Here is a 57,671-nt window from a genome sequence, read left to right as displayed (position 1 = left end):
TGGATAGTCGCCTGGATCAATCCTTCCATTATGGGAATGATTGAAACCATCATTGGACCAATCATTGCGTTTATCTTGTTCTTGATGCCAATGTATGCGATTCATAAAAGTCCCAAGTTACAGCAATATGCCGGCAAACACAGTAATGTCTTTGTTGTGGTAATTGGCTTAATCGCAGTTAGTGGTATCCTGTTCAATATCATCAAATTGTTTGTTTAGTAATCTGACTAAAATACGAGATGAATTCACATTGGTTAATATTATTGAAGCCAATTTTGTCATAAATCTCGTTGCTAGTGTTATTGACGAGATTCTCATGACGGTGTTTGGGGGCAGGTACGCGAATCGAATGGCCATACTGGAGGCTGGATTAATCATAACGGCGGGATCAATTCAGAAATAAAAGCTTTGATGGCAACGGTTTTGTGCTTCCTCATCAGTACAACTTTGGTACTTGTTTGTGCCGTAACTTCAAGATTGATAAAGTTTTGAAACAGTGTACTGACGATAAATGCGCAAAGAAGCGCCAGTTGTCCGTGCCAAAGCTTAATTTAACGTGATGATTCAAATAGGAGGATGACTAAAATGACGGTGAACTACAAGAGTGTTTTTGATATTATTGGCCCGATTATGATTGGACCTTCCAGTTCCCATACTGCGGGGGCGTGTGCGATTGGTCGAGCGGCGAATAGCATTTTTCAGGAGAAACCGACAGATATTGTCATTCATTACTATGAATCATTTGCCCAAACCCACAAGGGCCACGGAACGGATTATGCGATTATTAGTGGCATTCTTGGCTTTGATCCTGACGACAGCCGGGTTCCGTATGCCATTGGATTGGCTCGGGATCAGGGAATGAATATTACCTTTATCGAGGAGCCTGGCGATAGTCCAATCAATCACCCGAACACCGCCATCATTGACTTAAAGAATGATGATAAGCAGGTGACGGTCGCTGGATGTTCGATTGGCGGTGGGACCATTGAAATTCGTGAAATTAAGATGGATGGTTTTGACGTTAAACCGAAAGGGCCGCTTCCTATCTTATTAGTTCAGGGTGGTGAGAATGACCATCAGCACGTGACCAAACAGTTGGCTGACCTGACTAAAGTAAACGACCAACAGCAGTACAAGACGGCTCGGGGCAATTTATATGAATATGATTTGGATCGCCGTCTCAAACAGGATGAAATCAAAAAATTAGCGCAGGGGCACGCGAATTTAGTTTACTTATAAATCAGGGAGGTTCGTTATGATGTATATGAGCGTAGCAGAACTAGTAACAGCAGCCAAGGAAACTAAGAAGCCAATCTACGAATTAATGATTGAACAAGAGATGGAAACATCACAAACGAGTCGCGAAGAAATCTGGCACACGATGGGCCGGAATCTGGACGTCATGGAAGCTGCTGTTAATAAGGGGGCTGCTGGCGACGGGGTCTATTCAACGACTGGTTTAACTGGTGGTGAAGCTGTTCTCTTGAAAAAGTATCGTCAAAAAGGGCACACTTTATCTGGGGATACGATGATGCAAGCTGTTCAGAACGCGATTTCAACTAATGAAGTTAACGCTTCGATGGGAGTTGTTTGTGCGACACCAACGGCTGGATCAACGGGGACGTTACCAGGTGTGATCTTTACATTGAAGGATCGTATGAACTTAAATCGGGATCAGATGATCCAGTTCCTATTTACAGCTGGGGCCTTTGGGATGGTCATTGCTAATAATGCTGGGATTGCTGGTGCGACTGGCGGTTGCCAAGCTGAAGTTGGCAGTGCCTCTGCGATGGGCGCGGCGGCCGCGGTTGAAGTAGCCGGTGGCACACCCGAACAAAGTGCTGAGGCTTTGGCGATGGCTATTAGCAACTTGCTAGGATTAGTGTGTGATCCCGTTGCGGGGCTAGTTGAGTTACCATGTGTGAAGCGGAATGCAATTGGGGTCGGTAATGCGTTGATTGCGGCTGACATGGCTTTGGCTGGTTGCACGAACAAGATCCCAGCGGACGAAGTCATTGCAGCGATGGATAAAGTCGGTAAGGGCTTGCCAAAGGCGCTTCGGGAAACTGGCCTGGGAGGCTTAGCGGCAACGCCAACCGGTATTCGGATGAAGGAAAAAATTTTTGGGCGATCGACTAATTCACAAGTTCATGCATAAAAGTGTCGCGAAAAGATGATGAGCTGACTAAAAGCGAGATCATCTTTTTTATTTAGATGTTTATACAGTTACATTTATTAACATTTTATCAGTATGATAAAATAATATTAAGTCATAATGTTGTAAAAAAAATAGTGAGGTGAGTGCCGTTATGCAAAAACCATTAACAGCTGAGCAAGAATACGTGCGTGAATTTATTCCGTTTGTTGATTTTTTAGCAGATATCCTAGGCCCCAGTAGTGAAGTTGTCTTGAATGACTTGTTGGATTTGAATCACTCTGTTGTGGCGATTCGCAATTCCCACATATCGCATCGGCAAGTTGGTGATCCCGCAACTGACTTAGCACTGCGGACGATGAAGGCCGGTAAAGCTGAAAAGCGGGATTATTTAGCTAACTATAAGGGTGTTTCGCAAGGTAAGCACTCACTACGGTCATCAACTTACTTTTTGCGATTGGATGGTGAAATCGTTGGAATGATTTGTATCAACACGGATGATAGCGCCTTAGATGATTTGCAGGAACAAGTGTTGAAGGTAATGACGAGTTACAAGCATTTGAACTCACCGACGATTCATCAGCCTAAAGGTACTCCGACTAAGGAAATGGCCCATGACACGCCTGTCGCACCGGAGCATCTGACAACTTCTATCACTGATTTAGCTCGGGAAGTAACCCAGGCGGTCTGTGCTAAGTATGGGGTCTCTGTGGAGTATTTAAAGCAAAATGAAAAGTTGGAAATTGTTAGTAGCTTATATCACCAAGGTTACTTCCTATTGAAAGATTCGGTTAGTGAGGCCGCTAAAGTGCTCAAAGTTTCTGATCCGAGTGTGTATCGTTATTTGCAGACCGTCAAGGATGAGGATTTACAACAGAATTGAACGGAATAATTGTAAGCGATTAATTAAATCGAGGGCTCACCATTATTGAATTGACGTGATGGTGACAAGGCTTTGAAGAAGCTAAGTAGGAGTTGCTGACAACCACAAATCGTCATAGTTATTATAAAAATGCGTCAGCCAACACGGGATATTAGTGTGTTGGCTGACGCATTTTAAATCAGTTTTGTTTTTTCGAACTGGACCCAATTAACACATTATTCAGTCGCAACCGGTCAATCCCCCATTCTTAGAGCCAGTACCGCTAATCAGCCTGGTTGCTGAGGAGGAATGGCATACAATCAGCGAACGCAGCTAAAATTGCGGCTAAGAGCCTAATAACGACTCGGTAGGGTCACGCCCTACGGACTGAAAACTGCTTGAATTTTAAGGTATACTATAGATAAACAATCGTGACAATCAGACAGCAGAGAAGCATACATTCATTTATTAGCATTTTCCTATCCTGACATTTAAATTAGTAACAGGATAATATATATTTTCATGGGATTCAGGTTTGAAAATCAGCCATTTTTATGAAAATTTATTTAGAATGATGTTTTTGAGGATTACTGCGGAAAATTTTTATGCAGTATTAGAACAGGGTTGTTACTGCTTTTATCGGTTTGGTTATCAACTGATTATTATCATGATAAATCTCATGCAATTTTTATTAGCTGAGATCAAGCTGAAAGGCTGGTGTAGTGGGGATTGATTACCATTTTTGTCAGTTATCAAAGATTATCAAATCGTATCATATACCGTTGATCGGCATATGATATGGTATTATGATGAATAATAAATGGAGGTGATGTCAATGTTGACACCGAACGAAATTCGGCGCCGGTTACGACGCGATTTGTTTACAATTGCCGAAGCTTATCAGATTGGCTTTGAGAATCGCTTGTATACGGAAGTCGAGTATGAGAACTTGAAGCAGACATTGTTGCAATTGCGTGAACTTAACATGAAGCCCCAACATATAGAACAGCTGCTTGCGATTAATGGGTAACAGTGCGTTATTAATTAAATAAGGAAGTGATTAGTTATGAATGCTGATAGTCCATCAGGTTCAATTCAGTCCAGAGAGTGCTAATGCCGGTGAAATTCATCACGCGCATTAGCACTCTTCTATTTTTTATAATACATACGCGTTGTGCTAGTTAATCTGTCATAAATGATGATTAAAACGTGCCAAGCAGTTAAGATCAAAAGCAGCCAGCTTAGGCCCGCTGGAAACAATTCGAGTTAGCGTAAACATCCTTTGTTAGAGCCGTCCTACACCGACTTGCAGGTATTTCTGCCAATTGCTAGAACGCAATGGACACAGATTTAAGCCGAACCCCACGTCTTAAATACTGGTCTTCCATAGGCATGCAATATTGTCGAAACGTGTTCGGGCCAACTTGGGTCTGCGGTTAGCTACACAATATTGCCAATCGGGGAAGACCACCCGCTTAGCAACATCGCTAGGCTAATCCTCAACCCAACCCGGTTGGACCTCACACTCTTGAAGTGCTGAGCATTGGCAGAAACGCCTTCCAGTCGGGATGGTATTCGAATGGCTGACATAGACGTACCCAACTTTTTGATGAACTAGTCGTTGCTTTTCACGATCAGTAATTTTGTCATTCAACTGTCAGACTGATAATGCTATTGTGATAGTTTATCTGATTATAAATCACGATACTAGTATTAAAAAATAGTCAATGATAACTTAGTGTTCAATTGAAGTTCCAATATCAGAATATACAACCAGCAATTGTACCAAGTTAAGTGGCCGTTCATCCGCCATTCGATCGGCTTACCGGCCGTAGGGGCTGGGTGACAATGCTCAGTAGCCAAATTATTCTTAGCTGGAAGTGCATTTCTTCCGGCTTAGAATAAGACTCGTATTTGAGATGACGCGGGTTGTGCGTTAGCTCAAATCGACGTCGGCTGTGTTCCAGCACTTGGCACCCAGCTCCGGAGGTCGGACTAGGACGCACAAGTGCTGACGAACAACAAACCACCTAACCAGCACGTTTTAATCATGATTTATTCCAAACAGTAACTAGTATAACGCGTAATACATTGTTCTAATTATCGTTTGGCATTTGAACATGAGTAAAATGTGCCACTTAGTTGAATTTTTGTTAGTCTGCACAACACATACGGACGTAGTATGGGGTACATAGTATTATAATAGTGAGGTAGGTGGCCATGGCGTGCTCATGTAATAATGTTAGTGGTTAATATCAGGCTAAACTACGATTCATCGTTAATTCTGGTGTCACCTTAAATTGTTCAAATTTACCTTAATTATCTTACTAAATCATTCTCGAAAGCGCTTAAATTAGTCGAGTTAATGATTTTATTGCGTAAAAAGATTACAGTTTCCTGATATTGGTTGTATTTTTGACAGAGATTCTTTATTATGGTTAATGATTGTATGATACAGTGTGACACTTATTTAGCGAGGAAAGTTATGTTATGAAAAAAATGATAATCCATGGCGGAAAACGACTTTCTGGGGAATTAACGATCGGTGGCGCAAAAAATAGTACCGTCGCACTGATTCCTGCTGCGATTCTTGCAGACACTCCGGTCCAATTCGATACGGTTCCGCACATCTTAGACGTTCACAACTTGCGACTCATCTTAGAGTCGATGAACGTCCATTCCACTTTTGAAAACGATGTTCTAACAATTGATCCAACAAATATTGAAGAATCTGAATTACCGAGTCACGCGATTAAAAGCTTGCGGGCTTCTTACTACTTTATGGGCGCTTTACTTGGTCGCTTTAACCGGGCCACGGTGACCTTCCCTGGTGGTGATAATATTGGTCCGCGGCCAATTGATCAACATATTAAGGGGTTTAAGGCCCTTGGTGCTAATGTTGTGGAAGAAAATGATTCTGTATTCATTTCAACGGGTACGGAAGGTCTTCACGGCGCGCGCATCTTTTTGGACGTGGTTTCCGTTGGGGCCACGATTAATATTATTTTGGCTGCTGTTAAGGCCCATGGGACGACGACGATTGAAAATGCGGCTAAGGAACCCGAAATCATTGATTTAGCAACCTTTTTGAATAATATGGGAGCTAAGATTCGGGGTGCTGGTACGGACGTTATTCGCATCGAAGGCGTACCGGCTTTACACTCACGGGCAACGCACACGATTATTCCTGATCGAATCGAAACGGGGACGTATTTGTCATTAGCCGCATCGATTGGTGATGGCATTTTGCTGAAAAATGTGATTCCAGAACATATGGAGTCCTTTACCGCCAAATTAGTTGAGATGGGCGTTGATCTTCAAATCAATGAAGACAGTATTTACGTTCCACGGTCCAATGATTTGGACCCAATTCGGGTTAAGACGATGACTTACCCTGGTTTTGCAACTGACTTACAACAACCGATTACGCCATTATTATTACGAGCTAATGGTAGTAGTGTGGTCATTGACACCATTTATCCGCAGCGAACGCAACATGTTGAACAATTACGTAAGATGGGCGCAGATATTCGGGTTCAAGATAATCTTATCGTAGTTGGTCATTCATCACACTTGCAAGGCGCACACGTTGAGGCTGGTGAGATTCGTTCTGGAGCAGCACTGATGATCGCAGGCTTAGCAGCTAGCGGTGTTACGGAGATTAGTCGTGCCGATAATATTTTGCGAGGCTATGACCGGGTCATTGATAAGTTGCATACACTAGGTGCGGATGTTGAAATTGCAGCCGATGAGGAAGTGCCAGAAAACTAACGATTGACAGCTAAGAAAGAACAGTGGTTATGGAAAAAATTTTAACAATGCACGATCTCGAGCAAAAGACGTTAAAAGAAATTTATAACTATGCTCGTGAGTATAAGATTTCTTATTATTCACAGATGAATAAGAAGGAGCTCTCGTTAGCCGTTCTCCGTGAACAGGATAAAAAACGTGGTTTTGTGCAAATGGAAGGCGTCTTGGAGATTATTACCCAAGAGGGCTATGGCTTTTTGCGGCCCATTAACTACGGGCCTTCACAGGAAGATATTTATATTTCTCAGTCGCAAATTCATCGCTTTGGGCTTCGTAACGGTGATTACGTAGCGGGACAAGCTCGTCCACCACGACCAAATGAACGGTATTATGGCTTGATGCGGGTTGGAACGGTCAATGGCAAGGATCCTAATGAGGCCAAGCAACGTCCTCATTTTCCAGCATTAACACCGCTCTATCCACAAAAACAGATCAAATTATCCACGACGGCATCAATCTTAGCGACTCGCCTGATTGATACCTTTGTCCCGATTGGCTTTGGTCAACGGGGCTTAATTGTCGCCCCTCCAAAGGCTGGGAAGACGACTTTATTAAAGAATATTGCGAATGGAATTGTGGCTAACTATCCGGAAGCAAAGTTGATTATGTTACTGATTGATGAGCGACCAGAAGAAGTGACGGATTTGGAACGGTCGATCAAGGGAGAAGTGGTTAGTTCCACCTTTGATCAGCAACCGCAAAATCACGTTCGCGTTGCAGAATTGGTACTTGAGCGTGCGCGGCGCCTAGTTGAAGACAAACAGGATGTGATTATCTTGTTGGATTCGATTACCCGCCTAACGCGAGCTTATAATTTGGTCATTCCATCTAGCGGGCGGACATTATCCGGTGGGGTTGACCCAACGGCGTTTTATAAGCCCAAACGGTTCTTCGGTTCAGCCCGGAATATCGAGGAGGGCGGTAGCCTAACGATTTTAGGCACTGCGTTAGTCGATACGGGTAGCCGGATGGACGACATGATTTACGAAGAATTCAAAGGGACTGGGAACTCAGAATTACAACTATCCCGTGAATTAGCTGAACGGCGGGTCTTCCCAGCGCTAGACTTGAAACAATCCAGCACGCGTAAAGAAGAATTATTGGTTAGTCGTAAGAATTTGGAACCGGTCTGGCAGATTCGGCGATCAATGACTGGCAATGCGTTAGAGTACACCGAACAGCTCTTACAATTCTTGAAACACACGAAGACCAACACTGAGTTTGTTCGTGATTTGGCTAGCTTAAAGTTTACTGGTCAATCAACCCGGCGACCACGTCGTTAATACTGACAGTTAGGCCACTTTGTAGGTTGACGAGAAGCTGTCATTCGTGATAACATGTTTAACGTTGGTTAAAACTATGATAATCTCTGTTTCAGCAAATGATTCAGGGCAAAGGAGCGAAATATAATGCAAAAGGGAATTCATCCAGATTACCACTTAGTTGTGTTCCAAGACTCAACTACTGGCTTTAAGTTCATCTCTGGTTCAACAGCAACTTCAGCAGAAACTGTTGAATGGGAAGATGGTAACACTTACCCATTGATCCGTGTTGAAATTACGTCAGATTCACATCCATTCTACACTGGTAAGCAAAAGTTTACCAAGGCCGATGGTGCGGTCGATCGTTTCAACAAGAAATACGGTCTCAAATAAGCATATCAATAAACGGCGTTCCGGCTTTGGCTGGGGCGTCTTTTTTGTATGACCATTTAAGTACGCAAGGGGCTTGAGAAGGAAGGGTCGGGGTTAGTGTGTGCGGACCGAATCATAACTATAATATAAAAATTATTATTGACTAAGTATAAAAATAGTTATATAATTGTAACGAATGGAAGCGACAATACTTTTTGGAGGACAACAAAATGAAAGCGCTTAAACTTAAAATGGTTGCCGTTTGTTTGTTGAGTATCGTAACTTTTGGAGTAGTCGGCGCGAACACTGCGCTTGCTTCGAATGACAATTGGGGATTCAACTTTATTATTCAACCCCACCAAGCCAATTCGCGAAGTGGTCCGCGCTATCGCCAGACCACTAATGTGAATAATAAGTGGAAAGTGAACATGCAGAGTTCTGGAGAAGGGGCTCGTACGGTCACTACTTACTGGTTAGAGAATGCGAGTGGGACCAATGTATCACCATCGCTAAACGTAAAGCAAGGCAATGGCTCGTACTATTCATCAGCATATTCAAACGCGTCGAAGAAGAACGTGTATTTAACTGCGCAGAATAATAACTATAATAGTAATCGCTATCGTGTATCTGGTTTCTGGGACGAGGAAACGAATTAGGAATGCAATAATATTTTTTTGATATCAAGACTAATGCTTCCATTCAGTTCACGGGACTAGATGAAGACATTTAGAACTCGTTAGTAATAGTTCGGCGTTACTGGTTAATGATTGCTTCGGTGGTCATTGTCACTAACGCCGATTTTCTTCTCAATCGTTAAATCAATAGACTTGTTCTGACTTATTGGTAATGATTATCGTGAATATGTTGACAGCAGCTTGTGATTGTAGCCATTGTGCTTTCATGGACGCTGTCAAATGGTCAACATTCGGAATGTTGATAGGGGGAAGGATCAGATGAAGTATTTCAAGACACGTATGATAATGGATAAACGCTATTGGTTCATGACGTTACTCTTCGTGGTTGTGATTAATATAGATTTATTACTAATCGTTAAGGAAAGGGAACCGTTTTCGGGACAGTTTTTGACGTTTTTATCAGGGAGTTCATTGGGGCACTATCCGCAAATGGCCCTGCTGTGGTTGCTACCAGCATACTTACTACTTGGCCCCGGTCGATGGTATTTACAAGATGTTAAGGTTGGTCAGATTAATCTACTCATAACACGGATGCGAAAGCCTCAGTACTTGCATCAATTGTTACGAACGTCATTTATTAGTGTTGCGGCAAGTGCCTTATTAGCGTTGTTGTTAAATTATGGATTAGCATTATTGCTTTTTCGGAATGGTAGCGGTAACAGTTATCGGATGAGTGATTTTCAAGATGGTACTGACCAATACTTATATTGGCAATTGTTACATCCAGTACTGGCTAACTTATTCACAATCTTGTTAACAGCGATGCTTTTAGGGTTGTTTGCGATGGCAATTATTGCATTGAGTTTTATGTTCAAGAAAGTTAGCTATGTTTTTGCGCTGAGCATGGTGGCGTGGTTTATCCCAATTTCCACGAAATACTCGATATTGGCAGTGATTCAGCCGTTCCAAGAGACAACATTGACTGCACAGCTGATGATACTTCTCGTGTATGTCATCGTTTTATTAGGTGTTATCTGTGTTGGTTATGGGACTGAGGTGCATCGTGATGAGCTTTGAACGGGCCGAGAAGCGCTATTTTCCGCACTTGCTAATTATTATATTTTTTATGTGTACATGGTTCATAAAAGAACTACAGTTACTAATAAATACTGATACGTTAGGGCTGTACTTGATTGAGACGAATAAATCCGCCTTTAATTATTTTGATAATTTAACGTTAGCCTTTATGTATTTGCCGCTATATTTGTTGTTCGAGTATATATTGTGGCACGAGAATTCTCAGATTGTGGTCCGCTTTGGCTCCCGGGTTCGTTATTTACGCTCGCAGACAACTAGTTTGATTAGGAGTACTTTTCTGTTTTGGCTGGTTTTCGCGTTCTTCGGCGTATTGCCGTTAGTTTCGTTACCGGGATCAGGTGGGGGAACATTTATTTATCTCTATGTGGTTCAAACGCTAGCGTATTTCTTGATTAGTTTGGAATTTGGAATTGTGTTGTTCTGGTTCTTTCAGTTACTCCCTAAATTGCATTTAGTGCCTTTCCTTTTGCTCGCAGTACTTCCTATCATTTATTATAGTTTCCCAATCAGGCCGATGAACCTGTTCCAAAAAATTGATTTGCTCAAACGATATTATTATATGCAGGATTTAACGGCATTACCGATGCCAGCCTTAATTACACTTGTTGCCGTTCCGATTATGACACTGTGCATGCGAGTGTTGTGGATTCAGCATGAGGAGTTTTGGCAATGAAAAGACGACTTCAATACGGCGTGTTACTACTGATTGCGCTAGTACCGGTGGCGTATTACGCACATTTTTTTGAAGGGCTCCACCCCGGTACGGTTTATTTCTATACCGATGGCTTACCGCCAGTTGCGAATCCCTACTTGGTGCGCATTTGGTTTTTCCCAATTATTGCCTTGCTGGCCGTGAATTTCAATTTCGTGCATCATCAGTTGCACGGGCCGTTTATCCAAACAGTTGTCAGAACTCAGACGCGCGGTCAGCTTTTTGGCCGCTTATATACAACTAAAATCGGGCATCAAATGGGCGCTTTAATGGGTGGGCTGGTTGTTTATTTACTGTGCCGAATAATTTCTGGCTATGCCGTATGGTGGCCTAACTGGACGCACATGGGCCTTTCGTTATTAGCATTTTTACTGCTATTTTCTATTCAGTTTGTGGGTGACTTGTTTGTTGAACCACTGATTGTTTATATTGTTCTGAATGTATACGTCTTTGTCAGTGTTTCCTTGCCAGCCGTTAACATGAATGGTGTGATGGGGCTGGTACTGTTTCCGAACGCGTTAATGGCCTGTCGAGTACCGCATGTTGGCCTTTATTACGGCGGTTTGCTGGTCATGGGACTACTATTTATCTTAATTGGAAGGTACAGATTCAGCCGAATGGATCTGTTATAGGTGAGTACGATGATTGAATTGAACGATGTGACTAAGTCATTGAATGGGCACTTGGTTTTGGATCATATCAGTCGAACGTTCACGGATGGACGAATCTATGGGTTGCGTGGTAAGAATGGTGCGGGGAAGACGATGCTTCTACGCGCCATTGCCGGATTAATTAACATTGAGTCTGGAAAAGTTATGATTAATGGCACGCAATTACACGATGGGATGGACTTTCCGCCTAGCCTAGGGATTTTGATTGAAAATAACAACTTAATGCCAGAATACACGGCACGTAAGAACTTGCAATTATTGGCTAAAATTAAAAAAATCGCGAGTGATGCTGACATCGACGCGACCATTACGCGAGTTGGGTTGGATCCGGATGACAAGCGAACGGTCAAGCAGTTCTCCTTGGGAATGCGGCAACGTTTGGCAATCGCGCAGGCTATCTTTGAACGGCCAGCTTTGATCTTATTAGATGAACCAACCAACGCAATTGATACTGACGGGGTCAAGCAGGTTCGGACAATCCTGCTTGAAGAAAAAGCTCGCGGCGCAACCATTATTATTGCGAGTCATACGGCTGAGGATCTGGTTGTGTTGGCGGATGAAATCTATGATATGGCTGAGGGGAAAATCTATGAATCATCAGACACGCAAGACTAGATATTTATTTATTGGGATTTTTTCAATCCTATGTGTGATTCTAATCGGGGTGATGATCCATAAGTACCGAGTTGCGCACAGCGATATTCGCTTACATTCTACAAAGACGAATACTGCCAAAGCTTTTCGATACTCAGTCCAAAAAGAGATGGCGGCAGATCAGGCTGGCCAGGATTTTCAACCGGGGTATTATGACGTCCACGTTACTAATGGCAAGGTATACGTGAGTGGCTTTCTAGGGAGCGGCCAGACGATTCAGAACATGCTGTATGTCAGTGGCAATCATCTTAACTTTACGGGGCATGGTGAGACCAAGTTGACCCCGTCTCACTTTAAGCCGTTGCAGTTTAAGTCACGACGGGCGGTACTTGAGAATACCTTTGGTAACTACACGGCTGGTCGTGAAATTCCAGCTGGTAAGTACCAAATCTCCTGGTCAACGCCGACAAAGCGTCAGGCGAACTTGGTCATTAGTATTCAAAAAGGCACAAAGGTTCAGCGTTCGATTGACCTAAGGGCTGATAAAATGGTGACGTTCAAGTTAGTCAAGGCGGAGGTATTAACCATTAATCCGCCAGTAACGACCAAGGTTGTACCACTACGTATTACCATCACTAAGAAATAGTCGTCTTAGGTGTAATGCTAGTGGCTGACCGGAAGTTCTAGCTAGTTGCCAGAAAATTAATATCAAATGGATGGCTAAAGCTGATAAGTTGCTCAAATTGTTAGTAGTTTTAGTGCTAAAACAGCCCACCTCGGTTCTGGTAGTGAACCGAGGTGGGCTGTTATGGTCGTATTTACACTTAGTAGCGCATGATAGCCAAAGCGGCGGTCTCAACTGGCATCCGGTCGGCGGGAATAATCCGAATTTGGCCATTCATTGCCATGACCACGTCGACGAGGTCATCAATCAAGTTGTCAGGAGCGGCAATGGGATCGTCTAATTGAACGTCGGCTGTCGGCAGAGTACCCGCAACGTTTGCATCCGCTGCTACAATCAAGGTATCGATGCGACCACTTAATGCGGGCTTGATCATGTCAAATGGGTCGGCTAGAGCTAATTGGCGGGATTTAGCCTGATCATAACGTTCTAGTAAAATATCGGCTAGTTGTGTATGCCACTTAGTCTGAACGGGTTCAGTCGCTGTTTGCATTGCGCCGACTGTTAAGTTCTTGGGTGACTTGTCGATCGTCAAATGCTGTGACAAGTAGGGGTTCTTATTAACAGCACGGAAGACCGACTGATTATGTGGTAGTCCCATTAAGATTAACGGTCGCTGAGACTTCTGCGAATGTGACTGGACGTATTGTGCGACTTGAAGATAATAATTACGCTGGTCAATGTCACGTTCTTCTGCCTTGGCATTGTGGCCGTGATAGTTAATACCGTGGGGGCCAGCGTTATAATTCAAATCACCACCGCGTTTTTCGGTGCCCAACGCTTCTGTCAAAGTACGTGGGGCTTCGGATGGCAAGTCAAGTTCGACAAAGCTGCCATCACGCTGGGCATAGAGGGCCATACTATCTTCATTTAGTGCCAACAAGTCAAAGTCGAATTGATGTTGGCGGTCAGCTAGTACTGGGCGAATCGCTGGCATACTATTGACACTGACTTGATTATCAGTAGGATATTGTAAATCAAAGATATGCAACTCGCGGCTGTTAGTTATAATACCGGTTTGAGGGCCAGTGTGTTGAAGCCAAAAAGCGTTATCATTAATTAGTTGCTCTAATTGGGTGGCGTAAGGAGTAAAATCAGTCTTGGGAAAGTGGTGGGCCATCTGGGTTTCGGCTTCATTAACTAATTGTTTGAATTGTAAGCGGCGGCGATTGAGGTCATTGAGTACAACGGCCGTGTTGAGATAAATTGCAATATATGGGCCAGCTTCACGCTGTTGCATCAGTTGATTGAGATCGTTTTTAACCATAGTTTCCATAGGTCCAACCTGCTTTCTATTTTTGATAGTTTTAGCATAACAAGAAGTTGATTAGTGACGCAAATATAATGATTATGATAAGCTATGTATAATTAAATTGAACTTAACGAATTCGGGGCTTTATTATGCGAACTAATTAAGGTATATTTACCGTAGTGCCTTTGATAAAGGGCATAAACAAATTAGGAGGCGGGATTAATGAAGTCCAAACAACATCCCGGGTTAAAATGGTTAGGTCGGACCGTTTTTGTCCTGCTAGTATTAGTGTCATTAGCACTGATTTTTAATGAACAGATCAAGAGCTGGTTAGTGAGTTCGTATTCGCCGACCGTCACAACTAAGACAGTCAAAAAAAATGCTAAGAAAAAAAGTGATTTTAACTTTTCAAAGGTCAAATCACTTGATTTTCAGACGGTAGCGAAGGCGCGGATGAATAAGAACGCCATTAATGTGATTGGTTCAATTGCCATTCCATCGGTAGACTTATACTTGCCAATTGGTAACGGGGTCAGCAACGAGACGTTGGCCTTGGCTGCCGGTACGATGAAAGCTGATCAAAAGATGGGGCAGGGTAATTATGCCTTAGCTGGTCATCATATGATTAAGCACGGGGCTTTGTTTAGCCCGCTTTATTACAAGAGTAAGGTTGGTCAGATGATCTATATCAGCGATGCCAAAAAGATTTATGCGTATAAGACGAGTCAACGAACATTTATTAAGGCAACCGATGTTCAAGTAATCGATGATGTTCCTGGTCAGAAGTTGATTACTTTAATTACTTGCGATAAGACCGGGGCTGGTCGCTTAATGATTCGAGGTAAGTATGAGCAACAATGGTCGTTTAAGTCGGCGCCGGTTCAGGTTCAAAAGGCCTTTACAAGTCATTTTAATAACAAATATTAATAATTATTACATTCTAGAAGTATCGATATCTTCTAACAAAATTTCACGGTACAATATAACTTAAGGTCACATGTCTCAGATAAGACATAATTTAGAGGGGGTCTATTGATGATAGCTTTAATTATTGTTGCAGTCGTATTAGTATTGATCGCAATTTACGTTGTAATCTACAACGGCTTAGTCAAGTCACGGATGTATACACAGGAAGCATGGAGCCAAATTGATGTTCAACTAAAACGGCGGACTGATTTGATTCCTAACTTGGTCAATACAGTTAAGGGTTATGCTAAGCATGAAAAGAGTACGTTAGCGGAAGTGATTTCGTTACGGAACCAATTAACACAAGTTCCCAGTGGTGATCACCAACAGGCCATGGCGGTCTCAGACCAACTGACAAATTCATTGAAGAGTATTTTTGCCTTAGCCGAAAGTTACCCAGATTTGAAAGCCAACCAAGAATTTGGCAAGTTAATGGAAGAATTGACTAACACGGAAAATAAGATTGCTTATTCACGACAACTATTTAATTCTAGTGCCGCCAGCTATAACATGAAGTTACAACAGTTTCCATCGAATATTATTGCTGGAATCCATCACTTTAAGAACGTTGAATTCTTGACGGTTCCTGAAGCAGAAAAAGCGGCACCCACGGTTTCATTTGAAGATTAGAGGTTATGCCCATGTTATTTGAGCAAATTGCCCGCAACAAGCGGCACACGATATACGTGATGGCCGCTTTTGTCATATTACTTGCAGTTATTGGTCTGGCAGTCGGGTACGTGTTCTTTAATAGTTCGCTTGCCGGCTTGTTAGTGGCCTTAATTGCAGCAGCATTTTATATGGTATTAATGATTAGTCAGTCGACCGATATTGTCATGAATATGAATCATGCCCGTGAACTTCATCAGGCCGATGATGACCCAGAGCTTTGGCATATCGTAGAAGATATGGCGTTGGTCGCCAAAGTCCCTATGCCGCGTGTTTTTATTATTGATGATGAGAGTCCCAATGCGTTTGCCACTGGCAATAGTCCTGAACAGGCTGCGGTTGCTGTTACGACTGGTATTCAAGCACGACTAAATCGCGAAGAAATGGAAGGCGTCATTGGCCATGAAATGAGTCATGTGCGTAACTATGATATTCGGTTACAGACTATTGCGCTGGCGTTGACGGCTGCCATCAGTTTGTTGGTTAACTGGGGAATGAATGCATTTTGGTGGGGCGGTGGCCGGCGTAGTCGGGATAATGACCGCGATGGTAATGGTGCCCAAATCTTATTAATGGTTCTCGCAATCGTTGTTATTATTTTAGCGCCTTTAGCAGCCAGCTTAGTGCAGATGGCACTGTCTCGCAATCGCGAGTACTTAGCGGATGCTGGCAGTGTTGAGCTGACTCGTAATCCACTTGGATTAATTAGTGCGCTTGAAAAGATCGATGATAGTCAGCCGATGCAACAGGCGGATCCAAGCAGTGCGGCGCTGTACATTTCTGATCCATTTAAAGCTAAGAAGTCGTGGACCCATTTATTCGATACCCATCCACCGATGGCCGATCGTATCAGTCGGTTAAAAAATATGTAATAAAAAAATGCGCTTAGGTTAATAACGGATTATAATGAAATTAAATAGAAAGTTGAAAGAGTGAGACGGTTGCAACGCAAATATATTTACGCCAATTTGGAAAAACTGGATAACCTTGTCTTTGCCTACGGGATTGATCAGAGTGACTTTGTCCATGGTATCAAACGTTTGCCAGCTAACTTAGTCTCGTTAGTTGGTGTTGATGATGACGAGCACGCGGTGAATGCTCATACAGGTCTTAACGTGATTAACGATGAGAATGAAATTCGCCGATACTTGTTACAGAGTCACACGTTACCCGTTAAGTGGCTTGATTATGATGAAGTTGGCGATCTAGATTTTCTTACTGCTACTGAAATTGCTGAGTTGCTTTATCTTGGACATATGGATCGTCCGATTCGATCACCGTTTAATTATAAGTTGCGTAATCACTATGTATTCCTAGAGCAACGTAATGGTGGTATCAAGTTGTATTTCTATTATATTTCTGCTTTTAGTCATATCTTAAGTGCCGCCATTGTTCGGCATACGTTAGCGGCTTATCGTGGGCGTCGCATGTTTATGCGATCACTTAGCGTTCCACGAGTACCGGAAGCAATTCTAAAACAACTCGTTAAGCTGATGCCCGATGGCTTGTTTATTTACTTTGATCAGTCAATGGTTCGGCAGCGACAGTTATTAGTGCCGGTGCACACGGAAACTACTGGTAATGAAATCGAAGTTTTTGATCCAGCACGTGGTGGCGAGAACCGTCGAACCCATCATGTCGCAACGTTGACTTTTAACTTGAATTCAGGCGTGTGGGACCTGCAAGTGCAGGACCAAACGGCCTTTGAAGAACATTTATAGTAAGTTCTAATTTAATGCCTAGCCGTTAATTCGGCGGGCATTTTTTAGTGGTTACGGAGTGCACAGCGGCACTTAAATCGTGCCAACCATAGAGTACCAGTGGTCAAAGTGGTATAATTTTTATGCGCGTAGCTTGAATTAGGCTACGATTCGAGAAAGTGGAACCTTAGTCAGAAATTGGTTGACCATTAGTGGTTGCCATGAATGGAGAGTTTAATCGATATGAAGATGCAAGTTGCCGAAATTGCCAAGGCCGTTCAAGCGGTCAATGCTGAACAGGCGTGGCCCGATGTTAATGTAACGGGAGTGGCGTTTGATAGCCGGAAGCTCCAAGCAGGAGATCTATTCGTTCCGCTAATGGGCGCTAATGATGGCCATCAATATATTCAAAGTGCAATTGAGCACGGGGCCGTGGCCACCTTATGGGCCAGCGACCATGCTGATGACATTCCAGAGAATTTACCTGTCATTATGGTTGCCGATACACTGACAGCGTTACAGCAGTTGGGTCAATATTACTTACAAAAAATCAATCCGAAGGTCGTTGCTGTTACTGGTAGTAATGGTAAAACGACGACGAAGGATATGATTGCGAGTGTTTTGAGCACTCAGTTTAATGTGACAAAGACGCACGCCAACTTTAACAATCAGATTGGTGTACCAGTGACGTTACTTAGTATGGAACCTAATACAGAGGTAGTCGTTGTTGAAATGGGAATGGATCATTTTGGTGAACTAGACTTTCTTAGTCGTCTTGTCCAACCTGATGTTGCAGTCATTACCATGATTGGCGAAGCTCACATTGAGTTTTTTGGCACACGGGATCGAATTGCTGATGCTAAGATGGAAATCGTCCACGGCCTAAAGGAAGATGGGACGTTCATCTTTAATGGCGATGAACCGTTGTTACAAGAACGGGCTAAAGAAATTAGTCAGCAACAGCGAACCTTTGGGCTGGATACATCGAATACTTTAGCAGGCAGTGACATCACGACTAGCCGGGCTCAAACGCAATTTAAGACGAGTCTGTGGCCGGACAGCACATACACGATTCCAATGATGGGTGCGTACAATGTTAACAATGCATTGGCGGCCCTCTTGGTAGCTGATACTTTTCACATACGGCCAGCCGCTGCACAACAGGCAATCGCCAGTTTTGTGCCGACTGAGAACCGGACGGAATGGTTAACTGGGGACCGCGGTGAAGCCATCTTAAGTGATGTTTATAACTCTAATCCAACAGCGGCACGGCGGGTCTTAGCCGCTTTTGCGACGGTACCTACTAAGGGTCAGCGAATCGTTGTACTTGGTGATATGCTTGAATTAGGTAGTCAGTCGGATGCACTACACATGAGTTTAGCCAGTGAATTGGATCCAGCCACGATTGCAAGTGTCTATTTGAATGGCGAACATATGCGGGCGTTGGCAGAAGTCCTACAAGAAAAGTACCCAGCCGGTGCGGTCCACTACTATCCAACGGATCAACAACCCCAATTGATTGCCGACTTAACGGCGGCAGTTAGTGCGGATGATCAGGTCTTATTGAAGGGGAGTCACGGGATTCACTTGGAAAAGGTTCTGACGGCGCTAGAAGCTGATCCTGAAAAATAAAATTTAAATTGTTCGATTAAGCAAGGCCCCTCGCAATGACTGGGTAATGGTGACGCTAACATTAGGTTAGTCAGGTCACGTCATACCTACCATCACTAGGGGTCTTGCTTGCTTATTTAGAATAACCGGTGTATGATAATTCAGTTGTACCATTTGAAAGTCAGACCGTTGGCTTACATGACAGCGTCTTACGGGAAACGGATTTTTTCTTAGCTGTCAGTAATCCCATGGTGTCATCCTTAGGAGGAAACATATTTGAAGTTTACAGAACTAGGCTTATCCGATAGCCTACTTAAAGCAGTTAATCGGGCCGGCTACGAAGAAGCGACCCCGATTCAGGCCGAAACCATTCCGATGGTTCTAGAAGGCAAAGATGTGATTGGTCAAGCACAAACCGGTACTGGGAAGACCGCTGCGTTTGCATTACCAATCTTACAACGCTTGGATTTTAATAATCATAATATTCAAGCATTAGTTGTTTCACCAACGCGTGAATTAGCTATCCAAACTCAGGAAGAAATCTTCCGTTTGGGTAAAGACGAACGGGCCAAAGTCCAAGTCGTTTACGGTGGTGCTGATATTCGGCGCCAAATTAGAAATCTGAAACAAAATCCTCAAGTTATCGTGGGGACACCTGGTCGACTACTCGATCACATTCGTCGTGGCACGGTCAAATTAGACCACGTCCAGATGTTAGTTCTTGACGAAGCTGACGAAATGTTAAACATGGGTTTCTTAGAAGACATCGAATCAATTATTAAACAAGTGCCGGATGAACGCCAAACGATGTTGTTCTCCGCAACGATGCCACCCGAAATCAAACGAATTGGTGTGCAGTTCATGAAGGAACCGCATCATGTTAAAATTAAGTCTAAAGAAATGACTGCTGATACGGTTGATCAATATTACGTTAAGGCAAAAGAATTTGAAAAGTTCGATATTATGACACGTTTATTTGATGTTCAGGCACCTGAACTCACCATCGTGTTTGGTCGGACAAAGCGCCGAGTTGACGAATTATCTAAGGGCCTTGAAGCTCGTGGCTACAACGCTGCTGGAATTCATGGTGATTTGAGTCAACAACGGCGGACGCAAATCATGCGTCAATTCAAGGCTGGTAAGTTGGATATCTTAGTTGCGACTGACGTAGCTGCCCGGGGACTAGATGTTTCTGGTGTGACCCACGTGTACAACTATGATATTCCACAGGATCCTGACAGTTATGTTCACCGGATTGGCCGGACTGGCCGGGCCGGACATAAAGGGGTCTCATTGACCTTCGTCACACCAAACGAAATGGAATATTTGCGGGTCATCGAAAAGTTGACCAAGAAGCGGATGTTACCATTGAAGCCACCTACTGAATCTGAAGCTTTTGCTGGCCAGTTAGCTGCCGCAGAAGCGAACGTTGATTCGTTAGTTGCAAAGACCACTACTGAAAAGTATGCCGATCAGGCTGCTGAACTCTTAGAAAAGTACGACGCAACTGACTTGGTTGCGGCCTTGTTAAATGATTTAACTAAGGATGACTCGTCAGCCGTACCTGTTAAGATTACGCCAGAACGCCCATTACCTCGTCACAAGGGTGGCGGCGGTAATAACCGGCGTGGTGGTGGTTACCGTGGTGGTAATCGTAACCGTAATAATAGTCATGGTAATGGCCGTGGCGGTTATTCACACAATGGCCGTAGTCGTGACCGTGACCGCGATCGTAACGGTGGTCGTGGTGACCGTAAGAGCAATGGTTATAAGGGTCGCAGTCGCGATGATAACCGGAGCAGCAATCGTAACCATGATGAAGGTCGTAAGCAAAGCAGTAAGCGGAGCTACACGATTCGGACCAACGATTAAGGTTAACGCACAAATTAAGTTGAATTAAAGTAATTTTGCGTCAAAAGTCGAGCGTATGCTCGGCTTTTTTTATGGTCTACAATGCTAAACTATAAATAGCTGGCAGATGTTAGCAGTCATTATTGTTAAAACGTTCCAAATGCGTCAGCTCAAAGTAGCCAGCTTAGAATTGCTGAAAAAAGTTCTGACTAGCACCTAGTTAGTGCTTCCTACACTGACTTCCAGGCATTTCTGCCAATTGCCATAACGTGGTCCTACAATTGGCACCCAGCCCAGAGGTCGGCATAGGACGAACAAGTGCTTACGAACAACAAGCCAATAAAACTTGGGATGTTTTAACAATAATTCATGCTGACATGAAAAGATTGCGTGTATGGACCCTTTTATCGAGGTGGTAGCTGTGGTAAATTGGAAATATCAACCTAAGTTGGCATGATACTAATGAGATAGAGGGGGGAGCAGCGTGATTTATGGTACCGGCATTGATTTAACTGAACTGAGTCGGATTGAAGCGATTCTAGCAAAAGGGTTACGATTAGCTGAAAAGGTTTTAACACCGGCTGAGTTGGCAGTATTTTCACGTTACCCGGTTAAACGCCAGATCGAGTTTATGGCCGGGCGTTTTTCAGCCAAGGAAGCATATAGTAAGGCATATGGCACGGGAATTGGTGCGGCAGTTGGATTTCAAGATATTGAAATTCTGGATAACACCCAGGGTAAACCGGAAGTTACGCGCCACCCGTTTGATGGTTCTGCGTGGATTTCGATTTCACATACAGATACTTTAGTAATGACACAAGTTATATTGGAAAGAGGCAATTTGTGATGGTTGTAATTGGGGAGCATCGCCACACACAAGTCACAGTCGACTTGCAGGCAATTAAGACGAATATAAGTAATGAAATGGCCCAAAAGGATGAGCTAACCGAATTGTGGGCAGTTGTTAAGGCCAATGGCTATGGACACGGAATTATACAAGTTGCTCAGGCTGCTAAGGAAGCTGGCGCGACGGGTTTCTGTGTTGCAATCTTAGATGAAGCTTTAGCGTTACGCGCTGCTGGCTTTGCGGAACCTATCTTAGTGCTAGGAATCACAGAACCAGAGTACGTCCCACTGGTAGCTGAAAAGGATATCTCACTAGCCGTTGGGACTCAGGAGTGGTTAACCACGGCTGCGGGTATCTTAGCGGCTAACCAAGTGACAGTGCCGTTACATGTTCATCTTGCGTTAGATACTGGTATGGGGCGCATCGGATTTCAAACGCCTGAAGAATTGGCAACGGCGGTTGCAATTTTACGACAGCCACAGTCACCTTTTGACTTCGAAGGGATCTTTACGCACTTTGCAACTGCTGACCAAGCCGATGATACGTATTTCACCCACCAGTTGAACAATTGGAAAAGGTTAATTGCGGCTGTGGACGAGCTACCACGTTATGTCCACGTGTCGAATTCGGCCACTAGTCTATGGCATCAAGCTTGCAACGGTAACATGGTTCGCTTCGGAGTCGCGCTTTATGGCCTGAATCCTTCTGGCCGTGAGCTCAGTGCCCCGTATCCGTTGCAACCGGCCTTATCATTAACGGCGCGCCTGACATTTGTTAAACGTTTGGCTCGGGGTAAATCGGTCAGTTATGGTGCGACGTATACGGCTGCTCAAGATGAGTGGATCGGGACGGTTCCTATTGGCTACGCAGATGGCTATGAACGCCGGCTACAAGGATTCCACGTACTTGTTGACGGCGAGTTTTGTGAAATCGTAGGGCGGATTTGTATGGATCAACTGATGGTACGATTGCCACATGAAGTGTCGGTGGGCGCAAAGGTCACTTTGGTCGGTACGGACGGCAAACATATTATTACATTACAAGATGTTGCTGACTACTGTGGGACGATTCATTATGAGATTGCTTGCGGGTTAGCATCACGAGTTCCTAGAGTATATATCGATTAAGATGACCAAGTAGTTGAAGTTAATTAGGTTATAAACTAACAGTGTGTGCATATTGGACTGTTACTAATTTTGAAAGTTAAAAATGGGTGCTAGAAAAATGCTAGTACTCATTTTTATTTTGATGTTATTTGCTATTGATAATAGGATGGGGTTATCGGGTGATTCATTGTTGTCTTTGACATGAGTAGCCGTTGATGAATATAAGTTCATTTATTTTTAAGCTAGTCGGGATGGCCGGATGATATTTTTAGTTAACGCGCTAGAGGTATTAGTTTTATCAGTACTTAGCGATTAGTTCATTGGATTAAATTGGTAAACGGTTGCTAAAAGTGAATGGTTCATGCTATTATGAATAGCAAGATAGTTATACTGGGGTACTGTCAGTTACACAAGGTATCGAATAAAGGGAGATGAGGCGATGGCCGCAGCTGACATCAAGCGTGGTGACATCTTTTATGCAGATTTATCACCAGTCGTGGGTTCCGAACAGGGGGGGATGCGTCCCGTACTAATCGTGCAAAATAATGTCGGTAACCATTACAGTCCCACGGTAATTGTAGCTGCAATTACTGCCAAGGTTCAAAAAGCGAAGATGCCGACACATGTGAACATTAACGCTGCCCATACGGGGATTGAAAAAAATTCGGTTGTGTTGTTAGAACAGGTGCGAACGATTGATAAGCAACGACTTAAAGATCGCGTGACACATTTGGATGAGCAAACGATGCGCCGAGTTGATAATGCGTTACAAATTAGTATCGGATTAGCTGATCGAACACGACGACGGCCACAACGCACATTTCAATCATAGTCAATCAATGGGGATAAATTGTTTACATAATTGAGCTATTTCGGTGCGATGACCGAGGATGACTACCAAGAGACCACCAATTCAGTAATTTGAATTGATGGTCTTTTTTATGCGGGTTTCTTGATCAATGCATATTGATTGGTGTCACGTGATACTTGTTGTGAGACCAGTATGCATTATCATTGTCTTTCTATGAACGATTAGATAAACTAATTGAACCCATGATACAGGATAATATTGGTTGTCAGTGTTAGAAGTAGTCGAAAGGATGACACATGATGAGTGATCAGGCTAAATTTAATAAACGTCGTGCGGCCGGTCTTTTAGTCGCAATGGGTGTGGTTTACGGCGATATTGGTACTAGTCCCTTATACGTGATGAAAGCAATCGTCACTGGTCAAGGGGGCTTGCAAGCCATCGACGAACATTTTATGTTGGGGGCTGTTTCCTTAGTCTTTTGGACGATGACGTTGTTAACGACAATCAAGTACGTTCTTATTGCGTTGAATGCTGATAATCATGGCGAGGGTGGTATTTTTTCCCTCTTTGCATTAGTACGGCATCGTGCACGCTGGCTAGTCATTCCAGCCATGATTGGTGGCGCGGCGTTACTAGCAGATGGCGCATTGACGCCTGCAGTGACGGTGACAACAGCCATTGAAGGCTTGCGTGATGTCCCAGCCTATGTGCAACTATTCGGGACCAGTCAAAGAACCATTATTTTAATAACGCTTGGTATCATCACATTACTATTTATGTTACAGCGTTTTGGGACTAATACAATTGGTAAATTATTCGGCCCTATCATGTTAGGATGGTTTACGTTCCTAGGTATCAGTGGTCTCGTGAATTTATCGCAAGATTGGACAATATTACGCGCGCTGAATCCTTACTATGCCTGGCTGCTTTTGATCAGTCCAGCGAATAAAATGGGAATTTTGATTTTAGGAAGTGTCTTTCTAGCGACTACTGGTGCCGAGGCGTTATACAGTGATCTTGGCCACGTTGGTAAAACCAATATTCGCTTGAGCTGGCCGTATGTCAAGCTTTGTCTACTGCTCAGTTATTTTGGTCAGGCCGCCTGGATTCTGGGTCCCGGCCAGAAATTTCAAGGCGAGGTCAATCCATTCTTTGCCATGTTACCGGCTAACTTAACGATGGCGGCGGTTGTTTTTGCGACCTTAGCCGCAATTATTGCGTCACAATCGTTAATCAGTGGATCGTTTACGTTAGTTAGCGAGGCGATTCGACTCAAACTATTTCCAAGACTACTAACGACCTATCCAGGTAAAGCCGTTGGTCAAATGTATTTGCCGGTCATTAACTGGGGGTTGTGGGGCGTGACTAGTATTCTTGTCATCTTCTTTCAAACTAGTGAAAGGATGGAGGCCGCGTACGGATTAGCAATCACATTGACGATGCTCATGACGACGACGTTGATTTACGCGTTTATGCGACAAAAGCAGGTGCCCTTGTTGGGGGCTGGGTTGCTAACTGGATTTTTTGCAATGATCGAATTAATTTTCTTAATTGCCAGTGCAGCCAAGTTCTGGCACGGTGGTTACGTGGCAGTAGGGTTAGCATTAGTGATTTTTGCAGTAATGGCGGTGTGGTACCGCGGAGAACAAATTGTGAAACAACATAATCAGCCGCTTAGTCTGCGACAATATCAAGATCAACTAGCTAAATTACGCAATGATCAGACAGTTGATAAGTTTCAAACCAACGTTGTCTTCTTGACGAGCCGGATGAACGGGGATCAAGTCGAACGTAAAGTGTTGTATTCGATCCTAGACAAGTGGCCCAAGCGCGCAGATGTTTACTGGTTTGTTAACGTCACAATTACAGATGAGCCATACACTGCTGAATACACAGTTGATACGTTAGCGACAGATTACCTGGTAACCGTTAAACTATATTTGGGCTTCCGCGTCCGACAAGATATTAACCGTTATCTACGGACCATTGTGCGGGACTTGATGGCTACGGGCCGGTTAGCTTCACAACGGCAGACATATTCGGTCACACCTGGTCGGGACGTCGGCGACTTTCGCTTTGTCATCATCGAAGAAAAATTAGAAAATGGTAGTCAATTATCCCGACTGGATCGGTTAGTGATTGAGACGAAGCTGGCGATTAAAAAATATGCGACAACACCGGCCAAATGGTTTGGTTTAGAGTTCTCTGAGGTGACCGTTGAGACTGTGCCGATATTGTTTAATGGCATTCCGGCATTACCAATCACTGAAAAAAAGTACGTGGGTGCTGATTAGGTTGATTTTAAGGGGCAACCAGGGCGATGATTAGTTGGCATTAGCCATTTATTTTAATCTTTCGACTGAACGATAGTTGGGTGCTGAATTAATTTAGCAGGTTATAAATGCAAATTTACAAATGATTGTCAGGCTTGCAATAATTGCTTGAATTATGCATCAATTCTAATAATATTAAAATTAATGCTGACAAGTGTGAACTTAGAACTATGATCCAATTATTCATAGGTTGCACGGTAACGACTAAAAAATGCTTATCAAGACTATTGGCAGAGAAGCCAGTTCTTGATAAGCATTTTTATTGTGGTTGGAAGAGCGTACAACACGTTGCCGCTATAGTTCGCGGATGAAATTATGCTAAGCAGCGGTATGAGAAAATTCATGAACAATTAAGTTATTGACTCACGTTTACTGGCATAGTGGCTAGTAAGGTCCGAAGCGTGTCTAGGGCCGTAATTAATGGCTGTCCATGGTTCAATGCAGCGGTGGCAACCGGATTATCAGGGTGGTCATTGAGTGTGAAGCCGAGTGCCTTGGTCGTGGCGGGCCAATCGGCAATGTGAGTGATTGTTGTTACCAGAAGATGATTGGTTTGGCACAGGGCCTGAACTTCGGGTTGGTCAAAGGTCGCAGCATCGGTGATGATACCATCTGTAACTTGCCAATTGTTAAGGTGATAACTGTCAGCCATTGCCGCGTGCCAAGCGGTTGCGAACGTTGGACCAACTCCTAGCGTTTCGCCGGTTGATTTCATCTCCGGGCTTAAGATCACTGGCGCTGCTGGCAGTTTGTTGAAGGAGAAGACCGGGGCTTTGACGGCGACTTGTTGCGGGGCGGGCGTCAAAAGTCCGGGGCGCAAGTTGAGCGATGCTAAACTTTGACCAAGAATCAACTGGGTTGCTAGTTGCGCTAGTGGCAAGTGGGTAACCTTGCTCATATATGGAACTGTTCGACTGGCCCGTGGATTGACGTCAATCACGTAGATATCGTCGGTGACGACAAATTGAATATTCATCATGCCAATGCATTGTAAGTGCTGTGCTAATTTAGTGGCAATCGTGACAATCTTGTGTTGGATCGCTGGACTGAGCTGTTGCGGTGGATAGACGGTAATTGAATCACCCGAATGAACGCCAGCGCCTTCAATGTGCTCCATGATTCCCGGAATGAAACAAGTGGTGCCATCGGATAGCACATCCACTTCGCATTCAATGCCAGCTAGATACTGATCCATTAAGATTGGCGCACCGTGTCCCGCAGCGACGGCTGATTTGATGACTGGTATCAATTCTTGATCATTATGCACGATGGCCATCGCACGACCACCCAAGACAAAGCTAGGACGAACGAGTAGGGGATAACCAATGGCATGAGCAGCAGGTAACGCTGCACTTAAATTAGTGATGGTCGTACCAGTGGCCTGGTTGATACTCAACTGATGAAGACAGTCAGCAAAGGCGTGTCGATCTTCAGTTAGATTAGTGGCCGCTACGCTTGTTCCAAGAACCCGGATACCTAATGCGGTCAGCTGTTGAGCCAAGTTGATGGCCGTTTGTCCCCCAAATTGTACAATCACGCCAACTGGTTGCTCAAGTTCAATAATTGGCAGCAGGCGTTCAATTGTCAGTGGTTCGAAATAGAGTTTATCCGAGGTTGAAAAGTCCGTTGAAACTGTTTCAGGATTGTTATTGACAACGATAGCGTGGTAGCCAGCTTGCTGAATTGCTTTGACACAGTGAACTGTCGTGTAGTCGAATTCAATGCCTTGGCCAATTCGGATGGGACCTGATCCGAGTACCAGAATGCTGTGTCCTAGTGGCTGACTCTCGTTAGTTTGGCCAAAGGCGGTACTGTAAAAATAAGGTGTAACACTAGTAAATTCACCAGCACACGTGTCGACCATTTTGTAAACGAATGGTAAATCAGCTGTCATAGTAGCGATACTTGTTACCGAATATTGCGCGTAGTGGGCCATCGTTGCTAAGCTCAAACCATATTTTTTAGCCGTTAAAAGGTGCTTAATCGTAGGGGCTTGCTTGATATTACGAATTAGTTGGGTAATATGTTGTAGTTTACTCAAGAAAAATGGCGTGATTTGAGTTAATGTGGCTAACTTTGCTAATGGCCAGCCCGCTTGAAGTGCTGCTAATAGATAGAAGAGACGTTGATCCGTCGGGTGGATTAATTGATCTTCATATTCAGCGGTCGTGATGGGGTGGTCAGGTACTAAAGTTGCTTGGATGCTAGGACTGATTTCAAGGGACGCAATCGCTTTGAGCGTGGCTTCTTCGATTGTCGAACCAATCGCCATCACTTCGCCGGTCGCCTTCATCTGTGTTCCTAAATGGGCATCAGCAGTTGGAAACTTATCAAAAGCAAACCTGGGAATTTTGGCGACGACATAGTCTAAGGCGGGTTCAAAAGCAGCGTAGGTCGTTTGTGTCACGGGATTTTTGATTTCCGCTAGATTTAGACCAATCGCGATGTCGGCGGCAATTTTGGCAATCGGATAGCCAGTCGCTTTGGAGGCCAGTGCGGATGAACGGCTGACCCGCGGGTTCACTTCGATGACATAGTATTGCTGACTTTGTGGATCTTGAGCGAGCTGAACGTTACAGCCGCCTTTGATATCGAGCGCCTCGACAATGGTTAACGCCGCCGTCCGTAACTGTTGATATTCGGTGTCGGTCAAAGTCTGAACTGGTGCGTAAACGATGGAGTCACCGGTATGAACGCCGACCGGATCAAAATTCTCCATTGAGCAGACAACAATCTTAGTGCCCTGATTATCGCGCATGACTTCGAATTCAATTTCTTTGAAGCCTGCAATACTTTGTTCAATCAGGCATTCGGTGACGGGTGACATGGTTAGTCCGCGTTGTAACGTTTGGGTTAATTCGGCGGCATTATTGGCGATGCCGCCGCCAGTTCCTCCGAGCGTAAAGGCTGGACGAACAATGACTGGATAGCCGATCTTTTCAGCAAATATCAATGCATTAGCAATATCGTGAACGGTAGTGCTTGCCGGGATTGGCTGCTGAAGTTGATTCATAAGCGCCTTGAAGGCTGCCCGATCCTCAGCTTGATTAATGGTGGCGAGTGACGTGCCTAATAATTGAATTTTTAAATCACTAAGGACTCCAGCTTGATCTAGGGCCATTGCTAAGTTCAAGCCTGTCTGACCGCCGAGGGTTGGTAGCAAGGCATCGGGACGGGTCGCTTGCAAGATTTTGGTGACACTATTTAAAGTTAAGGGTTCTAAGTAGACTTCATCGGCGGTAGTCGTATCAGTCATAATGGTCGCTGGGTTCGAGTTGATCAAAATAACGTGATAGCCGGCTGCTTTAAGACTCAGACAGGCTTGGGTACCAGCGTAGTCGAATTCAGCGGCTTGCCCAATCTTAATTGGGCCGGAGCCAATGACAGCAATCGTATGAATCGTTGTATTTTTAGGCATTAATGACCGCCTCCTTTTGAATGGTTAGTAAGAAATTATCGAAAAATTGACCGGCTTCTTTGGGCCCTGGATGTGCTTCAGGATGGAACTGTACTGACATGACCGCTTGATGAGGTAGCCGCAGTCCTTCAATACTACTATCATTTAGTTCAGTATGGGTGACAATTAGTGGTGTAGCTTTGATTGAGGCTGGATCGACCGCGTAATCGTGATTTTGCGAAGTCATCATAATGCTACCGTCGACACAAGCCTGAACGGGATGATTCAGTCCGTGGTGACCAAATGGAAGCTGGTAAGTCCGAGCACCATACGCAAGTGCAATCAGTTGATGACCTAAGCAAATACCGGCAAGCGGATAACGATGTGCCAACTGGCGGATGGTTGCTAAGCAGTCCCCATAATCAGTAGGGTCACCAGGACCATTGGATAGCAGGATACCGTCAGGATGGTAGGCAGCAATGGCCTTGATGCTAGTTGTTGGTGGTAGAACAATAACATCAGCCCCACGTGCCTGCAATTCAGCACTGATTGCTGCTTTTTCACCAAAGTTGAGGATGGCGATACGGGGCTGCTTGGTAGCTGTAATGGCGGGAAGTGGCGTGGTTACTAAGTCCTGTGAAGTTAAAGTAGCGAGCTTGGACTTAAAGTTAGTGACGGGATGATTAGTTAAAATTGCCATCTGGGAGCCTGTTTCGCGGATATGAATCGTTAAGTCACGAGTATCAATCCCTTCGATGCCGGCAACGTGGTGTGTCGTTAGAAAATTGGCAAGTGACTGGCGGCTGGTGTAGTGGTCAGTGAAGCTGGCCAGTTCGTGAACAATAATGGCTTGAGCGCCAACCGTTGGGGCCTGTGAAACGGTCGGATCGATCCCATAATTACCGATTAGTGGATAGGTAAAAGCAATCATTTGGTTTAAATATGACGGATCAGTCAGCGTTTCCTGATACCCGCTCATTCCTGTATTAAAGACGATGCGTCCCGCGGTCTCTAGTTGGCGCTCTCCGATTGCCGCTCCGATCCACTGTGTGCCATCTGCTAATGTTAAGTACTTGTTCATCCCAATCGCACCCTTTCTGATGATTTGATTAAAAAATCGTTTTGCTAATGGAACAAGTAAACAGCAATTTTTGATGGATGTCAATTAAAAATACACAGTTAGTGTATAAAACGCTGAATAAAGCTATTTTTATTCAAAAATAAGAATAAAAATGAATATTTTACCAATAAAGCTTGCATTTTTAAAACGATGAGAATATAGTGTGAAACATGTTCGTTGCATGAATATGCGGTTAAGACACTATTTTTGAATATTTGAGGTGATTATATGCAAGTCGCACTAGTTGGCGTTACGGGCTACAGTGGCATGGTACTATACCAGCTTTTAAAACAACATCCACAAGTTGATGGTATTCACTTGTACGGACATGCAGATGCCCCTGCCGTTCCATTAAAGACGGTGGCGACCATGTACCAGAAGGAAACGGCAGTCATTCAACCGTTCGATGCGGCTGCCATTATGCACGATAATGCGATGGTCTTTTTCGCGACATCAGCTGGAATTACGTGCCAACTGGCCTTACCATTCATTGCTGCCCATTTTCCAGTCATTGATTTATCTGGTGACTTTCGTTTACGTGATCCGCAGCAGTATCAGCACTGGTATCAGCGTGCTCCGGCACCAGTTACCGCCCTAGCGCAGGCTAGTTACGGCTTGGCTGATATACCATCACCGTTGACGACTTACATTGCTAATCCTGGGTGTTATGCGACTGCTACATTATTAGGACTAGCCCCACTTGTGCAACAACAATTGATTGAGCCGACTTCGATTGTGGTCGATGCCAAGTCCGGGTTATCTGGTGCTGGCAAGCGTGCAACGGCCGCTAGTCATTATGTCGCTGTCAATGACAATGTGAGCTTATATAAATTGAATCAGCATCAACATATCCCTGAAATGGTGCAACAGTTGCAACAATGGTGGCCAGCCATTTCTGCGATTGAATTTACAACAACGTTGATTCCGGTAACGCGGGGGATCATGGCAACGATTTACGCCAAAGCAAAGCAACCACTGACGACAGCACAGATCCGGGATGCATTTATGACAACCTATCACGAGCAACCGTTTGTGCAAGTGCTACCGACGGGAATGCCGACGATCAAAGATGTCATCGGGTCTAACAACTGTGCGCTCGGGGTAAATTACAATCCAGTCACGAATACCATTGTGGTTGTGAGCGTGATTGATAACTTAATGAAGGGGGCCGCGGGACAGGCAATTCAGAATTTCAATCGCTATTTTGATTTTGCTGTTACGACCGGATTGCCAACGTTACCTGTATTTCCATGAATCGTGAATATGGTGTGATAAGAGAGGAAGTTATGTAGATGCAAGTTTTAACGAATACGAAATTTGAAACGGTCGCCTTTCAGTGGCCAGCGGGATTTTATAGTGATGGTATTCATATTGGTCTGCGCCGTCACAAGAAAGACTTTGGCTGGTTGTTTTCAAAGGTGCCTGCCAGTGCAGCTGGAACTTATACGACGAATCAGTTTCAAGCAGCGCCGACCAAGCTGACTAAACAAATGATCGACCAGAATCATCAATTGCAAGGTCTGTTATTGAATAGTGCAATCGCTAATTCTTGTACTGGTGAACAAGGGTGGCAGAATGCCCTACAGGAGCAAGCTTGGCTGGCTAATAAGTTAAACGTTACTCCTGATTTGATTGGTCTGGCTTCAACGGGATTGATTGGTACCCAGTTGCCGATGGACAAGATTGAAAATGGCCTGCCACAATTGACGCCGACCAAGAGCGATGCCGTGACCTACGCGGTGTTGACTACGGACCAACATCCGAAAACCGTCTGTGTGCAGTGTGAACTTAGTGGCCATTTGGTTACTTTGACGGGTTTTGCCAAGGGTTCTGGTATGATTCATCCCAAGATGGCAACGATGCTCGGTTTTGTAACAACCGATGCGCAAGTTGATGGGGACGTCCTACAAGCGATGCTAAGCACCAATGTTGATCAGACGTTTAATCAGATTACGGTCGATGGGGACACGTCTACTAATGATATGGTAGTCACGTTAGCGAATGGTTTGGCGGATAATCCTAGCTTACAAGCCGGTACCGCAGACTACGATATTTTTAATCAAGCATTGCACTATGTCTTAGGCCAACTTGCCAAGCAAATTGCGGCTGACGGTGAAGGTGCGACTAAGTTAGTTGAGTGCAATGTGACCCACGCAGCTACGACGGTTGATGGTCAACAAATTGCTAAGGCGATCGTTGGCTCAAACCTTGTCAAGGCAGCTATTTTTGGAGAAGACCCGAACTGGGGCCGTATTATTAGTACGATTGGTGCTACTGATGCGGACATCGACGTAGCAATGGTCGATATTGAAATGAACGGCATCCTACTCGTGCAGCAGAGCTTGGCTGTCGACTTTGATTTGGCGGCGGTGCAAGCAACCTTGCATGATCAGCAGATTATTATCGATGTCGATTTGCACCATGGAACGGCGAGTGGTCAGGCGTGGGGCTGTGATCTAACTTACAACTATGTCAAGATTAACGCGAGCTATCATACTTAGGCGGAGGTAGTGAAAATGACAAAATTAATTGTGATTAAAATTGGGGGCCAAGCGATCAGCCAGTTGAGCGCTGCTTTCTTTGAGTAGATCGCACAGTGGTATCAACAGCACTACCAGATTCTGATCGTACACGGTGGTGGGCCAATGATCAATCGGTTGATGACGCAGTGTGCCGTCCCCGTCCACAAGGTTAATGGTTTGCGGGTGACGGATGCGGCGACTTTGTCGTTAACTAAATTAGCACTGCTGGGCGATGCGCAACCGGCGTTACTCGCACAATTGACACAGCATCAATTACCAGTGTTAGGGCTCAACGCGGCGGATAACCAGTTATTGACTGGCGAGCTGATCGATTATCAACAACTGGGATATGTTGGCCGCCTCACTAGTGTCAATCGAGTGCAACTAATACAATTATTGGCGCAACATATCGGTGTTTTAGCCCCCTTAGCGTTAACGGCCACGGGACAGTGGCTCAATGTCAACGCGGATATGGCAGCAACCGTCCTGGCACAGCGGCTACATGCTGAGAAGTTAGTGTTGCTGACCGATGTTCCAGGTATTATGCATCATGGCAATGTGATGACGTCACTATCGCCGCAACAGGCCCAGCAACTGATTAGGACGGCCGTGATTACTGCGGGCATGCAGCCTAAAGTACAAGCTGCCATTGCGGCTATTCAGACGGGGGTCAAGCAGGCTGTGATTACAAATGCAATCGATCAACCAGGAACTGCAATTATTCAGGAGGTGGCCGTATGACCATGCAACACGTCTTTCCAACCTATCAACGTTTTCCATTTGCCATCACGGATGGTCAAGGGGTTCATTTGACTGATAACCATGGTAAGACCTACTTAGACTTTACGGCGGGTATTGGGGTGTGCAACTTTGGGTATCAACAATTCCAAATTCAAACCGCTGCCACCCAACAATTGACACACATTTGGCACACGTCAAATTTGTACGAAAATGAGTTACAAGATACCGTTGCGGGCCTGTTAGTAAACGGTGAGGACCGCCTCGTATACTTTGCCAATTCGGGAACTGAAGCCAATGAAGCAGCGTTGAAGCTAGCACGTAAGTACACGGGTAAGACTGGAATTTTAGCGTTTCAGCATTCATTTCACGGTCGGACCTATGGCGCCATGTCGATGACGGGCAATTCCCATATTCAGGCCGGTTATGCGCCATTAGTACCAGGCATTACGTTTGCAACTTATAACGATGACGCGGCCTTGGACAAAATTACGCCGGATTTGGCGGCCGTGATTTTAGAAGTGGTCCAAGGTGAAGGCGGCGTTTTTGCTGGTAAGCGAGCATGGTTGCAAGCTGTGAATGCCAAGTGTCAGGCGATGGGCGTTTTATTAATCATCGATGAAGTACAGACGGGAATCGGTCGGACTGGCTACCGGATGGCCTATGAGGGTTATGGACTGGATCCTGATATTTATACGGTCGCTAAAGGTCTGGCAAATGGACTGCCAGTGGGCGCTATGGTCGGTCGACGGCAATTAGCAACGGCTTTTGGTCCGGGTAGCCATGGCTCGACGTTCGCCGGTAATGCCGTTGCCATGGCTGCAGCGAAGAGTGTGTTGGCACAATTAACACCAGCTTTGTTAACGACTGTTCGGGCCCATGCCGAGCTTGTTTGGCAAGCCCTAACGACCCAGGTTGAGCCGTTACCAGTAGTTAAACGCGTCACGGGTAAGGGGCTGATGATTGGGATCCACTTAGATGAACGAGTTCCAGTTAATCAGGTCATCACCCAGTTGCAAGCAGAGGGCTTATTGACATTATCGGCCGGCGATAATACGTTGCGCTTGTTACCCCCAATTGTGATGCAACCAGCCGATCTATTAGCGGGTATTGCCCAGATTGCACAAGTGCTGACAGCTTTGACGACGGAGGTTACGACGAATGAATAATCAATTTGAAGGTCGGTCATTTTTAAAGGAGATTGACTTCACACCAGCTGAATTAACGTATTTAATTGACTTTGCTAGTCATTTGAAGACCCTTAAAGCACACCATATTCCACACCCGTATTTACAAGGGAAAAATATTGCGTTGTTATTTGAAAAGACGTCAACGCGGACGCGCTCCGCATTTACTGTGGCGGCCAATGATCTGGGCGCAAATCCAGAGTTTCTAGGTAAGGACGACATTCAATTTGGAACGAAGGAATCAGTTGTTGACACCGCGAAAGTGCTAGGGTCAATGTATGATGGTATTGAGTTTCGGGGATTTAAGCAAAGCACGGTGGAGGACTTGGCGACCTATAGCGGTGTTCCAGTCTGGAACGGATTGACCGATGAGTGGCACCCCACACAGATTTTAGCGGATTTTTTAACGTTGAAGGAACACTTTGGTCATTTGAAAGGACTGACACTGGCGTACGTTGGTGATGGTCGCAATAATATGGCCAATAGTTTACTTGTAGCGGGGGCGATGCTCGGAATCAATATGGCTATCGGGGCCCCGGCAGGGTTACAACCAGCACCAGCAGTTGTCGCTTTGGCCCAACAGTATGCGCAGGCAGCCGGGAGTACGGTCGTGATTACAGCTGATCCGCAACAAGCCGTTGCTCAAGCTGATGCGCTCTATACGGATGTCTGGGTCTCGATGGGCGAGCAGGTCGACTATGGTGAGCGGATCAAACAATTATTGCCGTTTCAAATCAACGATGCGCTGCTTGAAGCCACTGGCAAGTCATCGACGATTGTCATGCACTGTTTGCCAGCACTACACGATCTCAAGACACAACTAGGGGCCACATTGGGCCAGCAATACGGAATGACAGCGTTTGAAATTACGGATGATGTCTTCCAGAGTAAGCAGGCAGTCGTCTTTGAAGAGGCCGGCAACCGGATGCCAGCAATTAAGGCGGTAATGGCGGCTACATTAGGTAACTTATTTATTCCTACCAGCATTTTCAATTAGCAAGCTTGCGGGAACTACTAGAGCGTGCTACGATTATATTCGCTTTGTTTCAATCAATACGTGGTTCGTAACCATCCCACGTTAAAAAACTAGGAGGAATTAAGCGAATGACACAATCAAAAATTCGACCATGGATTATCAACGCCCTGGTCGCTGCAATGTATGTTGTATTATGCCTAGGCCCCGCAGCTTTTAGCTTGGCATCGGGTGCAATTCAATTCCGCGTTTCTGAAGGATTGAATCACTTAGCTGTGTTCAATCGTAAGTATATTTGGGGGATTGTTGCCGGCGTTATTTTGTTTGACGCCTTTGGCCCGGGAGCAAGTCTCCTCAACGTTCTCTTTGGTGGTGGTCAATCATTGCTAGCACTACTAGTATTGACGTGGTTGGCCCCCAAGTTGAAGACGGTTTGGCAGCGGATGTTACTGAATATCGCGCTATTCACCGTTTCGATGTTTATGATCGCATTGATGATTACCATGATGAGTAGCGGCGTCGCTTTTTGGCCGACGTATCTAACAACCGCTTTATCAGAGTTGATTATCATGAGTATCACCGCGCCAATTATGTACAGCTTGGATCGGGTCTTGCACTTTAGTGACCGGATTCAGTAGGGTGTGACTGAATTTAATATTAAGAACGACCGGCGTAGTATGTGAAGATGATTTTTTCGCATACTGCGCCGGTCTCTTATTTGTTCATTTAATGAAATGAAAGGTGGCCGATTTGATTTTTGGTTGATTATTTTGAAATAGTCAACGTGTTTTGGATTGTTAGTTGTTCGGCAGCAATGATCGTCCTAATTCGACCTCCGGGGCTGGGTGCAATTGCTGGAACGCAGCTGACACGAGCACGTTTCGTCAATATGGCATTAGGGCGTGAACGGCCAGTATTTGAGACGCGATTTTTCGACTCAAATCTGCGCTCACCACATTCCGGCGATTGACAGAGATGTCTGGAGGTCGGCGGTAGGATGCTTCAGACAGACATGTTTACGCTAATTCGAACTGTTTCCAGCGGTCTTAAGTTGGCCGCTTTTGATCTGAAAATTCATTTCATTAAAAAAGCCCCAAGTTAACCTCGGGGCAACTGTTATTATTCAGCTTGTAGATCTTCCACTTCAATAACTTTGAATTGTTTACGGTTTAAGTTGTCAATAATCCGTTTGAGCTTTTCACTGTCGACATTTTCTGGTAGGGTGAAGAGCGTCCGGTAACCCAGAGTACCGTTTTGAACGTCTAAAGTCAGACAGCCAGCGATTGAAGTATACTTCGTAATAATCTTAGCCATGGCTGCCAAGTCGCCACGTTCACCAACAGAAACAACTGTTAAAACATAGCTACCAACGTTAACGTTCCAAGATTGTGAGAGCATGTCAAGCAGACGTGTATGGGTGAGAATGCCATAGAAATAGCCGTGTTCATCGAGCACTGCGATATATGGCAAATCTTTGATGGAGAAGAAGATATTGTAGAAAGCAGAGTCGACTTGAATCGTCTTCGTGGCGTTTTTAAGCAAGGTCGTCACGGGAAGCGACATGTCGCCGCCTCGTGATTTATGCCGATAGATGTGCATTTTATAGATATTACCGCGGAAGATATGACCGGTTTCATCTAAGATTGGAATACAGCGGAAGCCAGAATCTTCCAAGACTTTCAAGGCGTCCTCTAAGGTCGCGTCCGCCGTAATGGTGACGAGGCGTTCTTTAGGCTTAACGAGTGTTTTTAATAGCATAGCAGTTGGTCCCCCAGATTTATTAGTTTGTTTTAATAAATAATACCATAAAACGGCCGCTTACACGTATCATTATGATGTTAAACGACGGCCAAATTGGATTAAAAAGCCGGTCTGAATGGTATCAGACCGGCTCACTTAAATTAAATTTAAATTAGAAAACAATGACTGGTGTGCCGACTGGGACGGCAGCAAAAACTTTTTTCATCATGGAAGGTGGTGTATTTACACAACCATGCGAGCCATGCTTCTTGTACCAAGTGCCACCATACTGGGGCTGCCATGACGAATCGTGAATGCCTTCGCCAGTGTCATCGAACGGCATCCAGTAAGAAACTGGTTGGGAATAACTTGAGCCGTCGTCATTATCACCTTTAAGGGTCGCGTTCTTTTCCTTATTCCAGATGTACCATACACCAGTCGTTGTGGCGTGCTTACCGGGTTTTCCGGTAACGATGTCCGTTGAAACTTTGAGCTTTCCATCGACGTAGACGTACATGTGTTGATTTTCTTTGTCAACTTCGACATAGGTGTTGCCAATGTCGGTACCTTTGTTGTTATATCCAGAGCCACTGGTGATTGGTGAGCGGGTAAAGTCTTTACCTTTCAAAATCTCAGTAGCGAGGGCCTTTGCTTCCGCTTCGGTCTTAATGGTCCAGCCATAAAAGCCGCCACTGACGGATACGGTTCCACGCGCCGTACTCTTGAACTGACGCGTCGTATGATAGGTATGATACTTATCATTCAATTGTTTTACGTAAGTTAGAACAGCGCTTTGGTCTAAACTAACTTTGCCTTGCTGATCGACTTTGATCCAACTGAGGATTAAATCATGGGGAATCGTGAACTTGTGGCCGTTGATGTTATAAGTAGCCGTTTCAGCGGCGTACTTAGCTGATTTGGCCTTAGCCGTTTTTAAGCTGGTACTCGTGCTTGTGACGGTTGGCGCGACATAAGCCGCTTTAAGGGCGATGTGACTGTCACCATTACTGATGGCTTTAGTCACAACGCGCTTGAGTTTGGCTTGATCCAGCTCAGTTCCCTGAACTTCCTTCTTAATTTCAACTTGGTCATGTCGATAAACTAACTTGGCATTTTCAGTTTTAGTGCGGTTAGTTTGATTAGCGGTTGTAGTGATCTTTTGTAGTAAATTTTTCAGATCAGTGTGATTGATTGTTAGCTGTCCAACTGCTGCACTATCATCAGCCTGAGCGGATTGTAACAGTGCGAGGGGCCAACGCCAATAGTTTTGCTTGGCTGCTAGCTTAGTTAGGTCGTTTTTAGTGTTGATCGTAATTCCGGCTGATTTACTGGTGAATGAATATTTTGTCTGACCACTTTCAATAATCCGATAAGTGCGATGTTCTAAAGCCCGGTTAACTTTCGGTGCGGCTTGAGCTGCAGTTTTGCCGCTGACATCAACGCCGGCAATGGAAGTGTTAGTGAGGAACGTTTGTTGATGTTGCCAGATTAAACTGGTGGCAACGTACCCGATGACTAGGAGACCGAGGAGACTGCCCCCAATCATTAGTCCACGTTTATGTTTCATAATTAAGTTGGTCCTCCATATATTTGTAATATTCTCACCTTATAACAGAAGTTACATGAGTGCAAACTTCAGGGCCGGTAATCGTGATAAGAAAGTTTTAAAAATAGCATTTAGATTAGGAAAGTGTAAGCATAATGGGCTGCTAGTTTATCCGCAGTCAAACACAAAAAACGCCCGTCTATTATAGGCGAGCGCTCATCATATATTTAATTTAGATAAAAGTTTATTTATTTTCTAATTCAGCTAATCCGTCATTAAGCACTTTTTTCAAAGTTGCGGCGGAAGCTTGCATCTTCTTGAGTTCGTCAGCCGAAAGCGGTGATTCGATGATTTGCTTCAAACCAGTGCCACCGATCACAGCCGGTGTCCCGATGTAAATGTCATTTAAGCCGTATTGGCCGTCCATGTAGGCCCCTACTGGTAAAACAGCATTTTCATCACGTAAAATGGCTTTGGAAATCCGCATTAAAGCAGTCCCGATACCGTAGAATGTGGCACCCTTCAAGTTGATGATGTCGTAAGCTTTGTTACGAACGCCATCTTCTAGTTTGGCTAAATCTTCGTCAGAAACGCCTTGTTCCTTAGCAACATCGCGAACTGGGCGTGTGCCGATGGTTGCAGTTGAGTAAGCAGCAAATTCAGAATCACCGTGTTCACCCATGATGTAAGCATCAACGGAGCGCGGATCAACATTGAATTGTTTGCCTAACGCAACGCGTAAGCGTGAAGAGTCTAGGGAAGTCCCTGAACCAATGACGCGATCCTTTGGGAAACCAGAGAATTTCCAAGTAGCGTAAGTTAAGATGTCAACTGGGTTAGCGGCAACTAAGAAGATGCCGTCAAAGCCGGAGTCAACCACTGGCTTAACAATGGATGATAGGATATTTAAATTCTTGTTAACTAAGTCTAAACGTGATTCACCGGGCTTTTGAGGCGCACCAGCTGTAATAACAACTAAGTCAGCGTCCTTACAATCTGAATATTCGCCTGAGTAAATCTTCTTGGGAGCGGTGAATGCTTGGGCGTCTTCAAGATCAAGGGCGTCACCCTTTGTCCGATCTTTAACAACATCGACAATTACAAATTCTTCAGCAATTCCTTGTTGTGCCATGGCAAAAGCGTAGCTAGAACCAACGGCGCCGTCGCCGACTAACACAACTTTTTGATGATTTGGCATGCTTGACAAAATAAGTCATCCTCTCGTAGTGAAAATTTAGTTTTACAAATGAAGTATACCATGTTTGTGCAAAATAAGTGCTAAATTGAACATGCTTTTAATATAATTATTAACAATGCGCTTAAAACTCTTTGACGGGCGTCGATAAGCCCTTTGTGGTATACTTACTGCACTTAATATACGCTAACTTTTAAACACGTGACTGGCACAGCCGTTGATCACCTGTGAGTAGCTCGGCAAGTTAGTCCGTCGCGCTACGCAAAGTTGCCGAATCGGGTCGATACCGGTTCGGCCTGTTTTGGTATGCAAAGTAATAGGAGAAGATAAGTTTATGAAAATGATTGTTGGATTGGGAAACATTGGGCGACAATACGCACAGACGCGGCACAACGTTGGTTTTATGATTGTTGATGAATTAGCTAACAACCTTAATACTACGTTTCAAACGAGTAAGTTTGAAGCGCAGGTTGCAACGGCCTTTCAGGATGGTGAGAAGGTCTTACTTGTTAAACCTTCCACTTATATGAATGATTCTGGACGGGCAGTGGGACCGCTGATGAGTTATTACAATGTTGATCCCACGAATTTACTCGTCATCCATGATGACTTGGACTTACCATTAGGCAAAGTGCGATTAAAGCAAAAGGGTTCAGCGGGTGGCCATAATGGCATTAAGAGCATTATTAATCATGTTGGCGATCAGCACTTCAAGCGGGTCAAAGTTGGGATTGACCATCCCCAGAAGATGAGTGTCGTGGATTATGTATTGGGTAAATTTACGCCGGCCGAAGTAACTGAATTCAATAATGCGAAGATAACAGCGTTGGCAGCGATTGAGGCTTGGTTAGCAAATGATGATTTTGCGGCAGTTATGAATCAATATAACTAGCCCGGGAGGAAACAACAGAATGGATATTGAAACGATTGTTGAGCAAACGCCTGACTTTCAAACGATTTTGGCGGGAATTAGCCCGCATAGTCGGCAATTGATCACGGGATTAAACGGTTCGGCCCGAACAGTTTATTTAAGTGCGTTATTTCATCAATTAACGCATTCATTACTGATCGTAACTGATAATGGCTTTCACGCGAGCCAATTAGTTGATGATTTGACTAGTCTTTTAGACGAAGAACAAGTTTTTTTGTTTCCAGCTGAAGAGATGATTGCGACGGAGGTGGCAACTAGTTCACCGGAATCACGGGCACAACGAGTTCAAGCATTAAACGCGTTATTGAGTGACAGTCCGGCAGTAGTTGTCACTTCGGTCGCTGGCGCACGACGCTTTTTACCCCCTGTTGCGCAATTTCAAGCAGCGACGTTACCATTAGCAGTTGGTACAGATATTGATTTAGAAGTCTTACAACGGCAACTGCACGACATGGGTTATGTTAAGGAAAAGTTGGTTGCTCGTCCTGGTGATTTTGCTGTGCGGGGATCAATCGTTGATATCTATCCGTTAGATGCAGATTATCCGTTGCGACTAGACTTCTTCGATACTGAAATCGATACGCTGAAGTATTTCGATCCCGAAACACAACGATCGGTGGAAAATCTGAATGACTATACGATTTTACCGGCAACGGATTTTATACTGACAGCTGATATGCTGCAGGCGGGAGCCCAACGTCTAAAGGCGGCGATGACGACCGAGAGTAAGCAGCTTAAACCAGCGGAACGTCAGACCTTGACCGACAATTTAGCGCAACCGATTGCCGATATGGAAAAGGGTATTATTGGTAACGATTTATTATTATATGGTGAGTATTTATATGATCGTAAGACGAGTATTTTTGACTACATGGCTGCTGATGGTCTCGTGGTCTTTGAAGAATATTCCCGCCTACTCGATAGTGAACAACAATTGTTAACGCAGGAAGCCGACTGGGTCACTGACCAATTAGCACATCATCGCGTGCTGGCGAGTGCGAGTTATGGTAATGATATCCGTGATTTATTACGTGATGACCATCATGCACAACTCTTGATCTCACTGTTTCAAAAGGGAATTGGTAATGTCAAGTTAGCTCAGGTGACGAATGTCCGAACTCGACCGATGCAGGAGTTCTTCGGCCAATTACCAACTTTGAAGACGGAGTTGGACCGTTGGCACAAGTTACAACAGACAGTGGTCTTAATGGTGTCGGAAGCTGAGCGGTTGACCAAAGTCAGTAATACGCTTGATGATTTTGAAATTGAAGCAGTGATGACCAAGGCGACTAATCTACAGCCGGGTGCAGTTCAAATCGTTCAGGGTAGCTTGCAAAATGGCTTTGAATTTCCTGATGGTAAGTTAGTGATAGTGACGGAACAGGAAATGTTCAAAAAGGTTGCTAAGAAGCGACCGCGCCGTCAGACCTTAGCTAATGCCGAACGGTTGAAGAGTTATACGGATTTAAAGCCAGGTGATTACGTGGTGCACGTCAATCATGGGATCGGAAAGTACGTTGGTATGGAGACGTTAGAAGTTGATGGCGTTCATCAAGATTACATCACCATTGCTTATCAGAATAATGCCAAGATTTTTATTCCGGTGACTCAGTTGAATTTGGTCCAGAAGTACGTTTCTTCAGAATCCAAAACTCCGCATATTAATAAGCTGGGTGGTACGGAATGGACTAAGGCCAAGCGCAAAGTCGCGGCTAAGATTGAAGATATTGCGGATGAACTAGTTGACCTGTATGCCAAGCGGGAAGCGGAGAAGGGGTATGCCTTTCCAGCAGATGATAGTTATCAAGATGACTTCGATAACGACTTTCCTTATCCGGAGACACCGGATCAGATTCGTAGTATTAATGAAATCAAGCATGACATGGAACGGCCAAAACCAATGGATCGTTTGTTAGTCGGTGATGTTGGTTACGGCAAGACTGAAGTTGCCTTGCGAGCCGCATTTAAGGCAATCGAGGCCGGTAAACAAGTTGCATTTCTAGTGCCAACCACCATTTTGGCCCAGCAACATTATGAGACGATGCTGAATCGGTTTGAAGGTTATCCCATCAATGTCGGCATGCTGTCACGGTTCCGAACGACTAAGGAAATGAAGGAAACGGTCCAACAGTTGAAGAATGGTGAGATTGACATCGTTGTGGGGACGCACCGGTTGCTGTCCAAGGATGTCGCTTTTGCCGACCTGGGACTACTGATTATTGATGAGGAACAGCGGTTTGGCGTCAAACACAAGGAACGACTAAAAGCACTGAAAGCAAGCGTCGACGTCTTGACCTTAACAGCGACGCCGATTCCGCGAACACTACACATGTCGATGTTAGGCGTTCGGGACCTATCAGTGATTGAGACCCCACCAACGAACCGGTATCCAATTCAAACGTACGTCATGGAACAGAATTTTGGCGTCATTAAAGAAGGTATTGAACGGGAAATGCAACGTAATGGTCAGGTCTTTTACTTGCACAACCGGGTTCATGATATTGATAAGGTAGTCGCGCAGATTAAAGATTTAGTTCCGGATGCGGCAGTCGCCCATATTGATGGTCAAATGCCGGAGTCACAACTAGAGGGTATCCTCTATGATTTTATTCGCGGCGAGTACGACGTGTTAGTGACCACGACAATCATTGAGACGGGGGTTGATATTCCAAACGTTAACACCTTATTTGTGGAGAATGCTGACCGGATGGGCTTGTCACAGTTATACCAGTTACGCGGGCGAATTGGTCGTAGCAGTCGGGTGGCCTATGCTTACTTTACTTACCAGCAAAATAAAGTTTTGACGGAAGTTGGTGAGAAGCGGCTACAGGCAATCAAAGACTTCACGGAACTCGGATCCGGGTTTAAAATTGCGATGCGCGATTTATCGATTCGGGGTGCCGGGAATTTATTGGGTAAGCAACAACACGGCTTTATTGATTCGGTTGGGTATGACCTTTACACTCAGATGCTGTCAGAAGCGGTGGCGAAGAAACGTGGTCAGGCGGCCAAGGTTAAGACGGATGCGACTGTTGAGTTAGGTATTGAGGCATACTTGCCGACTACCTATATTGAAGACGAACGGCAAAAAATCGAAATTTACAAACGAATTCGTCAGTTGGAAAATAATGATCAGTACATGGAAGTTCAAGATGATTTAATGGATCGTTTCGGTGACTATCCGGTAGAAGTTGCTGGATTATTAGCAGTAGGTAAGTTGAAACTGTTGGCGGATGATGCACTGATTGAAAAAATCCAACGCGATGATAGCGATTTACACTTAACGCTATCCAAACAGGGGACGGCTAAGCTAGATACTAAAGATATCTTTAAAGCCTTGGCAAAAACTAAATTAAAAGCGACAGTTGGAATTGATGATGATAAAATGAAGGTTAAATTAGTCATTCAGCCAAAAATGCAACAGGATGAATGGTTGGCACAACTGACACAGTTTGTCGAGCAGTTAAGTTTGATCTTGGCAGAAGACGACGTGGTCAGTGCGTCCTAATTAGTGCTTGTCGTTGCTTTGAGTGCTCATAGGACGGCTGGTCGAACAGTTGTTAAGTAAATCGCATGACCAGATCGAGTTAATTCGGTCAGGTTGGTGGGCTAAGTGGGAAGTAATTAGGATAAAACACCGAGTTGGTCGGTAGAAGGGATTTGTTATGCCAAAGGATCACTTGAACACCATGTTCAAAGGTGCATTAATTTTATCGATATCATCATTGGTCGCTAAGATTTTAAGCGCGGTATACCGAATTCCCTTACAGAACATGGTTGGTAATACGGGGTTTTACGTTTATCAGCAGATTTATCCGCTTTATGGCATTGGCATGACCTTTGCATTAAATGGATTTCCAAACTTCATTTCTAAGTTAGTTGCTGAACAGCCGGATGAAACTAGCAAGTCACTGATTGCACGCCGAGCGTTTCATATTCTATCAGGGTTATCATTAGTCGTCTTTTTCGGTTTGCAACTCGGTGCAATGTGGATTGCGGCCCATATGGGGGACGTTAATCTAGCTCCCATTATTAGTGCCGTGGCGTGGATGTTTGTTTTCATGCCGTGGTTGGCCACGGGCCGAGGCTACTACCAAGGTAAGTTTTTGATGGGACCGACTGCGATTTCTCAGTTGATTGAACAAGTTGTACGCGTCGCAATTATCATTATGGCTGCTTACTTCAGTGTGCGACTCGGCTGGGATAATTATCGGATGGGTACGTGGGCGATGAGCTCAGCCCCACTAGCCGCGATTTGCTCATCATTGATTTTTACCGCTTTTGGATTGAAGTATTTATTAGCGCCGGCTCCTGAACCAACGCACGCGTTGCCTAGCTATCGGAAGTTAACAAAACGATTTGTGGTTGAAGGCGGAACGTTATGTCTGGTAGCCGCTGTGGTTATTTTGTTACAACTAGTAGATTCGTTCACGGTGATGCGCGGGTTAGTACGACAAGGTCAACTACCAGAAGTTGCCAAAGCACTCAAAGGGGTCTATGACCGTGGTCAGCCCTTGGTTCAGTTAGGGTTAGTGGTGGCAACCGCCTTTTCGGCTACCCTATTGCCAGCTCTGACGGATGCCTTAGCCAAGCGTCAACCGATTGAATTTAAACGCCAGACACAGGCGATGGTTCACGTTAGTTTAGCATTATCAATGGCCGCAACAGTCGGATTGGTTGCGCTGATGCCGCAAATCAATCGTTTATTATTTGGTTCACTAGAAGGAACAACGGCTTTACGAATTTACACTGTTAGTATTTTGTTTGCAGCGTTGATTACAACATATACGAGTGTTTTACAAAGCTTGAATCAATATACTGCGATGATTATTGGTATCGTTGCGGGATTAGCTACTAAGGTGCTGGCTAACTATATCTTTGTGGTCCATTACGGAATTAATGGTGCTAGTGCGGTGACGGTGTTGAGCTTGGCCGTGATGTTTGCCGTGATGTGGTTAGGTTCACCAGAAGATTTGCAACAAGTATTGCTAGAAAGTGGTTATTTAATAAAATTGCTTGCAATTAGTGCGGTGATGGGACTCGTGGTTATCCTTAGTTGTCATCAAATGATTGCTTTGGTTGGACCAGTACTAGCGCATACGCGTGGAATGGCTGGAATCGTGACAGTGATTGGGGTCATTCTTGGAGTGCTGGTGTTTGTTGCCGGGGCCGTGTATACACGGCTATTCACGATTCGCGAGTGGTTAGTATTGCCATATGGAAAGCGGCTAATCAAGGCCGTTGCAAAAGGAAAGGAACATCATTCATGAGTATGCGTTTAGATAAGTTTTTAAAAGTTTCACGAATTATTAAGCGGCGTTCTGTCGCGAAGGAAATCGCTGACAAGGGCCGGATTCAAATTAACGGTAAAGTGGCGAAGTCTTCTAGCAACGTGAGTGTTGGCGATGACCTGATTATTAGTTTTGGTAATAAGACATTGACGGTCAAAGTGACGAAACTGCTGGAAACGACTAAGAAAAATGATGCTGAACTAATGTATGACATTATCAGTGAAGATTACAAAACGGATTATCGCCAACCATTTAGTGACTAGTTAGGTGCGTCCGTTCATTGAAATGGTCGTAAACCTTGACTTAATCGGCATGATGTCGTTTACACCGGCCGATGAAGTTGTTATAATTTAGGCAACCCAATTTGAAAGGACTGGACCAGCATGACGAACGGGTCACGTAGTAAGATCAAACAGTTAGATAACGATTATATTCGTCAAGTTGCCACCGACGAGCATGGGCAAGCCCAACGCGTCGCGCAAGTACGGCGACGACGGTTTATTTTGATTGTTGCGGTGTTTGGGGCATTGATACTGTTCTTTGGTTTTCAATTGATTAATACGCGGTCCAACCTGCACCAGGTGAACCGTCAAGTTGCGACCAGTCAAGTTAAATTAAAAAAGGCGCAGCAAAAGAATGATCAACTAGAAGGCCAGATCAAACAGCTGAATAATAAGGATTACTTACAAAAGTTATTACGTTCAAAGTATGATTATACGAAGAGTGGCGAAACAGTCTACAGCTTACCAAATGATAATGCTGCGGATGTAACTGCCAATTAGTCGGGATTGTGGTCTGCTTTAAATAAGTAGACCACTTTTTATGGATTGCTTAAATGTATAACTCGATATTTCACAAAGTATGCTATACTAAAACCATTATTTCATAGGAGGAACAACTTTTTTTATGGCAATTGAAGTAGGTACAAAAGTCACTGGCAAGGTATCTGGGATTACTAATTTTGGTGCATTTGTAAGCTTGGGTAATAATCAAACGGGGCTAGTACACATCAGTGAAGTTTCCGATGGGTTCGTAAAGGACATTCATGATGTCTTAAGCGTGGGTGATGATGTTACGGTCAAAGTATTATCTGTTGGAAATGATGGTAAGATTGGTCTGTCAATCCGTAAAGCGGTTGATAAACCACAGGGTGAACATGAACATCATGGCAATCATCAAGGTGGTAACCGCCCAAATAATAATCATCAGGGCCATGACCATGGTCATGGCGAACGCCAGAGTAATGGTAATCATCATGAACGGTCCAATAATTTCTATAGTCGTGGTGGCAATGGCGGTGGCCGTTTCCAATCGCGGCAACATGAGCCTAAGAAGCAGGACTTTGATTCATTGATGTCTGGTTTCTTAAAGGATAGCGAGGACCGGCTAGCGACCTTAAAGCGTAATACTGAAGGTAAGCGTGGTGGTCGTGGTGGTCGTCGCAGCTAAACTTAGTGACTTGCCATTAATCTAGTTAAATTTAGAAGCACGGTGCGGCTATTTAGAGTCACGGCCGTGCTTTTTTTGTTGGACGGCGCCCTTTAAAAGCAGTTTATTCTTAGGGCGTTAGCTAATCGACAAGTTCTAACCATAGATAAAGCCAATGTATGCGCGTTATGTATTAGCATGGATCATGATTTAAAACGTGCCGTTTAAATTGGATTACTGTTCGTCAGCACGGGAGCGTTCTATTCCGACCTCCGGGGCTGGGTAACAATTGCTGGAACGCAGCCGACGTCGATTTGAGCTAACGCACAACCCGCGTCATCTCAAATACGAGTCTTATTCTAAGCCGGAAGAAACCCACTTCCAGCTAAGAATAATTTGGCTACTGAGCATTGTCACCCAGCCCCTCCAGTCTCAAGCCTGTGAGGGGCCACGGGTTGAAGCCGAGCATTGCCTAGCCAACGGATTAATGCGGCTTTGGCATTAGTCCGTTGGCGTAGCAAGCACAGGCTTTAGTGACACCGAACACGTTTCGGGAAGCTGCTCGAATGGCGGATGAACGGCCACTTAACTTTGTATAACTTATCGTTGGCTATTTTGATACTGAAACTTTAAACAAAGCGTTAGGTGCATTAGTACTTTGTCGAGAGATTAAATCTTACTACATCGATTCAGGATTAGTGAGCTGGCTCAATATCATTTTCAGTCTGACAGTTGATTAACAAAATTATCGTTTATGAAAAACAATGACAAATCCATCAAAAGTTGGGTACGTCTATGTCGGCCATTCGAATATTGTCCCGACTGGAAGGCGTTTCTGCTAATGCCCAGTGGTGAGATTCCACTTAGCAAGCGTCCTTTGCTTGGTTAGTGACAGGCCAGTATTTGAGACGTGGGCTTCGGCTCAAATCTGTGCCCACCACGTTCCGGCAATTGGCAGAATTGCCTGGAAGTCGGCGTAGAACGTGCAAATCAAAAAGTTCTACGCCAAATCGAACTTTTTCCAGCGGGTCTAAGCTGGCCGCTTTTAAGCTTTGAACAAATGGCACGTTTTAATCATGATCCATGCCAACGTAACTAAGACAACGAGTAATCGATTAATAATGAAGGTTAGATGGGAGGTTCAGATGACACCAATTCAAAAGTTTCACCGTCAATTAGCGGCGGCCCAGGTATTATCGCCACAACAGACAGTCGTAGTGGCTGTGTCGACGGGGGTCGATTCGATGGTGTTGTTGCATTTGCTGCAGCAATTACCAATGACGGAACGCCCACATTTAGTAGTGGCCCACGTTAATCATCATTTGCGAGACCAGAGTCAAGCAGAAGCAGATTACTTACGACGATATTGCCAACAGCAACATTTGAAATTAGTGTTGGCAGATTGGGTGACTGCGGATCACCCTCAGAGTGGGATTGAAGCAGCCGGACGACAATTTCGATATCATTTTTTTGCTAATGTCATGCGTGCCAATCGAGCGGCAGCTGTATTAACGGCCCATCACGCTAATGACCAAGTAGAAACATATATCATGAAGCTTGCTCGCGGTGGCGATATTGCGCAATTGACTGGCATTGCAGCTAGTCGGCCATTTGCAACGGGCCAGTTAGTACGACCGTTGTTAACGTGGTCGAAAGCCCAATTACGAGATTACGCTACCGAACAGCATGTCGTCTATTTTGAAGATGTGACTAATCAAGATGTGCAGTTGACCCGCAATCGCATTCGTCAGCGGGTTGTGCCTGAGCTCATGACGGTTAACCCGCAGCTATTGAACCATGTTGCCGATTATCAGCAACAGTTGGCGACGTTGTTAGCGGCCAAAGCACAAATGGTCACGGTGCTGTTATCGCAGGTCGTAACGTCGACAGGCGCTTTGCTTGTTAGTCAATGGTCGACATTACCGAGCCAGTGGCAGTTAGCCGTTTTCTCGACATGGTTAGAAAAGCAGACACACCAATTATTTACCGAGTCGAAGTTACAACCGTTGGTATCGTGGGGACAAAGGCAGCGACCGGCCACTAGTAGACTAACGGTAAATGCGTCTTGGGAGTTGCACCGTAACGCTGATATCATTGAAGCTTTGCCAATAAAAAAAAGGGTTAAAAAGTTAATGCCCCATGAAAAAATTATGGTAGACTTAAACCAATGGCAGAAAATTACTGCAACCCAAACGGTGGGAATCTTTACACAAGCACCCGATGTGACTAGTCAGCCATTTTGGTTAACAACAAGCGATTGGCCGCTCATGTGGCGACCGTGGCAAGCTGGTGATCGCATTGCTCTCAAGGGCGGTGGTCATCAGACGGTGCGCCGACTGTTGATTAATCAGAAGGTTCCGGCTGAGTTACGTGGACAGGTACTGGTGTTAGTGAATGCTCAAGGGAATGTCCTATGGGTGGTCGGGCATAAATTTAGTTATCGAACGGCTGGCACCCAGACAGTATTTTTAGCCTTAAAACACAAGAGTTGAAAGGAGTACATCTGAAACGATGAACAACGACATTGAACGAGTACTTTATAGTCGCGAGGATATCCATCAGGTTGCACAAAAATTAGGAAAAGAATTGACAACTGCATATGCTGGTAAGAACCCATTAATTATTTGCGTACTCAAGGGTGCCGTCTTATTTACCACCGATATTATCCGTGAGATGGATATTTACGCGGATCTTGATTTCATTAACTTATCAAGTTATGGTAACGAAACGATTTCTAGTGGTGAGGTTCAGTTAACGAAGGACTTGGATGCAGATGTTACGGGGCGTGATGTGTTAGTTATTGAAGACATCATTGATACTGGTCGGACGTTAAAATTTTTGATCGACTTGTTGAAACGGCGCGATGTGAACTCGGTGAAGGTCTGCACGCTTTTGGATAAGCCAGCTGGTCGACTCGTTGATATTAAGGCAGATTATATTGGTTTTGAAGTTCCTAACGAATTTGTGGTTGGCTACGGCCTTGACTATGCAGAACGCTATCGGAACTTACCGTACGTTGGGATTTTAAAACCTGAAATTTACGAGCATAAATAATTGGTCAATGATAGTCAAATGTGCTATTATTTAGACTATCGAAGTAACTGTATATAAAAGTTTCGATGAAGGAGGCACATATGAACAATCGACGCAATGGACTCTTTCGTAATAGCTTATTTTACATTTTGATGTTTTTGAGTTTGATGGGAATTATCTACTTTTTCTTTGGCGGTAATTCTAGCTCACAGACACAAAATATTCGTTATAGCGAATTTGTCAAACAATTAGATAAGAATAACGTTAAAAACGTTAGTATCCAGCCTAGTGGTGGCGTCTACAAGGTTACTGGTTCATACCGGAAAGCACGGACGACTTCTTCTGCAAACGCACTTGGAATCAAGAGCGCATCGACAAAGACGACGTCGTTTTCAACAACGATGTTAGAAAACAACTCCACGGTTGATCAAGTTTCCAAGTTGGCGGCTAAGCATGACGTTAAGGTGACGGCGAAAGCCGAAGAATCTAGCGGTATCTGGGTCACGTTATTAATGTACATCGCGCCAGTCATCCTAATGTTGTTCCTCTTCTATATGATGATGGGACAAGCAGGACAAGGCGGCGGAAACAACCGGGTGATGAACTTTGGTAAAACGAAGGCTAAACCAGCTGACAGTAAGCAAAACAAAGTTCGTTTTTCAGATGTTGCCGGTGAAGAAGAAGAAAAACAAGAATTGGTCGAAGTTGTCGAATTCTTGAAAGATCCGCGGAAGTTTGTGTCGTTAGGCGCACGAATCCCATCTGGGGTACTTCTTGAGGGGCCTCCTGGTACTGGTAAAACGTTACTTGCTAAGGCGGTTGCTGGTGAAGCCGGTGTGCCATTCTTCTCGATTTCTGGTTCTGACTTTGTCGAAATGTTCGTCGGGGTCGGTGCTAGCCGGGTGCGGGACTTGTTTGAACAAGCTAAGAAGAACGCCCCATCTATCATCTTTATTGATGAAATTGATGCGGTTGGTCGTCAGCGTGGCAATGGTATGGGCGGCGGTCATGATGAACGTGAACAAACCTTGAACCAATTGTTAGTTGAAATGGATGGTTTTACTGGGAATGAAGGCGTCATCGTCATGGCGGCGACAAACCGTTCTGATGTGCTGGATCCTGCCTTACTTCGTCCAGGTCGTTTTGACCGGAAGATCCTAGTTGGTCGTCCAGACGTTAAGGGCCGGGAAGCCATCTTAAAAGTTCATGCTAAGAATAAGCCGTTAGCAGCTGACGTTGATTTGAAGGAAATTGCTAAGCAAACACCTGGATTCGTGGGTGCTGACTTGGAAAACTTATTGAACGAAGCGGCCTTATTAGCTGCCCGTCGTAATAAGAAGCAAGTTGACGCTGCGGATCTCGATGAAGCTGAAGATCGGGTTATTGCCGGACCAGCTAAGCATGATCGCGTTGTGAATAAGCATGAACGGGAAACCGTGGCTTATCACGAAGCTGGTCATACGATTGTTGGATTAGTCTTGAATGATGCTCGGGTCGTTCATAAAGTAACGATCGTGCCACGGGGGCGTGCTGGCGGTTATGCCATCATGTTACCGCGTGAGGACCAGATGTTGATGTCGAAACGTGATGCGAAGGAACAAATGGCTGGTTTAATGGGTGGTCGTGCTGCTGAAGAAATTATCTTTGGGGCTCAATCATCAGGTGCTTCTAATGACTTTGAACAGGCAACGCAAATTGCCCGGGCAATGGTTACTCAGTATGGGATGAGTGAAAAGCTTGGTCCCGTTGAGTTAGAAAATGCCAACCAACAAGCAGCTTACCAACAAGGTATGGGTGCGAGTGCCTTTTCACAACATACGGCACAATTGATCGATGATGAAGTCCGGCGTTTGAGCCAAGAAGCGCATCAAACTGCTACGGATATTATCGAATCACACCGTGAACAGCATAAGTTGATTGCGGAAGCGCTACTGAAGTACGAAACGTTGGATGAAAAGCAGATTCTCAGTTTATTTAAGACTGGTAAGATGCCTGAAAAGGATCGTAATGAATTTCCAAGTGAAAAAGCGGCGACCTTTGAAGAATCCAAACGTGAATTGGAACGACGCGAAGCTGAAAAGCACGCGCAAAACCAAAGTGCGGATGATCAGCAAGTTGATTCAGCCGATACGACGACTGATGCCAGTGTTGCTGAACCAAGTTTCCCAAGTGAATCGAATGCTAGTTCAGAAGTTAGTGCTGACAGTAGTGTCAATTCAACGGCTAATTCAGCCACTGAATCAGCTACCGACAGTGATGTCGCAACTTCAGCCACTGGTTTACCAAATGCTGAAAGTGCTACACCATCATCGCAGGATGATACTAATTCGCAAGCGTAGTATTGAATAAAGTAAAATGAAGGAGCTGGGACTTTGTCTCGGCTCCTTTTATGCGTTATGATATTTCAGGAAAATAAATCAATTGCGGTAATTCGATTATGAGCGTCGGTCGCAATTAAAGACGGATTGAGATAGGAGTATGATTAAATGGCAGATTATTTAGTAAAAAGCGTCGCGGGTAACGAGATGTTTCGGGCATACGCGGTCAGTGCAACGGACGTAGTTGCTGAGGCGCAGCGACGACATGATACATGGAGTGCGGCTTCGGCAGCGTTAGGTCGAAGTTTGGTTGGTACGTTATTATTAGCTTCATCAGTTCTAAAAGGTGAGGAGCAGATGACCGTTAAAATCAATGGGAACGGTCCTGTCGGTGGTATTGTTATTGATGGCAATGCTAATGGTACGGTCAAAGGGTATTTACAGCATCCGCATGTGCACTTGCCTTTGAATGATAAACATAAGATCGATGTGAAGGCGGCTGTTGGTACTGACGGCTTCTTATCCGTGACTAAGGATCAAGGTGTTGGGGATCCATTTACTGGAACGGTAGCGTTAGTTTCAGGTGAACTAGGTGAGGACTTCACGTATTACCTAGCACAATCAGAACAAATCCCATCAGCAGTGGGTTTATCGGTGTTTGTTAATGACGATAATTCAATTGGGGTTGCCGGTGGCTTTCTAGTACAAGTGCTACCTAATGCCACGGATGAAGCAATCAGCTCGCTAGAAAATAAGCTCAAAGACATGCCATTAGTTTCCCAATTGATGCGTGATGGCAAGTCACCAGAAGATATTTTGAACTTGCTATTTGATGGCGACGTTAAGGTGTTAGATAAGATGCCGGTCAAGTTTGAATGTGATTGTTCTAAAGAACGGTTTGCTGAGGCACTCATGGCTTTGCCCAAGCATGAGATTCAAGCAATGATTGATGAAGATCATGGTGCCACGGCAGTTTGTCATTTTTGTGGTAACCAGTATCAATTTAGTGAACGTGAACTGAAAGCAGTGCTTTCACGGTCTAAAGGTGATGCTTAATGAATCATGAGTGGCAGATTGGTGACGTGACGATTCCTAATCGGGTCGTGGTGGCACCAATGGCTGGCGTGACTAACGCAGCCTTTCGGGTAATCTGCAAGGATTTTGGCGCGGGGTTAGTCGTTTGCGAGATGATCTCTGATCGCGGTATTATGTATCAGAATCGCAAGACTTTAGAGATGATGTTCGTTGATCCGAAAGAACACCCGATGAGTATTCAAATTTTTGGCGGCTCTAAGGCCACATTAGTTCAAGCTGCACAGTTTGTTGACCAGCAAACGAATGCTGATATTATTGATATTAATATGGGCTGTCCAGTTAATAAGGTCGTTAAGACTGATGCGGGTGCGAAATGGCTTTTGGACCCAGCTAAGGTCTATGAGATGGTTGCTGCTGTGACTGCAGCGGTCGATAAACCAGTGACGGTTAAGATGCGGACTGGCTGGGACGCAGAGCACGTATATGCGGTCGAGAATGCGCGGGCAGTTGAGCGGGCTGGTGCAGCAGCAATTGCGATGCACGGAAGAACTCGTAAACAGATGTATCAGGGCCATGCTGACTGGGACGTGTTAAAACGCGTTGCAGATGCCCTCACGATTCCATTGATGGGTAATGGCGATATTCAAACACCGCAGGATGCTGCGCGGATGCTTGATGAAGTCGGGGCCGATGCCGTCATGATTGGTCGGGCAGTTGAAGGCAATCCGTGGATGCTCACCCAAACGGTGCACTATTTAGCAACCGGGGAGTTACTAACGCCACCCACACCGATGGCTAAGATGCAAACGGCAATGGAACATTTGCAGCGGTTAGTGGTTTTAAAAGGTGAGCGGGGCGGCCGTCATGAATTCCGTGAACAAGCGCCGTACTATCTAAAAGGCATCCCAAGGTCGGCACGGACCAAAGTGGCTTTAATGGAGGCAAGCTCGTTAGCAGAAATGATGCGCATTTTAACGCAGTTTCAGGAGCAGACGGCAACTTATTTGGCTAGTCACGTGGTAAAGTGAATAATTAACTTGCATTTTGGCGGCGTGATTGTCAAAATTAACATGTAGTGATTGTTTAGGTACGGATGAATTCTGTACGCTAACTAGAAATGGAGGAACACTAGTGGCACGACAAGAACAGACGATGAACGACCAACTAAAGGTTCGTCGCGAAAAAATGGATGAACTGCGTGAAGAGGGGATTGATCCCTTTGGTCACCGGTTCGAACGGACTGATTTAGCCCAAGACTTGCAAGACAAGTATGGGGAGATGGACAAGGATGAGCTAGACGCTAAACAGGTGATGGCAACCATTGCTGGGCGGATGCTAGCTAAGCGTGGTAAGGGTAAAGTCGGCTTTGCTGATATCTGGGATCGTTCAGGTAAGATGCAGTTATACATTCGTAAAGATGTTGTCGGCGAAGATACCTACCATATCTTTAAGCGTTCTGATATTGGTGATTTTCTTGGAATTACTGGTCAAGTTTTTAAGACGGACTTTGGTGAATTAACGATTAAAGTGACTGGCTTGACGTTCTTATCAAAGGCGTTACGGCCATTACCAGATAAGTTCCATGGCTTACAGAACGTGGAACAAATCTATCGTCAACGGTATTTGGATTTGATTTCTAATCGCGATAGCTTTGACCGTTTCTTGAAGCGGACGAAGATCATTTCGGCGATCCGGCATCATTTGGATGATCAAGGTTTTACTGAAGTTGAGACGCCAATGTTGCATAACCAAGCTGGTGGTGCGGCAGCACGGCCGTTTGTAACTCATCATAATGCCTTGAATATTGATCTTTACCTGCGAATTGCGCTGGAACTACATTTAAAACGGTTGATTGTTGGTGGGATGGAAAAGGTTTATGAAATTGGCCGGGTCTTCCGTAATGAAGGAATGGACCGTGAACATAATCCTGAATTTACCATGATGGAAACTTATGTCGCCTATTTCGACTTCCATGATGTGATGGCTGAGACGGAAGGTATTTTTAAAGCCGCAGCGCAAGCTGTAACTGACGACGGAATTGTCACTTATCATGATCAAAAAGTTGATTTTAATCAACCGTTTAAGCAAATCCACATGGTTGATGCGATTAAAGAAAAGACTGGGATTGATTTCTGGCAACCAATGTCAATTGAAGATGCACAAAAATTGGCGGATGAACATCACGTAAAGTATGAACCATACTGGAAAGTTGGCCATATCATTAATGCGTTCTTTGAAGAATTTGTTGAAGACACGTTGAATGAACCAACCTTTGTTTATGGTCATCCAGTTGAAATTTCACCATTGGCTAAGAAAAATGAGAAAGATCCACGATTTACGGATCGTTTCGAACTCTTCATCTTAGGTAATGAATACGCCAATGCGTTCAGTGAATTGAATGATCCAATTGACCAACGGCAACGTTTCGAAGCCCAGGCTGCGGAACGAACTGCTGGTAACGACGAAGCTGAACATATTGATGAAGACTTTGTTGAGGCGTTGGAATACGGGATGCCGCCTACTGGTGGGTTAGGTATCGGGATTGATCGGTTAGTCATGTTAATGACGGATGCGGATTCAATTCGCGACGTTTTACTATTCCCAACGATGCGTCCAGAAGAAGATAAATAAATTTAAAACGGTATTTAGCCTAATTTAGTTAGGCTAAATACCGTTTTTTGTTTGCAGCTATCATATAACCTAACTTTAAAAAACGGTTCATTCAAAAAAAGTTGGATTATTTTTATCCGAACATTATGGCTGGTTTGAAGCCTAAAAATTAATAAAAATCGAATTTTGTTTGAATATATAAGGGCGTTCAAACACAAAATAGCTATATGAAGTTTAAATACCGTACATTGCTGAAACGGATTAAATGACATGATATTATTGACTGGTTATTTTTGCGTTTTAGGGCTTGCAATTTATCTGGATAATTGGTAAATTAGTATACGTTGTTGAGGCGCACAAAGCGGTTAGCCGCTTGCTTCCAACGAAAATTAATTATAAAAAGTTGTTGACAAGATATCGATAACTTGATATGATGATTAAGTTGCGTTGAGGTGATCAACGAACGATTTAGACCTTTGAAAACTGAACAAAGTTTCGACGAATCAAATGTGTAGGGTCTCTTGATTTTGGATCAAGAGCAAAAACATTTGCGAAGTCAATTCGCTAGCAAATAAATTTTAGTACAACTTTAAATGAGCTTTTTAGAA

General features: G+C 44.6%; 47 protein-coding genes, 1 pseudogene and 1 riboswitch (1 of these 49 running past the window's edge). Of the genes and pseudogenes, 42 read left to right on the top strand and 6 right to left on the bottom strand.

The features are described 5' to 3' along the window. From RXV91_RS14500 to RXV91_RS14435, 14 genes are all read left to right on the top strand, one after another. Window positions 1-219, top strand: the end of a protein-coding gene (locus RXV91_RS14500) for an aromatic amino acid transport family protein (protein ID WP_316440434.1). It extends 1,062 nt beyond the left edge of the window; the window shows 219 of its 1,281 coding nt (coding positions 1,063-1,281); its start codon lies beyond the left edge, outside the window; its stop codon occupies window positions 217-219. Window positions 220-585: 366 nt separating this feature from the next. Next, on the top strand, window positions 586-1,239 hold the full coding sequence (sdaAB, locus tag RXV91_RS14495; protein ID WP_316440433.1) for an L-serine ammonia-lyase, iron-sulfur-dependent subunit beta: 654 nt from the start codon (window positions 586-588) through the stop codon (window positions 1,237-1,239). 19 nt (window positions 1,240-1,258) lie between these two features. Further along, window positions 1,259-2,158, top strand: a complete 900-nt coding sequence (gene sdaAA, locus RXV91_RS14490; protein ID WP_316440476.1) for an L-serine ammonia-lyase, iron-sulfur-dependent, subunit alpha — start codon at window positions 1,259-1,261, stop codon at window positions 2,156-2,158. A 151-nt stretch (window positions 2,159-2,309) separates the two neighbouring features. Beyond that, a complete protein-coding gene (locus tag RXV91_RS14485; RefSeq protein ID WP_316440432.1) occupies window positions 2,310-3,038 on the top strand; it encodes a PAS domain-containing protein in 729 nt (242 codons plus the stop codon). Between the two features lie 814 nt (window positions 3,039-3,852). Beyond that, window positions 3,853-4,047: a hypothetical protein gene (locus RXV91_RS14480; protein ID WP_316440431.1), complete on the top strand. Its 195-nt coding sequence runs from the start codon at window positions 3,853-3,855 to the stop codon at window positions 4,045-4,047. A 1,460-nt stretch (window positions 4,048-5,507) separates the two neighbouring features. Beyond that, window positions 5,508-6,788, top strand: coding sequence for a UDP-N-acetylglucosamine 1-carboxyvinyltransferase (locus tag RXV91_RS14475; RefSeq protein WP_003642050.1), 1,281 nt, complete (start codon window positions 5,508-5,510; stop codon window positions 6,786-6,788). Window positions 6,789-6,817: 29 nt separating this feature from the next. Then, entirely contained in the window at window positions 6,818-8,110 is a 1,293-nt protein-coding gene (gene rho, locus RXV91_RS14470) for a transcription termination factor Rho (RefSeq protein ID WP_021731863.1), read from the top strand. 126 nt (window positions 8,111-8,236) lie between these two features. Continuing rightward, window positions 8,237-8,482, top strand: coding sequence for a type B 50S ribosomal protein L31 (locus RXV91_RS14465; RefSeq protein ID WP_003637671.1), 246 nt, complete (start codon window positions 8,237-8,239; stop codon window positions 8,480-8,482). A 209-nt stretch (window positions 8,483-8,691) separates the two neighbouring features. Continuing rightward, window positions 8,692-9,117: a DUF2712 domain-containing protein gene (locus tag RXV91_RS14460; RefSeq protein ID WP_316440430.1), complete on the top strand. Its 426-nt coding sequence runs from the start codon at window positions 8,692-8,694 to the stop codon at window positions 9,115-9,117. 297 nt (window positions 9,118-9,414) lie between these two features. Then, window positions 9,415-10,173, top strand: coding sequence for a hypothetical protein (locus RXV91_RS14455; protein WP_316440429.1), 759 nt, complete (start codon window positions 9,415-9,417; stop codon window positions 10,171-10,173). Then, complete coding sequence (locus RXV91_RS14450) at window positions 10,163-10,867, top strand: hypothetical protein (protein WP_316440428.1); 705 nt, start codon at window positions 10,163-10,165, stop codon at window positions 10,865-10,867. The genes RXV91_RS14455 and RXV91_RS14450 overlap by 11 nt, the downstream gene beginning before the upstream one ends. Next, on the top strand, window positions 10,864-11,538 hold the full coding sequence (locus RXV91_RS14445; RefSeq protein WP_316440427.1) for a DUF2705 family protein: 675 nt from the start codon (window positions 10,864-10,866) through the stop codon (window positions 11,536-11,538). Before RXV91_RS14450 ends, RXV91_RS14445 begins: the two co-directional genes overlap by 4 nt. 9 nt (window positions 11,539-11,547) lie before the next feature. Continuing rightward, window positions 11,548-12,192, top strand: coding sequence for an ATP-binding cassette domain-containing protein (locus tag RXV91_RS14440; RefSeq protein WP_316440474.1), 645 nt, complete (start codon window positions 11,548-11,550; stop codon window positions 12,190-12,192). Further along, window positions 12,167-12,817, top strand: coding sequence for a hypothetical protein (locus RXV91_RS14435; RefSeq protein ID WP_316440426.1), 651 nt, complete (start codon window positions 12,167-12,169; stop codon window positions 12,815-12,817). The genes RXV91_RS14440 and RXV91_RS14435 overlap by 26 nt, the downstream gene beginning before the upstream one ends. Window positions 12,818-12,995: 178 nt before the next feature. Here RXV91_RS14435 and RXV91_RS14430 read toward each other — a convergent pair whose 3' ends face one another. Continuing rightward, on the bottom strand, window positions 12,996-14,129 hold the full coding sequence (locus tag RXV91_RS14430; protein ID WP_316440425.1) for a hypothetical protein: 1,134 nt from the start codon (window positions 14,127-14,129) through the stop codon (window positions 12,996-12,998). Between the two features lie 198 nt (window positions 14,130-14,327). On the opposite strand from RXV91_RS14430, the gene RXV91_RS14425 reads away from it, so the two are divergent. The 10 genes from RXV91_RS14425 (at window position 14,328) to RXV91_RS14380 (ending at window position 25,960) form a co-directional block, all read left to right on the top strand. After that, entirely contained in the window at window positions 14,328-15,032 is a 705-nt protein-coding gene (locus RXV91_RS14425; protein ID WP_316440424.1) for a class A sortase, read from the top strand. Between the two features lie 108 nt (window positions 15,033-15,140). Beyond that, window positions 15,141-15,701, top strand: coding sequence for a LemA family protein (locus RXV91_RS14420; RefSeq protein ID WP_003642054.1), 561 nt, complete (start codon window positions 15,141-15,143; stop codon window positions 15,699-15,701). A gap of 11 nt (window positions 15,702-15,712) precedes the next feature. Next, window positions 15,713-16,612: a zinc metalloprotease HtpX gene (gene htpX, locus RXV91_RS14415; RefSeq protein ID WP_316440423.1), complete on the top strand. Its 900-nt coding sequence runs from the start codon at window positions 15,713-15,715 to the stop codon at window positions 16,610-16,612. A gap of 60 nt (window positions 16,613-16,672) precedes the next feature. Next, the gene (locus RXV91_RS14410; protein WP_316440422.1) at window positions 16,673-17,461 is read left to right on the top strand and encodes a hypothetical protein; all 789 of its coding nucleotides are present in this window, start codon (window positions 16,673-16,675) and stop codon (window positions 17,459-17,461) included. Window positions 17,462-17,683: 222 nt separating this feature from the next. Next, a complete protein-coding gene (murF, locus tag RXV91_RS14405; protein WP_316440472.1) occupies window positions 17,684-19,072 on the top strand; it encodes a UDP-N-acetylmuramoyl-tripeptide--D-alanyl-D-alanine ligase in 1,389 nt (462 codons plus the stop codon). A 255-nt stretch (window positions 19,073-19,327) separates the two neighbouring features. Further along, window positions 19,328-20,923 (top strand): DEAD/DEAH box helicase, encoded by a 1,596-nt coding sequence (locus tag RXV91_RS14400; protein WP_316440421.1) that lies wholly within the window; start codon window positions 19,328-19,330, stop codon window positions 20,921-20,923. Window positions 20,924-21,386: 463 nt separating this feature from the next. After that, window positions 21,387-21,749, top strand: coding sequence for a holo-ACP synthase (gene acpS / locus RXV91_RS14395; RefSeq protein WP_316440420.1), 363 nt, complete (start codon window positions 21,387-21,389; stop codon window positions 21,747-21,749). Beyond that, complete coding sequence (alr, locus tag RXV91_RS14390) at window positions 21,749-22,876, top strand: alanine racemase (protein WP_316440419.1); 1,128 nt, start codon at window positions 21,749-21,751, stop codon at window positions 22,874-22,876. The genes acpS and alr overlap by 1 nt, the downstream gene beginning before the upstream one ends. Before the next feature lie 418 nt (window positions 22,877-23,294). Continuing rightward, window positions 23,295-23,687, top strand: coding sequence for a type II toxin-antitoxin system PemK/MazF family toxin (locus RXV91_RS14385; RefSeq protein ID WP_021732332.1), 393 nt, complete (start codon window positions 23,295-23,297; stop codon window positions 23,685-23,687). Window positions 23,688-23,965: 278 nt separating this feature from the next. Beyond that, on the top strand, window positions 23,966-25,960 hold the full coding sequence (locus RXV91_RS14380) for a KUP/HAK/KT family potassium transporter (protein ID WP_316440471.1): 1,995 nt from the start codon (window positions 23,966-23,968) through the stop codon (window positions 25,958-25,960). 394 nt (window positions 25,961-26,354) lie between these two features. On the opposite strand, the gene carB is transcribed toward RXV91_RS14380, so the two are convergent. Further along, window positions 26,355-29,417 (bottom strand): carbamoyl-phosphate synthase large subunit, encoded by a 3,063-nt coding sequence (gene carB, locus RXV91_RS14375; RefSeq protein ID WP_316440418.1) that lies wholly within the window; start codon window positions 29,415-29,417, stop codon window positions 26,355-26,357. Then, window positions 29,410-30,477 carry a carbamoyl phosphate synthase small subunit gene (locus RXV91_RS14370; RefSeq protein WP_316440417.1) on the bottom strand — a complete coding sequence of 356 codons (1,068 nt, stop codon included), beginning with the start codon at window positions 30,475-30,477 and terminating at the stop codon, window positions 29,410-29,412. Before RXV91_RS14370 ends, carB begins: the two co-directional genes overlap by 8 nt. Window positions 30,478-30,744: 267 nt before the next feature. On the opposite strand from RXV91_RS14370, the gene argC reads away from it, so the two are divergent. The 6 genes and pseudogenes from argC to RXV91_RS14340 all read left to right on the top strand — a co-directional run bounded on the left by argC (window position 30,745) and on the right by RXV91_RS14340 (window position 36,574). Next, window positions 30,745-31,770 carry an N-acetyl-gamma-glutamyl-phosphate reductase gene (argC, locus tag RXV91_RS14365; protein WP_316440416.1) on the top strand — a complete coding sequence of 342 codons (1,026 nt, stop codon included), beginning with the start codon at window positions 30,745-30,747 and terminating at the stop codon, window positions 31,768-31,770. 38 nt (window positions 31,771-31,808) lie between these two features. Continuing rightward, a complete protein-coding gene (argJ, locus tag RXV91_RS14360) occupies window positions 31,809-33,017 on the top strand; it encodes a bifunctional glutamate N-acetyltransferase/amino-acid acetyltransferase ArgJ (RefSeq protein WP_316440415.1) in 1,209 nt (402 codons plus the stop codon). A gap of 15 nt (window positions 33,018-33,032) precedes the next feature. Continuing rightward, a pseudogene (gene argB, locus RXV91_RS14355) lies at window positions 33,033-33,779 on the top strand (acetylglutamate kinase). After that, a complete protein-coding gene (locus RXV91_RS14350) occupies window positions 33,776-34,945 on the top strand; it encodes an acetylornithine transaminase (protein ID WP_316440414.1) in 1,170 nt (389 codons plus the stop codon). The pseudogene argB and the gene RXV91_RS14350 overlap by 4 nt, the downstream one beginning before the upstream one ends. Further along, window positions 34,938-35,960, top strand: a complete 1,023-nt coding sequence (gene argF / locus RXV91_RS14345) for an ornithine carbamoyltransferase (RefSeq protein WP_316440413.1) — start codon at window positions 34,938-34,940, stop codon at window positions 35,958-35,960. The genes RXV91_RS14350 and argF overlap by 8 nt, the downstream gene beginning before the upstream one ends. 54 nt (window positions 35,961-36,014) lie before the next feature. Next, a riboswitch (PreQ1 riboswitch) is annotated at window positions 36,015-36,059 on the top strand. Window positions 36,060-36,067: 8 nt separating this feature from the next. Continuing rightward, window positions 36,068-36,574 carry a QueT transporter family protein gene (locus tag RXV91_RS14340; RefSeq protein ID WP_003642074.1) on the top strand — a complete coding sequence of 169 codons (507 nt, stop codon included), beginning with the start codon at window positions 36,068-36,070 and terminating at the stop codon, window positions 36,572-36,574. A gap of 481 nt (window positions 36,575-37,055) precedes the next feature. Here RXV91_RS14340 and cbpA read toward each other — a convergent pair whose 3' ends face one another. The 3 genes from cbpA to RXV91_RS14325 all read right to left on the bottom strand — a co-directional run bounded on the left by cbpA (window position 37,056) and on the right by RXV91_RS14325 (window position 40,429). Further along, window positions 37,056-37,694: a cyclic di-AMP binding protein CbpA gene (gene cbpA, locus RXV91_RS14335; protein WP_003643849.1), complete on the bottom strand. Its 639-nt coding sequence runs from the start codon at window positions 37,692-37,694 to the stop codon at window positions 37,056-37,058. Between the two features lie 154 nt (window positions 37,695-37,848). After that, window positions 37,849-39,243 (bottom strand): L,D-transpeptidase family protein, encoded by a 1,395-nt coding sequence (locus RXV91_RS14330; RefSeq protein ID WP_316440412.1) that lies wholly within the window; start codon window positions 39,241-39,243, stop codon window positions 37,849-37,851. A 223-nt stretch (window positions 39,244-39,466) separates the two neighbouring features. Then, window positions 39,467-40,429: an L-lactate dehydrogenase gene (locus RXV91_RS14325; RefSeq protein WP_131509336.1), complete on the bottom strand. Its 963-nt coding sequence runs from the start codon at window positions 40,427-40,429 to the stop codon at window positions 39,467-39,469. A gap of 322 nt (window positions 40,430-40,751) precedes the next feature. On the opposite strand from RXV91_RS14325, the gene pth reads away from it, so the two are divergent. From pth to lysS, 12 genes are all read left to right on the top strand, one after another. After that, complete coding sequence (gene pth / locus RXV91_RS14320; RefSeq protein WP_316440411.1) at window positions 40,752-41,309, top strand: aminoacyl-tRNA hydrolase; 558 nt, start codon at window positions 40,752-40,754, stop codon at window positions 41,307-41,309. Between the two features lie 19 nt (window positions 41,310-41,328). Then, entirely contained in the window at window positions 41,329-44,856 is a 3,528-nt protein-coding gene (mfd, locus tag RXV91_RS14315; RefSeq protein WP_316440410.1) for a transcription-repair coupling factor, read from the top strand. A 157-nt stretch (window positions 44,857-45,013) separates the two neighbouring features. Beyond that, a complete protein-coding gene (locus RXV91_RS14310) occupies window positions 45,014-46,618 on the top strand; it encodes an oligosaccharide flippase family protein (RefSeq protein ID WP_316440409.1) in 1,605 nt (534 codons plus the stop codon). A 2-nt stretch (window positions 46,619-46,620) separates the two neighbouring features. Beyond that, entirely contained in the window at window positions 46,621-46,902 is a 282-nt protein-coding gene (locus RXV91_RS14305) for an RNA-binding S4 domain-containing protein (protein ID WP_316440470.1), read from the top strand. Window positions 46,903-47,022: 120 nt separating this feature from the next. Beyond that, window positions 47,023-47,421, top strand: a complete 399-nt coding sequence (locus tag RXV91_RS14300; protein ID WP_316440408.1) for a septum formation initiator family protein — start codon at window positions 47,023-47,025, stop codon at window positions 47,419-47,421. Between the two features lie 124 nt (window positions 47,422-47,545). Then, window positions 47,546-48,088: a S1 domain-containing RNA-binding protein gene (locus RXV91_RS14295; protein WP_316440407.1), complete on the top strand. Its 543-nt coding sequence runs from the start codon at window positions 47,546-47,548 to the stop codon at window positions 48,086-48,088. Between the two features lie 1,124 nt (window positions 48,089-49,212). After that, complete coding sequence (tilS, locus tag RXV91_RS14290; RefSeq protein ID WP_316440406.1) at window positions 49,213-50,559, top strand: tRNA lysidine(34) synthetase TilS; 1,347 nt, start codon at window positions 49,213-49,215, stop codon at window positions 50,557-50,559. A gap of 19 nt (window positions 50,560-50,578) precedes the next feature. Next, a complete protein-coding gene (hpt, locus tag RXV91_RS14285) occupies window positions 50,579-51,121 on the top strand; it encodes a hypoxanthine phosphoribosyltransferase (protein ID WP_316440405.1) in 543 nt (180 codons plus the stop codon). Between the two features lie 80 nt (window positions 51,122-51,201). Beyond that, window positions 51,202-53,439 carry an ATP-dependent zinc metalloprotease FtsH gene (gene ftsH, locus RXV91_RS14280; RefSeq protein WP_021732311.1) on the top strand — a complete coding sequence of 746 codons (2,238 nt, stop codon included), beginning with the start codon at window positions 51,202-51,204 and terminating at the stop codon, window positions 53,437-53,439. Window positions 53,440-53,586: 147 nt separating this feature from the next. Next, window positions 53,587-54,474, top strand: coding sequence for an Hsp33 family molecular chaperone HslO (hslO, locus tag RXV91_RS14275; RefSeq protein ID WP_316440404.1), 888 nt, complete (start codon window positions 53,587-53,589; stop codon window positions 54,472-54,474). Next, window positions 54,474-55,481: a tRNA dihydrouridine synthase DusB gene (gene dusB, locus RXV91_RS14270; RefSeq protein ID WP_316440403.1), complete on the top strand. Its 1,008-nt coding sequence runs from the start codon at window positions 54,474-54,476 to the stop codon at window positions 55,479-55,481. The genes hslO and dusB overlap by 1 nt, the downstream gene beginning before the upstream one ends. A gap of 103 nt (window positions 55,482-55,584) precedes the next feature. Continuing rightward, on the top strand, window positions 55,585-57,084 hold the full coding sequence (lysS, locus tag RXV91_RS14265) for a lysine--tRNA ligase (protein ID WP_316440402.1): 1,500 nt from the start codon (window positions 55,585-55,587) through the stop codon (window positions 57,082-57,084). Window positions 57,085-57,671 lie beyond the last annotated feature (587 nt).

It is taken from the genome of Lactiplantibacillus sp. DA1, assembly GCF_032681335.1.
In the GTDB taxonomy this organism is placed as follows: Bacteria; Bacillota; Bacilli; order Lactobacillales; family Lactobacillaceae; genus Lactiplantibacillus.
The sequence above is the reverse complement of the archived record's forward strand: the minus strand, read 5'-3'. Positions and strand labels throughout refer to the sequence as shown.

Coding starts and splice junctions, on each gene's coding strand:
- sdaAB (WP_316440433.1), top strand. CDS start 586: ATGACGGTGAACTACAAGAGTGTTTTTGATATTATTGGCCCGATTATG.
- sdaAA (WP_316440476.1), top strand. CDS start 1,259: ATGTATATGAGCGTAGCAGAACTAGTAACAGCAGCCAAGGAAACTAAG.
- RXV91_RS14485 (WP_316440432.1), top strand. CDS start 2,310: ATGCAAAAACCATTAACAGCTGAGCAAGAATACGTGCGTGAATTTATT.
- RXV91_RS14480 (WP_316440431.1), top strand. CDS start 3,853: ATGTTGACACCGAACGAAATTCGGCGCCGGTTACGACGCGATTTGTTT.
- RXV91_RS14475 (WP_003642050.1), top strand. CDS start 5,508: ATGAAAAAAATGATAATCCATGGCGGAAAACGACTTTCTGGGGAATTA.
- rho (WP_021731863.1), top strand. CDS start 6,818: ATGGAAAAAATTTTAACAATGCACGATCTCGAGCAAAAGACGTTAAAA.
- RXV91_RS14465 (WP_003637671.1), top strand. CDS start 8,237: ATGCAAAAGGGAATTCATCCAGATTACCACTTAGTTGTGTTCCAAGAC.
- RXV91_RS14460 (WP_316440430.1), top strand. CDS start 8,692: ATGAAAGCGCTTAAACTTAAAATGGTTGCCGTTTGTTTGTTGAGTATC.
- RXV91_RS14455 (WP_316440429.1), top strand. CDS start 9,415: ATGAAGTATTTCAAGACACGTATGATAATGGATAAACGCTATTGGTTC.
- RXV91_RS14450 (WP_316440428.1), top strand. CDS start 10,163: ATGAGCTTTGAACGGGCCGAGAAGCGCTATTTTCCGCACTTGCTAATT.
- RXV91_RS14445 (WP_316440427.1), top strand. CDS start 10,864: ATGAAAAGACGACTTCAATACGGCGTGTTACTACTGATTGCGCTAGTA.
- RXV91_RS14440 (WP_316440474.1), top strand. CDS start 11,548: ATGATTGAATTGAACGATGTGACTAAGTCATTGAATGGGCACTTGGTT.
- RXV91_RS14435 (WP_316440426.1), top strand. CDS start 12,167: ATGAATCATCAGACACGCAAGACTAGATATTTATTTATTGGGATTTTT.
- RXV91_RS14430 (WP_316440425.1), bottom strand. CDS start 14,129: ATGGAAACTATGGTTAAAAACGATCTCAATCAACTGATGCAACAGCGT.
- RXV91_RS14425 (WP_316440424.1), top strand. CDS start 14,328: ATGAAGTCCAAACAACATCCCGGGTTAAAATGGTTAGGTCGGACCGTT.
- RXV91_RS14420 (WP_003642054.1), top strand. CDS start 15,141: ATGATAGCTTTAATTATTGTTGCAGTCGTATTAGTATTGATCGCAATT.
- htpX (WP_316440423.1), top strand. CDS start 15,713: ATGTTATTTGAGCAAATTGCCCGCAACAAGCGGCACACGATATACGTG.
- murF (WP_316440472.1), top strand. CDS start 17,684: ATGAAGATGCAAGTTGCCGAAATTGCCAAGGCCGTTCAAGCGGTCAAT.
- alr (WP_316440419.1), top strand. CDS start 21,749: ATGGTTGTAATTGGGGAGCATCGCCACACACAAGTCACAGTCGACTTG.
- RXV91_RS14385 (WP_021732332.1), top strand. CDS start 23,295: ATGGCCGCAGCTGACATCAAGCGTGGTGACATCTTTTATGCAGATTTA.
- RXV91_RS14380 (WP_316440471.1), top strand. CDS start 23,966: ATGAGTGATCAGGCTAAATTTAATAAACGTCGTGCGGCCGGTCTTTTA.
- carB (WP_316440418.1), bottom strand. CDS start 29,417: ATGCCTAAAAATACAACGATTCATACGATTGCTGTCATTGGCTCCGGC.
- RXV91_RS14370 (WP_316440417.1), bottom strand. CDS start 30,477: ATGAACAAGTACTTAACATTAGCAGATGGCACACAGTGGATCGGAGCG.
- argC (WP_316440416.1), top strand. CDS start 30,745: ATGCAAGTCGCACTAGTTGGCGTTACGGGCTACAGTGGCATGGTACTA.
- argJ (WP_316440415.1), top strand. CDS start 31,809: ATGCAAGTTTTAACGAATACGAAATTTGAAACGGTCGCCTTTCAGTGG.
- RXV91_RS14350 (WP_316440414.1), top strand. CDS start 33,776: ATGACCATGCAACACGTCTTTCCAACCTATCAACGTTTTCCATTTGCC.
- argF (WP_316440413.1), top strand. CDS start 34,938: ATGAATAATCAATTTGAAGGTCGGTCATTTTTAAAGGAGATTGACTTC.
- RXV91_RS14340 (WP_003642074.1), top strand. CDS start 36,068: ATGACACAATCAAAAATTCGACCATGGATTATCAACGCCCTGGTCGCT.
- cbpA (WP_003643849.1), bottom strand. CDS start 37,694: ATGCTATTAAAAACACTCGTTAAGCCTAAAGAACGCCTCGTCACCATT.
- RXV91_RS14330 (WP_316440412.1), bottom strand. CDS start 39,243: ATGAAACATAAACGTGGACTAATGATTGGGGGCAGTCTCCTCGGTCTC.
- pth (WP_316440411.1), top strand. CDS start 40,752: ATGAAAATGATTGTTGGATTGGGAAACATTGGGCGACAATACGCACAG.
- mfd (WP_316440410.1), top strand. CDS start 41,329: ATGGATATTGAAACGATTGTTGAGCAAACGCCTGACTTTCAAACGATT.
- RXV91_RS14310 (WP_316440409.1), top strand. CDS start 45,014: ATGCCAAAGGATCACTTGAACACCATGTTCAAAGGTGCATTAATTTTA.
- RXV91_RS14305 (WP_316440470.1), top strand. CDS start 46,621: ATGCGTTTAGATAAGTTTTTAAAAGTTTCACGAATTATTAAGCGGCGT.
- RXV91_RS14300 (WP_316440408.1), top strand. CDS start 47,023: ATGACGAACGGGTCACGTAGTAAGATCAAACAGTTAGATAACGATTAT.
- RXV91_RS14295 (WP_316440407.1), top strand. CDS start 47,546: ATGGCAATTGAAGTAGGTACAAAAGTCACTGGCAAGGTATCTGGGATT.
- tilS (WP_316440406.1), top strand. CDS start 49,213: ATGACACCAATTCAAAAGTTTCACCGTCAATTAGCGGCGGCCCAGGTA.
- hpt (WP_316440405.1), top strand. CDS start 50,579: ATGAACAACGACATTGAACGAGTACTTTATAGTCGCGAGGATATCCAT.
- ftsH (WP_021732311.1), top strand. CDS start 51,202: ATGAACAATCGACGCAATGGACTCTTTCGTAATAGCTTATTTTACATT.
- hslO (WP_316440404.1), top strand. CDS start 53,587: ATGGCAGATTATTTAGTAAAAAGCGTCGCGGGTAACGAGATGTTTCGG.
- dusB (WP_316440403.1), top strand. CDS start 54,474: ATGAATCATGAGTGGCAGATTGGTGACGTGACGATTCCTAATCGGGTC.